At 55.2% G+C, this 57671-nt stretch carries 49 protein-coding genes and 1 pseudogene (1 of these 50 running past the window's edge); 10 read left to right on the plus strand and 40 right to left on the minus strand.

From position 1 onward, the window contains the following. Window positions 1–418: 418 nt before the first annotated feature. From C5O23_RS06640 to pelA, 7 genes and pseudogenes are all read left to right on the plus strand, one after another. Window positions 419–970 (plus strand): DJ-1 family glyoxalase III, encoded by a 552-nt coding sequence (locus tag C5O23_RS06640; RefSeq protein ID WP_107032171.1) that lies wholly within the window; start codon window positions 419–421, stop codon window positions 968–970. A 782-nt stretch (window positions 971–1752) separates the two neighbouring features. Next, a complete protein-coding gene (locus tag C5O23_RS06645; RefSeq protein ID WP_107032172.1) occupies window positions 1753–2820 on the plus strand; it encodes a glycosyltransferase family 4 protein in 1068 nt (355 codons plus the stop codon). Between the two features lie 9 nt (window positions 2821–2829). After that, window positions 2830–3825 (plus strand): NAD-dependent epimerase/dehydratase family protein, encoded by a 996-nt coding sequence (locus C5O23_RS06650; protein WP_107032173.1) that lies wholly within the window; start codon window positions 2830–2832, stop codon window positions 3823–3825. Continuing rightward, window positions 3798–4175, plus strand: a complete 378-nt coding sequence (locus C5O23_RS06655) for a cupin domain-containing protein (RefSeq protein WP_240597722.1) — start codon at window positions 3798–3800, stop codon at window positions 4173–4175. Before C5O23_RS06650 ends, C5O23_RS06655 begins: the two co-directional genes overlap by 28 nt. Then, window positions 4165–4917, plus strand: a complete 753-nt coding sequence (locus C5O23_RS06660; protein ID WP_107032175.1) for a WecB/TagA/CpsF family glycosyltransferase — start codon at window positions 4165–4167, stop codon at window positions 4915–4917. The genes C5O23_RS06655 and C5O23_RS06660 overlap by 11 nt, the downstream gene beginning before the upstream one ends. Window positions 4918–5411: 494 nt before the next feature. Further along, window positions 5412–5912 (plus strand): annotated as a pseudogene (locus C5O23_RS14530) (pectinesterase); the annotation flags it as partial. A 324-nt stretch (window positions 5913–6236) separates the two neighbouring features. Then, the gene (gene pelA / locus C5O23_RS14535) at window positions 6237–8363 is read left to right on the plus strand and encodes a pectate lyase (protein WP_240597727.1); all 2127 of its coding nucleotides are present in this window, start codon (window positions 6237–6239) and stop codon (window positions 8361–8363) included. Window positions 8364–8524: 161 nt separating this feature from the next. Here the strand turns inward: pelA and tpx are convergent, their stop codons facing one another. From tpx to rpsA, 12 genes are all read right to left on the minus strand, one after another. Further along, on the minus strand, window positions 8525–9034 hold the full coding sequence (gene tpx / locus C5O23_RS06670; RefSeq protein WP_107032177.1) for a thiol peroxidase: 510 nt from the start codon (window positions 9032–9034) through the stop codon (window positions 8525–8527). Window positions 9035–9096: 62 nt separating this feature from the next. Then, window positions 9097–10257 carry a hypothetical protein gene (locus C5O23_RS06675; protein WP_123397906.1) on the minus strand — a complete coding sequence of 387 codons (1161 nt, stop codon included), beginning with the start codon at window positions 10255–10257 and terminating at the stop codon, window positions 9097–9099. 101 nt (window positions 10258–10358) lie between these two features. After that, complete coding sequence (locus C5O23_RS06680; protein ID WP_107032179.1) at window positions 10359–11321, minus strand: diacylglycerol/lipid kinase family protein; 963 nt, start codon at window positions 11319–11321, stop codon at window positions 10359–10361. Further along, window positions 11321–11641 carry a T9SS type A sorting domain-containing protein gene (locus tag C5O23_RS06685; protein ID WP_107032180.1) on the minus strand — a complete coding sequence of 107 codons (321 nt, stop codon included), beginning with the start codon at window positions 11639–11641 and terminating at the stop codon, window positions 11321–11323. Before C5O23_RS06685 ends, C5O23_RS06680 begins: the two co-directional genes overlap by 1 nt. Before the next feature lie 155 nt (window positions 11642–11796). After that, the gene (locus C5O23_RS06690; RefSeq protein WP_161553567.1) at window positions 11797–12834 is read right to left on the minus strand and encodes a linear amide C-N hydrolase; all 1038 of its coding nucleotides are present in this window, start codon (window positions 12832–12834) and stop codon (window positions 11797–11799) included. A gap of 251 nt (window positions 12835–13085) precedes the next feature. After that, window positions 13086–14225, minus strand: coding sequence for a type IX secretion system ring subunit PorN/GldN (gene porN / locus C5O23_RS06695; protein ID WP_107032182.1), 1140 nt, complete (start codon window positions 14223–14225; stop codon window positions 13086–13088). Between the two features lie 24 nt (window positions 14226–14249). Continuing rightward, window positions 14250–15815: a type IX secretion system motor protein PorM/GldM gene (gene porM, locus C5O23_RS06700; protein WP_107032183.1), complete on the minus strand. Its 1566-nt coding sequence runs from the start codon at window positions 15813–15815 to the stop codon at window positions 14250–14252. A gap of 82 nt (window positions 15816–15897) precedes the next feature. Then, window positions 15898–16770: a type IX secretion system motor protein PorL/GldL gene (gene porL / locus C5O23_RS06705; RefSeq protein WP_240597723.1), complete on the minus strand. Its 873-nt coding sequence runs from the start codon at window positions 16768–16770 to the stop codon at window positions 15898–15900. A 37-nt stretch (window positions 16771–16807) separates the two neighbouring features. Beyond that, window positions 16808–18247: a T9SS ring complex lipoprotein PorK/GldK gene (gene porK, locus C5O23_RS06710; RefSeq protein WP_107032184.1), complete on the minus strand. Its 1440-nt coding sequence runs from the start codon at window positions 18245–18247 to the stop codon at window positions 16808–16810. 3 nt (window positions 18248–18250) lie between these two features. After that, window positions 18251–19279 carry a PorP/SprF family type IX secretion system membrane protein gene (locus C5O23_RS06715; RefSeq protein ID WP_107032185.1) on the minus strand — a complete coding sequence of 343 codons (1029 nt, stop codon included), beginning with the start codon at window positions 19277–19279 and terminating at the stop codon, window positions 18251–18253. Further along, on the minus strand, window positions 19276–20016 hold the full coding sequence (gene porT / locus C5O23_RS06720) for a type IX secretion/gliding motility protein PorT/SprT (protein WP_240597724.1): 741 nt from the start codon (window positions 20014–20016) through the stop codon (window positions 19276–19278). Before porT ends, C5O23_RS06715 begins: the two co-directional genes overlap by 4 nt. Window positions 20017–20099: 83 nt before the next feature. After that, window positions 20100–21896 carry a 30S ribosomal protein S1 gene (rpsA, locus tag C5O23_RS06725; protein WP_107032186.1) on the minus strand — a complete coding sequence of 599 codons (1797 nt, stop codon included), beginning with the start codon at window positions 21894–21896 and terminating at the stop codon, window positions 20100–20102. A 299-nt stretch (window positions 21897–22195) separates the two neighbouring features. On the opposite strand from rpsA, the gene C5O23_RS06730 reads away from it, so the two are divergent. Continuing rightward, window positions 22196–23272 (plus strand): DUF4421 domain-containing protein, encoded by a 1077-nt coding sequence (locus tag C5O23_RS06730; RefSeq protein ID WP_161553568.1) that lies wholly within the window; start codon window positions 22196–22198, stop codon window positions 23270–23272. On the opposite strand, the gene C5O23_RS06735 is transcribed toward C5O23_RS06730, so the two are convergent. From C5O23_RS06735 to C5O23_RS06805, 15 genes are all read right to left on the minus strand, one after another. Further along, window positions 23210–24418 carry an ABC transporter permease gene (locus C5O23_RS06735; RefSeq protein WP_107032188.1) on the minus strand — a complete coding sequence of 403 codons (1209 nt, stop codon included), beginning with the start codon at window positions 24416–24418 and terminating at the stop codon, window positions 23210–23212. The two genes, C5O23_RS06730 and C5O23_RS06735, sit on opposite strands and share 63 nt — an antisense overlap. A gap of 87 nt (window positions 24419–24505) precedes the next feature. Continuing rightward, entirely contained in the window at window positions 24506–25663 is a 1158-nt protein-coding gene (locus tag C5O23_RS06740) for an ABC transporter permease (RefSeq protein ID WP_107032189.1), read from the minus strand. A gap of 25 nt (window positions 25664–25688) precedes the next feature. Continuing rightward, a complete protein-coding gene (locus tag C5O23_RS06745; RefSeq protein WP_170068193.1) occupies window positions 25689–26711 on the minus strand; it encodes an HlyD family secretion protein in 1023 nt (340 codons plus the stop codon). 77 nt (window positions 26712–26788) lie between these two features. Next, on the minus strand, window positions 26789–28267 hold the full coding sequence (locus C5O23_RS06750) for a TolC family protein (RefSeq protein WP_107032190.1): 1479 nt from the start codon (window positions 28265–28267) through the stop codon (window positions 26789–26791). Between the two features lie 168 nt (window positions 28268–28435). After that, window positions 28436–29083, minus strand: coding sequence for a ribonuclease H1 domain-containing protein (locus C5O23_RS06755; protein ID WP_107032191.1), 648 nt, complete (start codon window positions 29081–29083; stop codon window positions 28436–28438). Between the two features lie 23 nt (window positions 29084–29106). Next, window positions 29107–30288, minus strand: a complete 1182-nt coding sequence (locus C5O23_RS06760; protein ID WP_107032192.1) for a Rossmann-fold NAD(P)-binding domain-containing protein — start codon at window positions 30286–30288, stop codon at window positions 29107–29109. 15 nt (window positions 30289–30303) lie between these two features. Then, a complete protein-coding gene (locus tag C5O23_RS06765; protein ID WP_107032193.1) occupies window positions 30304–30864 on the minus strand; it encodes a shikimate kinase in 561 nt (186 codons plus the stop codon). A 42-nt stretch (window positions 30865–30906) separates the two neighbouring features. Continuing rightward, window positions 30907–33231, minus strand: a complete 2325-nt coding sequence (locus tag C5O23_RS06770; RefSeq protein WP_107032194.1) for a glycoside hydrolase family 3 N-terminal domain-containing protein — start codon at window positions 33229–33231, stop codon at window positions 30907–30909. Between the two features lie 49 nt (window positions 33232–33280). Further along, on the minus strand, window positions 33281–35353 hold the full coding sequence (locus tag C5O23_RS06775; protein WP_161553569.1) for an HD family phosphohydrolase: 2073 nt from the start codon (window positions 35351–35353) through the stop codon (window positions 33281–33283). Beyond that, on the minus strand, window positions 35350–35793 hold the full coding sequence (locus C5O23_RS06780) for a DUF2752 domain-containing protein (protein WP_107032196.1): 444 nt from the start codon (window positions 35791–35793) through the stop codon (window positions 35350–35352). Before C5O23_RS06780 ends, C5O23_RS06775 begins: the two co-directional genes overlap by 4 nt. Continuing rightward, the gene (locus C5O23_RS06785) at window positions 35790–36362 is read right to left on the minus strand and encodes a CD225/dispanin family protein (protein WP_107032197.1); all 573 of its coding nucleotides are present in this window, start codon (window positions 36360–36362) and stop codon (window positions 35790–35792) included. Before C5O23_RS06785 ends, C5O23_RS06780 begins: the two co-directional genes overlap by 4 nt. Before the next feature lie 4 nt (window positions 36363–36366). After that, window positions 36367–37251 carry a deoxyribose-phosphate aldolase gene (gene deoC, locus C5O23_RS06790; protein WP_107032198.1) on the minus strand — a complete coding sequence of 295 codons (885 nt, stop codon included), beginning with the start codon at window positions 37249–37251 and terminating at the stop codon, window positions 36367–36369. A 76-nt stretch (window positions 37252–37327) separates the two neighbouring features. Continuing rightward, window positions 37328–37690, minus strand: a complete 363-nt coding sequence (locus C5O23_RS06795) for a nucleotide pyrophosphohydrolase (RefSeq protein WP_107032199.1) — start codon at window positions 37688–37690, stop codon at window positions 37328–37330. Window positions 37691–37710: 20 nt separating this feature from the next. Next, window positions 37711–38163: a D-aminoacyl-tRNA deacylase gene (dtd, locus tag C5O23_RS06800; protein WP_107032241.1), complete on the minus strand. Its 453-nt coding sequence runs from the start codon at window positions 38161–38163 to the stop codon at window positions 37711–37713. Window positions 38164–38291: 128 nt separating this feature from the next. Then, window positions 38292–39149 (minus strand): phospholipase A, encoded by an 858-nt coding sequence (locus C5O23_RS06805; RefSeq protein ID WP_107032200.1) that lies wholly within the window; start codon window positions 39147–39149, stop codon window positions 38292–38294. A 113-nt stretch (window positions 39150–39262) separates the two neighbouring features. Between C5O23_RS06805 and C5O23_RS06810 the strand changes: the two genes are divergently transcribed. Beyond that, window positions 39263–40339 (plus strand): hypothetical protein, encoded by a 1077-nt coding sequence (locus tag C5O23_RS06810; RefSeq protein WP_107032201.1) that lies wholly within the window; start codon window positions 39263–39265, stop codon window positions 40337–40339. An 89-nt stretch (window positions 40340–40428) separates the two neighbouring features. Continuing rightward, on the plus strand, window positions 40429–41823 hold the full coding sequence (locus C5O23_RS06815; RefSeq protein ID WP_107032202.1) for a hypothetical protein: 1395 nt from the start codon (window positions 40429–40431) through the stop codon (window positions 41821–41823). Window positions 41824–42596: 773 nt separating this feature from the next. Here the strand turns inward: C5O23_RS06815 and C5O23_RS06820 are convergent. The 13 genes from C5O23_RS06820 to C5O23_RS06880 form a co-directional block, all read right to left on the minus strand. Beyond that, window positions 42597–43112 carry a ferritin gene (locus C5O23_RS06820; RefSeq protein ID WP_107032203.1) on the minus strand — a complete coding sequence of 172 codons (516 nt, stop codon included), beginning with the start codon at window positions 43110–43112 and terminating at the stop codon, window positions 42597–42599. Between the two features lie 85 nt (window positions 43113–43197). Next, on the minus strand, window positions 43198–44514 hold the full coding sequence (argH, locus tag C5O23_RS06825; RefSeq protein WP_240597725.1) for an argininosuccinate lyase: 1317 nt from the start codon (window positions 44512–44514) through the stop codon (window positions 43198–43200). A gap of 57 nt (window positions 44515–44571) precedes the next feature. Next, a complete protein-coding gene (locus C5O23_RS06830; RefSeq protein ID WP_107032204.1) occupies window positions 44572–45660 on the minus strand; it encodes a M20/M25/M40 family metallo-hydrolase in 1089 nt (362 codons plus the stop codon). Then, a complete protein-coding gene (gene argB / locus C5O23_RS06835) occupies window positions 45620–46399 on the minus strand; it encodes an acetylglutamate kinase (RefSeq protein ID WP_107032205.1) in 780 nt (259 codons plus the stop codon). Before argB ends, C5O23_RS06830 begins: the two co-directional genes overlap by 41 nt. Next, entirely contained in the window at window positions 46399–47355 is a 957-nt protein-coding gene (locus tag C5O23_RS06840) for a Rossmann-fold NAD(P)-binding domain-containing protein (protein ID WP_107032206.1), read from the minus strand. Before C5O23_RS06840 ends, argB begins: the two co-directional genes overlap by 1 nt. 3 nt (window positions 47356–47358) lie before the next feature. Continuing rightward, window positions 47359–48510, minus strand: coding sequence for an aspartate aminotransferase family protein (locus C5O23_RS06845; RefSeq protein WP_107032207.1), 1152 nt, complete (start codon window positions 48508–48510; stop codon window positions 47359–47361). 87 nt (window positions 48511–48597) lie between these two features. After that, entirely contained in the window at window positions 48598–49560 is a 963-nt protein-coding gene (gene argC / locus C5O23_RS06850) for an N-acetyl-gamma-glutamyl-phosphate reductase (RefSeq protein ID WP_107032208.1), read from the minus strand. A 4-nt stretch (window positions 49561–49564) separates the two neighbouring features. Continuing rightward, window positions 49565–50776 carry an argininosuccinate synthase gene (argG, locus tag C5O23_RS06855; RefSeq protein WP_107032209.1) on the minus strand — a complete coding sequence of 404 codons (1212 nt, stop codon included), beginning with the start codon at window positions 50774–50776 and terminating at the stop codon, window positions 49565–49567. 111 nt (window positions 50777–50887) lie between these two features. Continuing rightward, complete coding sequence (locus C5O23_RS06860) at window positions 50888–51505, minus strand: GNAT family N-acetyltransferase (RefSeq protein ID WP_107032210.1); 618 nt, start codon at window positions 51503–51505, stop codon at window positions 50888–50890. A 214-nt stretch (window positions 51506–51719) separates the two neighbouring features. Beyond that, window positions 51720–51917, minus strand: coding sequence for a hypothetical protein (locus C5O23_RS06865; protein ID WP_107032211.1), 198 nt, complete (start codon window positions 51915–51917; stop codon window positions 51720–51722). 76 nt (window positions 51918–51993) lie between these two features. Further along, a complete protein-coding gene (locus tag C5O23_RS06870) occupies window positions 51994–53406 on the minus strand; it encodes a glycoside hydrolase family 28 protein (protein ID WP_107032212.1) in 1413 nt (470 codons plus the stop codon). 31 nt (window positions 53407–53437) lie between these two features. Continuing rightward, window positions 53438–55270 (minus strand): TonB-dependent receptor, encoded by a 1833-nt coding sequence (locus C5O23_RS06875; protein ID WP_107032213.1) that lies wholly within the window; start codon window positions 55268–55270, stop codon window positions 53438–53440. 72 nt (window positions 55271–55342) lie between these two features. Further along, a protein-coding gene (locus tag C5O23_RS06880) for a tetratricopeptide repeat protein (protein ID WP_107032214.1) crosses the window boundary here: on the minus strand, window positions 55343–57671 show its 3' portion. The gene runs 662 nt beyond the window's last position; the window shows 2329 of its 2991 coding nt (coding positions 663–2991); the start codon falls outside the window, past its right edge — the gene reads right to left on this strand; it ends in the stop codon at window positions 55343–55345.

Raw genomic sequence — 57671 nt, forward strand, 5'->3', positions numbered from 1 at the left:
CTTCAGAAGGCTGTGCAGGAATTACGAGGAAACGACAGAATCAGCCAACGAAATGCTCATGGTCGCAGCTGTTGTTATTTCTCTCCGAAAACTCACTTCTGTTAACAATCGTTTTTAAACAAGCTCTTAGATAAATTGTTGCAAGGGAGGAAGAAGCATAGCGAGCTATGCGACTGACGAACTTCAACAATTTAGCAAAAGAGACACCAAGGCTCAGGTAACTTAAAAATTTTCACAAATGGAATATACTATTTACAAAAAAACAATACAATCGCCTCCGAAAGCTTTGAGTGGCTATGGCTCTTCATTTCAGTCACATAGCTCGCTATGCTCCTTCAATTCAGAGCCATATCCATCTCAAATCTTTCGCTCAGATTTTAACTATTGTTATGAAACACCCTCTAAATAAGAGCTGCTTATGAAAAAGACTTATCTTTTCCTCGCTGACGGCTTTGAGGAAGTCGAAGCCCTTGCCACTGTCGATCTTCTGCGCCGTGCCGGAGTGGAAGTCGAAACCGTGTCGATCAACAAGACTCTTGCAGTAAGAGGCGCCCACGGCATAGAAGTGGCTGCCGATACGATGCTTGCCGATTGTGAGCCGGAAGCGCGGATGCTTATCTGCCCCGGCGGTATGCCAGGAGCGTCAAATCTGGCTGCCAATGCGCGAGTGTGTGAACTGCTTTCAGCCCAGCATGAACGCGGAGGCAAGATTGCTGCTATCTGCGCCGCTCCGGCTGTGGTGCTCGCGCCGCTCGGAATCATAGACGGCTATGATGCCACCTGCTATCCCGGATTCGAGGAAGGTCTGGCAGCCGGAGGTGCCCGCCACAAGAACCAGCGTGTGGTTGTGGACCGCGATGTCATCACCGCCAACGGGCCGTCATCAGCAATTCCTTTCGCGCTTTCAATCATCGAGGCTCTTGACTCGCAGGCCAAGGCCGACGAAGTAGCTGCCGGACTGCTGCTTTAGAGGTTGTTTTTTGATAGCCTCTTGGCTCCAGCTTTCCGGAATGCCGTCTTACAGCCCGATCCGTCACACCAGACAGATCGGGTTTCTTTTTTTAATTGATTGTAACACAGAATGATGGTTGCGATTGCAGATTTAGTGAAGTAAGATTGTGGTTTCGTTTCGAAATTAAAATTATAAAATTTGAAATTTTATTTTGGTGGATTGGTTTCTTTTTGTAAATTTGCGGCCGGGTGATAACACCTTCGGGTTTCGTCATCCGGGATTAACGGCTACAGAAAAGAAGATAGATAAGAGCAATATTAAGATGATAGATATGATGGTATAGAGAAAGGTAAAGAAAATTGATGAACAATACACAATTGGTATGAATCTGTAGAATCGCCTTAAATCCTGACCATGTGTAGCTCTCAGGCAGAGCACACAATTGAACCCATCGGGCCGGCTCCATGTGAATGAAGCCGGCCCCAAAATTTTTCAGAGGTCGTTTAGAAACAATAGTTAAAATCTGAGCGAAAGTTTTGAAGTGGATATGGCTCCTTCCTCATTTGCAATAATTTATCTAAAAGATACACCACTCAGATTTTAACTATTGTTTTTAAACGGTCTCTCAGTGCGATTACCTGCTGCTGCCATGCAATATAAGTGTAGGGTAAAGCGTTTTAATATCAGTTAACACTGATCAGATGCCATAGTTTGCTTTTTAAGCCTTTTCTCCTCAGGACTTTTGCTCGGATTTTAACTATTGTTTTTAAGCAACCTCTTAATCGAGAGTATCTTTAGGAATGAAATTCAAAATGCCGGATGTATTGGTGCTTGCCACCTCGCGCCATAGTCACGGAGGGATCTCCTCTGTGGTGATGGCCCATGAGCGTACACGCCAATGGCGGGAACACCGTTGCCGCTGGATTCCTACTCACCGCAGCGGTTCGATGCTGACCAAGCTTGCTTATCTTGCAGCAGGCATGACGCATTATCTCTGCTTTCTCCCTTGGTGTCGGATAGTCCATATCCACACCAGCGAGCCCCCGTCGGCAAGACGCAAATGGCTGTTTGCCCGATTGGCGCTTATTGCCCGTAAAAAGGTGGTGGTGCATTTTCACGCCTTTGATATGCAGTCGACCATCGAAAGTTCATACAAGGAAGTCTACAGGAAACTCTTCGGAAAATCTGATCGGCTGTTGTTGCTGTCACCCACATGGGAACGGCTTGTGGGTTCCGTCTTTGATCTCCGGGGCAAAATGACTGTCCTTTATAATCCCTGCCCGCAAATCGACAAGGACGGCATTGCGGATGCATCAGTCGAATACCGAAGAATACTTTACGCCGGAGTGCTAAACAGACGTAAAGGCTATGCGGAACTGATAAGGGCCTTCGCTCGCATAGCACCGCGTTTCCCTGACTGGAAACTGGTGTTTGCCGGAAGCGGTGAGATTTACCATGCGAATGCTTTGGCCAGAGAATTAGGCATTGCATCTCAGGTCGAGTTCACAGGATGGGTGGCAGGCGAGACCAAGGACCGTCTTTTTCGCAAAGCTTCGGTGTTCTGCCTTCCAAGCTATGCCGAGGGATTCCCTATGGCGGTGCTGGAGGCATGGGCCTACGGGTTGCCGGTTGTGGCCACTCCTGTCGGAGGTCTGCCCGACATCGTGACTGACGGCCGCGAGGCTCTGCTCTTTGAGCCGGGCGACTGCGAGGCTCTTGCCGGGCAACTTGAGCAACTGATGTCAGACAGTGGTCTGCGCGAGCGGATGAAGGCGGAGTCACTACGCCTTGCAAATGAAGATTTTAATATTGAAACTATAGGCCGCCGGCTTGGAGAGATCTATGACTCTCTGCTGCGGCAGGAATAAAACAGATGTATGAGTAAGATACTTGTTACCGGCGGCTGCGGTATGATAGGCAGCAATCTCGTGAAGCGACTCGTTGCCGAAGGTCACGATGTGACAGTCATTGACAATCTCTGGAGAGGGAAACTTGAATATCTTGACGGGCCCGACGGTAAGCCGGTGATTGACACGTCCTCACGTTTCCACTGCATAGACCTCTCGAAAGAAAGCCCGGAGGTCGACTCGATTGTCAGCGCCAATGAATACGTGATCCATCTGGCCGACATTGTGGCCGGCATTGACTACGTGTTCGGCAATCAGGGCGACCTTTTCCGTCAGAACAATCTGATCAACACCAATCTTTTTCACTCTGTGCGCAAGGCCGGAAAGGACCGGATAAAGGGCCTCATCTACGTCGGCACGGCATGCAGCTATCCGCTGACGCGCCAGAACTCGCTTGACGTAGTGCCTCTGCGCGAAGACGAACTTTTCCCGGCCCTTCCGGAATCGGCCTATGGCTGGAGCAAACTCGTAGGGCAGCTTGAGATAGGTTATATAGAAAAAGAAACCGGAATTCCGTGCTGCACACTGCAGTTCCACAATGTCTACGGCTCGCCCTGCGATTTCGGAGCGCGCAGCCAGGTGATTCCGGCCCTCATACGCAAGGCCATCAACTATCCGGAGGAGGAGTTCAACGTCTGGGGCAGCGGCAAGCAGGGCCGCGCGTTCATCCATGTCGACGATGTGGTCAGCGCCCTGATGCTCGCGCTTGAAAAAGGCTGGGGCCACGGCTGGATTCAGGTAGGTCCCTCGGTGTGCACCTCTATAGCCGAGATTGCCGAGACTGTGGTCAGAATCAGCGGTAAAGAGATCACTCCGTTTTACGACACCTCAAAGCCGGAGGGCGACAAGGCCCGCAGCGCCGACTATTCGAAAGCCCGCGAGATACTCGGCTGGGAACCGAAAGTCAGCCTTGAGGACGGACTGCGCCAGCAGTATGAATGGATCAGACAGCGCCTCGGCAAGTGATGGACGGCGCAAAGACTGTTTACCGCCGTCTGTCTGAGATCGAGGCTGCTCCGACGGCCCATGCGGTCGGACTGAAGAAAGTGCTCCTCTCGGCCGGAGAGACCCGGAGCGCGGTCACCCAGATAGCCGTCACCACCTTCCGGACCGGAGAGAAAGCCGGAAGCCACCGTCATCCGACTATGGACGAGCACTATCTCTTCATAGAGGGAGAAGGGCTGATGACCGTCGATGGCCAAAGCTATGAATGCCGTCCGGGCGATTATCTCCTTGTGGGCGCCGGATCGCTTCACGAACTGCAGGCGCTGGCTGAAATGAAATTTATGACTATAGGGATTGCTTATGACAAGTGAGAAAAAATATTTCAACGTAAGGATCGAGTTTGACCGCGATGCCCTTGACCGGAAGATCTTCAAGGCCATAGAGACCGGCGAGACCGGCTACAGCTGCTCGGTCGAGGCTAACAATCTGACCGTGGCCAACCGCAATCCGGAATTCCTTGAAGTGCTCAACGGCGCGCTCGTCAACAACTGTGACGGAAGTGTGCTGGCCAAGATACTTGCATGGATTCACAAGGAACCGATCGACAGCTACATCGGGGCCGACATCTTTATCAAATATATAAAGATGAAGCGTTTCCGCCAGTTCTTCCTCGGCAATACCCGCGAGGTGCTTGACGGACTCAGGAAGAATCTCTCGGAGATTGACCCTGCCATTGCCGGTATGCGCTTCGAAACCCTGCCGTTTCGCAGCGTCGATGATTTTGACTATGAAGGGATCGCCGCCATGATCAATGCCGACAATCCTGACATCATATGGGTGAGCCTCGGAGCTCCCAAGCAGGAGATGTTCATGGCCCGTCTGAAACCCCATCTCAAAAGAGGCGTGATGTTCGGCTATGGCGCCATTTTCAACTTCAATGCCGGAGTGGGAGAGGTGCGCCGCGCTCCGAAACTGATGCTCCGGATGAGGCTGGAGTGGCTCTACAGGGCATTTGAACAGCCTAAAAAGAACATTCCCAGATACTGGGGATTCATCCGCATCCTTCCCAGACTCATAAGGGAAGAGCGCCGTAAGGTCAGAAGCCTGAGATAGGGTTCGGATCTGATTTGTCTTCACATTTGTAATTAAACATCTCTAAATCTAAGAATTACTTATTTATGAAATTATTTCCTTTAGTGGCGGCTTTGGCTCTTGCTTTCAGTGCCGATGCCGCCGGAAAGAAACTTTATGACTTCGTGGTTCCGCGCGACGGTTCTTTCCGCGAGGCTATTGAAGCCGCCAATAACCGCGCTGACACCACAGCGCGGTTCCGCATATTCCTGATGGACGGTGACTACGTGATCCCGACAGCAGGAAAAACCACCGGCGGTGACGGCAAGGAATATGGCGACCCGCGTTCATGGCTGAAAACCCCTAATGTCTCCATTATCGGCGAGAGCCGTGAAGGGACAGTGCTTGTCAACACCACTCCTCCTGCCACGTGGGACAACGGCTTCGGTCCCTCTTGCCCGCTTGAGGGAATAGGCAAGGGCGATGTGCTGATCATCGAATATCCCGCCCATGACACCTATCTTCAGGATCTGACCATGAAAAGCGGCATGGCCGACCACACAGGCCGCAACATCGTGCTCCATGACCGCTCAGACAAGACCATAGCCCGTAATATCTGCATCTGGGGCTATCAGGATACCTACGTCTCCAACAACAGAGACGGCCGCTTCTACTTTGACGGCGGCGTGATCCGCGGCCGTACAGACTATATCTGCGGCAAGGGAGATGTCTATTATGGCGGGGTGACATTCCAGCAGTGCGGCCAGGGAGGCTATCTGGCCGTGCCCTCTGTGCCGCGCAAGTATGGCTATGTGATGGACAGCTGCTACATAAAGAGCGAGACTCCTGATGTCACATATTATCTCGGACGTCCCTGGGGCAAAGGCACCCCGACCGCTATCTGGATCAATACCACGGTCGATGTCTCGCCCATCACCAAAGACAAGCGCGGCTATAACGGCTGGGCCGACATGAGCGGCGGCTGGCCGGCACGTTTCGCCGAATACAACACCTGCCTCACCTCAGGCAAGGCTCTCGATCTTTCCGGACGCCGCTCTCTCTATGTTGACCGCGAGGGAAAGGAGCACTCAAATAGCCCGGTGCTGACAGATGCCGAAGCACGCTCATATACCAAAGCCGCTGTGCTCGACGGCTGGAATCCGGATGCCGCTGTAGCTGCCGCGCCACTGCCAAAGAATGTGCATGTTAAAAACAATCAGCTCAGATGGACCGGTAGTGGCGAAGCTCTGCTTTATGCCGTGTGTCGTCACGGCAAAGTCGTGGCTTTCACCACAGACACAGTCTACAATGTCGGTCCGGACTCTTCGGCTGACTGCTGGTCAGTGAGGGCCGCGAACTTCATGGGCGGTCTCGGAGAGGCTGTCGCCGCCACTGACGGTGGCGCAAAGGAGACAGGCAAGGGTTCGCGCTATGCCAAACGCATCTTGCGCACCACAGATCAGGATTTTCTCCGTTCAGACGAGGCCCGGCGCATCGGTGATCAGGTGCTGCTCTGGCAACGTGTGACCGGCGGATGGCCCAAGAACATCGACATGGTCACTCCGATGACTCAGGAGGAAAAAGCCGCCGTGCTTGCCAACAAGGAGCGCCGCTACGATTCGACCACCGACAATGACGCGACCACAACCCAAATGATCTATCTCGCCCGTCTCTATCAGGCCACTGGCGATGTGAGATACCGCGCCGGCTTCCGCGCCGGAGTGGATTATCTTCTTTCCGGACAGTATAAAAACGGGGGTTGGCCTCAGTTCTGGCCCGTGCAGCGTGACTATCAGCCTCATATCACCTACAATGATGATGCGATGGTCAACACTATGGTGCTGCTGCGCGACATCCGCCTCGGCATTGAGCCTTTCGGCGGCGATCTTTGCGATCGGACGAGAAAAAACAAAATGAAGAAGGCCTTTGACAAGGGAGTGGAATGTATTCTCGCAACCCAGATCGTCACTGACGGAGTGGCGACAGTGTGGTGTCAGCAACACGACCGCGAGACTCTTAAGCCTGCGCCTGCCCGCGCATATGAACTGCCGTCATACTGCTCTCAGGAGAGCGCATGGATTGTCAGGATGCTCATGGAAATCCCTGATCCTGACAAAAAGGTTAAAGCAGCAGTGCATGCCGCTATGGCCTGGTTTGACAAGTATAAACTGACAGGCCTGCGCTACCGCAGGGTTATGGAGAACGGCAAGTGGAATGCTGTACTCACCCCTGATTCGCTTGCCGGGCCGATATGGGCGCGTTACTACGATCTTGACCACTGTGTGCCTTTCGTCTGTGACCGTGACGGAATTCCCCGCCGCAGCCTTGAGGATATAGGCAGCGAGCGCCGCAACGGCTATGCCTGGTTCGGCAACCGTCCGGCCGAACTCTACGATCTCTATGACAAGTGGGCCGACCGCTATGATCCGCAGAACAAGGTCAGCATAAGCTTCCGGACCAAGGGTGCCAACGAGAACGGAACTTTCACCCTCGGAGTGCAGCCTAAAGTCAGGGAGTCGCATTTCGATGCGATAGTCAGCCGTGGCGAGAGCATTCAGGCAGCCATTGACAAAGCGCCTGAAAACGGCTCGGAGCCTTACAGGATTCTTGTGCGCAAGGGCCTCTACAATCAGAAGGTGATCATTGACCGCCCGAACATAGTTCTTGTAGGCGAACAGCGTGACAGCTGCATCATAGTCGGTGCCGAAGGCCAGGGTTCGGTGATGGTCAGTGAATTCCGTGGCGAGAAAGCTCCGCGCGGCATCATCAGTCTTACTGAAAAGGCCGATGACTGCCTGATAAGCGGCCTCACGGTCATCAATAATTACGGCACGACGGTCTCCAACACAACCTCTCACCAGTTTGCCGTATTCGGCAAAGCCACACGCACCATAATCATAAACAGCAACATTATTTCCGACGGCAATGACGCGCTTTCGCTCTGGGGCAAGGGAGAAGACGGCCGAGGTGGTCTCTATTACCACTCAGATCTCTATCTGCGCTGTCCCGGAGTGGATTTCATCTGTCCGCGTGGCACCTGCTATGCCACCCGCTGCCGTTTTATCGGCGACACACGCGCCATTCTCTGGCATGACGGACGCGGAGATATAAACAACAAATTCGTTGTGACCAACTCCGAATTCGACGCCCTGGAGCCTACGCCTCTCGGTCGCTATCACCACGATTCGCAGTTCCTGATCCTCAATTGCCGTATGTCGCGCAACATTATTGACGCCGATATCGACCATGCCTACAAGCGGCAGCCGGAACTTGCCGAGGGCAAGAATCTCGATCTCTGCCCCTGGGGACACCGTGTCTACTACTACGGCTGTGTGCGCGAAGGCGGTCACAGCGGCTGGTTGGCCGACAATATCTCGTCTGCCGAAGGTTCTCCGGAGTTTCATGCTGTCACTGCCCGGTGGACTTTTGATGGAAAGTGGGATCCAGAAAAGCGCATCCGCGACCTCTGGCAGGTGGTGGCCTATTGATGCGGTCTCCTGACCACCCGGTAATATCTACAGAAAAAAACAATCACTCTCTGTATGCGCGGATCAACTGCTGCAGGGAGTGATTGCTTTTTTGGGGGTGATGTCTGTTGAACAGTCACCCGGTGATATCTTTTGACTCTTTAGAGCCGGTCCGGTGCTTTCTATGCCTTTGCGGAAAGCACTTTCAGAGCTGCTTCATAGTCAGGTTCATGAGTGATTTCCTCCACCAGGTCGCGGAAGATCACGCGGCGGTTTTCATCGAGGATGAGGACGGCGCGGGTGAGCAGTCCGGCCAATGGGCCGTCAACGAGCTGCACACCGTATTTCTGTCCGAAAAGAGGCGAGCGGAAAGCAGAGCCGAACATCACGTTCTTAATATTCTCGATGGTACAGAAGCGGCCCATTGCGAAAGGCAGGTCCATAGAGACGCAGATGACCACCACATCGTCAAGTCTGGCTGCTTCTTCGTTGAAGCGGCGCACACTCATGGCGCACACTTCGGTGTCAAGGCTTGGAAAGATGTTGAGCACAACGCGCTTTCCGGCAAAATCAGTGCAGATCATCTGTGAAAGATCCGGACCTGAGAGGTGGAAGCAGGGTGCGGTTTCGCCTACTGACGGAACGGTGCCGCAGGTATGGCAGGGTTGTCCTTTGAAAAATACGGTTTCCATATCTTTGTATTGTTTTTTTTAGTTTTGCGTTTGTTTATTGTAGGCGGAAAGCCGTGACTCTGTCAGTCGGCAAGGGCCATCGTCTGTAAAACAACATTCCGCAGCTCTCGGTTGAGTCCGAGGTTGACATTTTTGACAGTGCCGTTGCTGTCGGTCATGATTATCACCGGCAGAGAGGTGACGCCGCAGTCGCGGGTCAGCGATTTGCCGTTCATCAGCAGATGTTCTCCGGGGCGGATGGATGGTATCACGGCTTCGATGGCATCAATGTTTGTCGAGTTGAAGACCCAGATGATGTCTAAGGCCTTCGGGAGTGAGTCGGCGGCTCCGCGGACAGCCTCTACTATCTCGGAGTTGAAGCCTGAGGTCGGGTCGAGGAGGACTATTACTGTGGGTGCCGCGAATTTCTCGCCCCGGTGGTGGGTGTAGCGCTCGCCTGTAGTGGTGGGGAGTGTGAAAGTGGGCATCGGAGCACCTGCGAGATTCTCGATGTGGAAGTTGTTTTCGCGATATTTTTCGAAGATCTCAGGGTAGCGGGCTGTCATGGAGCTGTCTGACAGTTCCGGGCAGTGCATCTCAGCCGGATAATTGTAGCTGACGAGTATGGTCTGCTCGGTGATCTGTCCGGGGTTGCTTTCGGTGTCGATGCGCAGCGGGAGCATGGTCTCTGCATCGAATATGAAGTCTTTTTCGCTTGCCACAACATCACTGACGGTAAGAGTGGTGGATACCTTTATGGCCTTGCGTCCGTTGAAGACTGCCGGAGCGGCTACCGAGATGCTGTAGCGCGGGTCTGCTTCCATGTTCCGGAGTTCGCGGGCTATGAAGGCCGGGTAGAGATCGGCGAACTGGGCGCTTCCCTGCACTCCGGCCGAGCGTGCTGACGGCATGAAGGGAATCGAGTCCCACTCCATGTGGTATTCCTGCAGGCGTTCGTTGTGATAGCGGTAGTGATGGCCGTTGAAGTAGGCGGAGAAGCCGTTGACTGTGCCTGTCGGGGTCTCAAGGCTCCAGTCAGTCAGATAGTCGCACGGAGCAAGCGGGTCAGCCGGAGCCGGCGCAGAGGCGAGACTGATGGTGTAGACCACATCGTTTTCGCTCTGGGGGAGTGTGACGCTGAAGCGTGCCTGTGACTCGTAGCAACCTGTTGATTCAAGTTTTGAGACAATATCAGCTATCCCCTGGGCGGATATGCCCAAGGGATATGACGCTGTTAACACCATTAACAATCTTGCGATCCCTTTCATAAAAAACAATAGTTGACGTTCATTATAAAAACGTCGCGCCGGGCAGTAGTGTTCACCCGGCGCTATGATAAAATGTGTTATTTCTGAAACAAATTGTTGACAGCGATCCTGAAATCGTTGAACATGGCTGAGACCGGTGTGAGAATCGGTCTGAAAGGATGTACGACTGTAGGAGTGAAAACCTTCAGTCCGTTGTGGTGGCAGCGGATCGAGAGTCTGCGGTCCATTTCCATTGGTTCGCCATCGACGTGCGAGGCTCCTTTGCGCTCGCGTTCGATGATTATGTTGTCGGTGCGGAAGGTGTGGATGAGCATATTGCGCTCTATGAATCCGGTGAGCATGTCTACTCCGACAAGGGCGGTTGACAGGGTATTGCCTGCGTGGATGATGGTGACATCAAGCAGACCGTCGTTGATCGAGGCGCTTGGAGCGATGTAGGCGTTGTTGCCATACTGGGAAGCGTTGCAGACAGCCACGAGAAAGGCTTTTTCAGTCAGAGTCTTTCCGTTGGCCATGATGGTGTAGTGTTCAGGCTCATAGCTGGCATATGTCTGGAAGGTGCTCTGTATGTAGGTCAGTTTGCCGCGTGTTTTCTTTTTTGCGAAAGCCGCGCTCACTGCCGCATCGAAGCCGACTCCGCAGGTGCAGAAAAATTTGCAGTCGTTGACGGTTGCGTAATCTATTTCCATCGCATGGTTTTCGATGATGACTTTCAGCCCTTCCTTAAGGTCGACAGGTATGCCGAGATGTCTGGCCAGGCCGTTGCCCGATCCGCAGGGCAATATGCCGAGAATAACCCCCGTGCCACACAGAGCCGCGGCAGTTTCGTTGATGGTTCCGTCGCCACCGGCGGCGATGACCGTGTCACAACCTTTTTCAATGGCTGAGAGGGCGAGGCGTGTGGCATCGCCGTGGCCTTTGGTATATGCTACCTCTACCTCCCAGCCCAGCTGGCTGAGAACGTCAAGGACCATGCGGTCAAGTCCGGCTTTGTTTCTGGTTCCGGAAATTGGGTTGATAATTAGTCGGGCTTTGGGCATCAGATAGTTACACGTCGGGTGGAGCTTCCGATTTTAATAATGTAGATTCCTTTTGCGCTCATGGGGAGTCTGTGGATTCCGGCCGGGAGTGTGGTCTGCGAGATAAGCTGACCGAGAATGGTGAACACTTTGACGGTGACGGGGCGCGGTGCGGCGATGTAGATGAAGTTGTCGCGGACGGCCATCTCCGCCTGGGCCTCAGGGTCGGAGCGCATTTCAGTAAACATGCGGTCAGGCGCATCGACCGTCTCCCAGCGCGCGGCGGCTTCGGAGAGGAGCGATGTCAGTCCAAGAATCAGTATGACAAGCAGTTTTCGCATGTTTTCCGGTTGAAATTATCCTATATGGATTACAAAAGTAATAAAAAAAATCCACCACACAAAAAATTCCCCTCATCCGGAGCTTATGCGAATGAGGGGTTAATAACAGTAAGTGTGTGTTTTTTATAGTTGATAGAGTAGTGTCTCTGTGTTGATCAATACATCGGGGTGAAGGGTTTGGACTTGAACATCTTGTGAGTTACATCGCCGATGTAGTCCTTGCTCTTTGAGACGTCAAGCTTCATTACCGGGGCTCCGGGACGGAGGTCGCATTTCTTGAGGTCGATGTAGAAGAGGCCGGGATTGGTGACCACGTCGAAGTAGTAGAGGCGGTCACGGATGTTGGAGAAACTGCGCCACTGGGTGGAGCTGATGTTGCCATCTCCCTGGATGGTATAGGTGTAAGGCACCGATACGTTGAACAGTATGGAGCGTGTGATGGCTACTCCGAGATCTGCGTCACCGGTCTTTTCTACATTCCGGTCAAAGAAGTCGGCGCGGACGTAGCGGTCGGGGCTCGAAACGGTGCCCGGCAGAGTGTGTGAGCCGCCTTTTTTGACCCAATAGTCATTGATGGCGTTCATTTCAGGATAATTCGGGTCGTTGGTCAGCACGCGCATGTCCTGGCCCTGATAGATCTTGATTGTGCCGTGGTCAAACTCCACCACTGCCGATTTGCCGGAGGGGTCTGTGATGCCCCAGTGGAGTGTCGAGGAGGTGCCTTCGTCAAATGTGGCTCCGGAAATGTTGAAGTTCTGGCGCGCGAGCATCGCCACGGCTTCGTCTGTGGTCCCGCAGAGATCGAGAATCCAGGCGGGGAACATGGCAAGCGACATCGGCGGGCGGTTTCGGGTCGAGTCGTTGACATAGACGGTGCCTTTGCAGAACAGACCGTTGACCACAAGTCCTTTTTCATTCATGCCTTCGGTGATGCCGCCTTCATAGCTTACGGCGTAGACAGAGCCGTATTTCGAAGTCCATTCCACAGATCCGGGCAGAGAGTTGCCGGCTTTTTTTATGCCGCGCGGATAGACATATATGTTTGTGGGGATAGGTGTTTTCCAGTCAAGTGAACGGCCTACGATGCGCAGACTGTCGGAGCCGACGTAGAGCACTCGTGAGCAGCCTTCGGCATGCTGTGCGCCAAGCAGGGTGGTCAGCGCCAGTGCCATAGCGAATAATTTAGCCTTCATAACAGTTGAAATTGGTGGGTGCATGTTGGAGATATACACGAATAACAACCGTTGCGGCAGGATTGTTTACAGAAAGACTCCCGCCTGGCGCTCCGGACCTTTGAATTGGCAAGCTGTGAGAAAGGTCTTTGTGGGGGAGACGCCCGGCGGGAGTCAAATGACTGGAGGGGGGAAATGCTTTGGGTGGACCCGTGGCGCTGGAATCCAGGGTTCTTTTGGAGACAAGGATTGCCTTGGGCTTCGGGTGGGAATCAGCGTTTGCGGTTACGGACCGATCTGACGGCTGATGACGATGATGAGGATTTCGGTGCTTTGGCTTTTTTGACTTTAGCCGGTTTGCTTTTCTTGCTTGCCTCGGAAGATCCGCGTTTCGAACGGCTCGACCGGACGCTTGATTTTTTTTTCGGAGCTTCGCTTGCTGCTGCATCAGTTGCTGCGGAGTTTTGGCCGGCTGCTGCGAGTTCGGCTTTCTCGGCGGCTTCTCGGCGTGCTGCGAGTTCTTCAAGCGAAGGCACCCAGAGTTTGTCTTCGAATGTTTCGAGTCGACGCTGTATGCTGTCCTGCGCATGAGCCAGAGCGTCTGGGTCGGGGTAGAGCTGCATGAGCGACTTGTTTTTCAGATTCCGGGTCTTGTAGATCTCGCCTTTGTAGAGGCCGAGCTGGAAGTAGTCGTCATAGGTGCAGGTGGCAAGATTGTTGTCATCGTTAGTGAAGATGTTCTGGGTGGAGAGATAGGGGCGGAGATCAGCGTAGCGCACCCAGAACATGGGGTAGCGGATGGCTTCGGCTCCGAAATCGCCGTCGCGGTGAAGCACGGGGCAGAGAGCTTCGATGCGTGTGCGCATGCGGTTTGAGCGCTTGTCAAACTCCCAGCGCTCAATGATGTAGTAACTCAGGACTTCCGAGGCGGGCACATCGGCGTCTTCGATAGTGAAGCGCGGATTCTTTTCGGTTGAACCCTTGGCCTGGGTGTGGAGTATGTGGAAGCGGTCAAGAACATCTGCCATCTTGACCTTGTAGTTGTCAGAGAAGACTTCGCGGCCGTCAAGGTATTCATAGCCGGTGAGGTTGCCTGAGGCCATGTGGCGCATGATGATGCGGAAGAGGTTTTCCTGATCTTCAACCGGCTCGTCGGGATAGTAGAGGGCGGCGTTTTCATCTTTTTTAAGGTCGAGCTGACGGTACATGACGCGCATCCACTGCATCTCGGAGTCGGAGGTGGCCCGGTCTTCGTAGTGGGCCTGCATCCGCTGGGTCACACCGGTGGCCGATTTGGCTGAATTGCGGTCATCGGCACCACGCCTGCGCACTACACTGCTGCTGCTTGACTGCTGAGCGAAAGCGGCGGCGGAGATCAACATTACTATGGCGGTGAGAAGATATTTCTTCATGGATTGTATATGCAAGAGGGGTGATTAGTTTACTATGACTTCGACGGGATTGAGTGTGCGCTCGATGCCGTCAGGACCTTTGGCGCGAATGCGGGAGATGTAGAAGCGCTTTCCGCGTGAAAGACGGCGGAACTGGTCTTTCTGGCGCTGTGAGAACGAGGCTCCCTGCGAGACTTCTGGGATGGCGTTGCCCATCTGGTCGAAGAACACGGTTTCGAAGCCGAGAACGGTGAAGCCGATGTTAAGCATGTCATCGTCAATGGCGGCTTCGATGCCCGGAGCGGAGGTCAGGAGTGTCTTTGAGAAGCCAGATCCGCCTTTGTAGCGCTCCTTGGTGCCGTTTGGCGCGGTGTAGGAGATGAATGCTGTCGGATCAGGGAGTTTGCGCACACGGAATGAAGTCGATGAGACCGTCTGCTGCCGGCCGTCGATTGTGGCGGTGACTGTCACGGTGGAGTTTTCGCCGATCTTCGAGGGGCGGGCCACCCAGGCGTCGCCCTTGCGGGTGAGGGTGCCGTTGGTCATTGTGGCGCTTACGGCATTCATGGGCACTCCGGGCACTGAGATGCTGACCGGATTGTCGATTCCGGCATAGAGCACGTTCATCATGGTCGCCGAGACGGTTGCCGTCGGTTCCATGACGGTGTAGCTTGAAGAGAATGGATGACGGGTAGAGGTGCCGTCGCCGTGGCTGACTTCAAGGTAGCCGCTGTAGTCAAAGGTGCCGGTGGAGGAGGTCACGAATTCGTAGAGGCCGTGTTCGTCGGCGAGTTTTTTGCCTCCGATGAAGATTTCGGGGCGCGCTGTGGTGTCGACAGCGGCGAGGACTATATTGGCTGAGTATTTGCCTCCGCGCATTACCATGCGTGACTGCGGGATGACGAATGCGTTGATCTCGTTGACTCGGACATCGCCTGCGTCGACAGCCGCGAGGAGGTTAGCGAGGGCTTCGCCTTCGGCATATCTCACGTCATTCTGGAGTTTTGTCAGAAGAGTGATGGCGGCTACCACCGGCTGGTTCTCGAATTTGGCTTCTTCCCACTTCTGCGGGCTGACGGTGCCCGGACGGCGGAAGGGATCGGTGGACAGGGCTTCGTTGATGCTTGCCCGTTTGACCGAGTCGCTGACGAGCGATGTCACATGGCTGCGGTAGGCGTCAATTGCCTCGCGCAGGCGGCGGCCTCCGTTTGCCGAGGGGCTGAGCATGACCACTGCGGCGGCTTCAAGATCGTCGCGACGGTTTATTTCCTGTAGGTTTCCGTCAGCGCCGTCGGCCTCGCGGACAATTGCGAGCTTGAGGGAGTCGATCGTAGCGTAGAGGCAGGCCGAGTGCCGGCGTATCTGTGAGGCCTTTTCGAGCCAGGGTGTTCCTTTTTCGGGATTCTGGGCTGTGAACGATTCGAGCGAGGAGTAGACGGCGTCGTTGCGTCGGCCCACGGTGGAGTTGGTGCGAGCGAGGCCGTCCTCGACCTGCACGAAGCCGTCAAGGACATCGCTGGAGACGTTGAGGGCGAGCATGGCTGTGAGGACGATATACATGAGGTTTATCATCTTCTGCCTTGGTGAGAGCCTGACTACTGATTCTGCCATTTATGGTGTTTGATGGGGGTTGGACTGTGGTGGAGTGTGGTGGAACGGCTGGGCGGATGGTGTGACGTGCGGGTGACGTGGATCAGACGGTGCCTGATGACTGTGCGCCGGGGATGTCATTCATCATCGGGCGATACATGTTGACGGTCATGGCGTGGAGCATCTTTTCATAGACCGAGTTGAGCTGCTGCATGTTGCGGGCCATTTTTTCGGTTTCCTCGCAGTAGCGGGCGCTCTGGGCGGCGCTTTTTTCATACATGTCGCGGATGTCCTTGATGCCGCGGTTGACGCGGTCAATCGATTCGAGCTGGGTGGAGACGCTTTTCAGCTGGATCTCGTAGATGGTGTTCAGTCCGCCGAGATTGCGGTTGAGATCGGCCATGCGCTCGATGTAGCTGCGTGAGTTTTCGGTCACGGAGGCTGAGTTTTCGGTGATTGCGCGGTAGCTGTCAAGCAGGACGGCTGACACCGAGTTGAGGGCTTCGGTTGTGGAACGCAGGAGCTCCATCTGCTCGGAAATGGCGTTCATCTGAGCGAGATAGTTCTGTGTGGCTGCCGTGAGTTCCGAGAGGTCGGCGCTTTCGGCCACCGGAGCTGCTACGGGAGCGGGACGGGAGGTCTCGGTAGCGGCGATCTCTTCTGTGGCGGCCTGGCGTTCGGCGGCGGGAGCGCGCAGCGGAAGCTCGCGGCTTTCGCCGCCATCGAGTTCGGGGAACACGTCTTCCCAGTGATATTCTTTCGGCGGGCGGTCAAAGGCTGTCAGGATGAACATGATGACTTCCGTGCCCATGCCGATGCACAGGAGGGTGTTGCCGCCGGGGAGGTGCAGGATCTTGAAGAGCGCACCCCAGATCACGATGGCGGCGCCTATGCTGTAAGCGAAGTTGAAAAGGCGCTGTCCGCCTTCCCACCGCATGATGGTTTCTATCTTTGTCTGTAACTTTTCTTTTGTCACGGCTGATGGATGTTTTAAGGTTGAGGGTTGAGCTTTTTTATTTCTTGGCTTTTGTGCCTTTGGCAAAGCCTATCTGGGTGCGGACGCAGCGGAAGCCTATGTAGGAGCGCTGTTCGTTCTGGTATTCCCACATGCGCAGGTCGGAGCGGACGTTGTGGGCCACATCTTTCCATGAACCGCCGCGTACAATCTTGCGCTTCATTTTGTAGGGGTCCTCAAGAGCTGCATTATAGCGGTATTCGGGGTTGAGGTCGCTTGTGAGCTTGTCGATGCTCTCGGTGTAGGCCGTCGAGGTCCATTCGCTGACGTTGCCGGCCATGTCATAGAGGCCGAAGTCATTAGGCGAGTAGGTGCCTACGCGCGAGGTGATCAGGTGTCCGTCCTGCACGAAGTTGCCTTCCTGAGGCTTGAAGTTGGCGTAGAAGCAACCCTGGTCTTCTGTCATGGGCAGGTCGCCGTCCCAGGGATACATGTTCTCGCTCTTTCCTGCGCGGGCGGCATATTCCCATTCAGCTTCAGTCGGTAGGCGGTAGGGCTCGATGTAGACGCCTTCGCGTCCGAGCGAGCGGCGGAGGAAGTCTGTGCGCCAGTTGGCGAAGGCTGTGGCCTGTTCCCAGCTGACACCTACCACGGGATATTCGTTGTAGCCGCCGTGGGAGAAGTAGAGGCGGACGTAGGGTTCGTTGTAGGCGTTGTCGAAGTCGTTGATCCAGGCTGTTGTATCGGGGTACACATTTACTATATATGTGTTGACAAAGTCAAAGTCGCCGGTCAGTCCGCGTGAGATGGTCTGACGGATGATCTCGCCTTCGTCGCTGATCCAGGCGGTGTCTTTCGAGATGAGAGGAGTGGCTGTGGGGACGGGGCGATCGGTGTTGTATTCGCGGCGCGCGGGGTTGAGACGGTGTTTGCGGCGGGCGGCTTCGGTGTGGTTGTAGATCTCATAGCGGTAGTTGAGCTGTTCGGGGTCGAGTTCGCGTGCACCGGTGATCGGGTTGGTTCGGTAGAGGCTTTCGATGGCCCGCTGCTCGTCTTCGTTGGCATTGCGCCAGGGGATCGGTTTTGACCAGTTGAGATGTGGGGTGACGGGGTTGCCTTCGCGGTCTTCCTCGATCTTGAATTCTTCATTGCCGCCGAAGGCCGGATCGGCAAGGCGCTCGCGGATTATGGAGTCGCGCACCCAGAAGACAAACTGTTTGTATTTCGAGTTTGTGATCTCGGTCTCGTCCATCCAGAAGGCGTCAACAGACACTCCTCGCGAGTTAGCGCGGATGTTCCACAGGGAGTCGTCTTTGGCGGGGCCCATCTTGACTGATCCACGGGAGACGAGGACCATGCCGTAGGGTATGGGTTCGGCCCATGACGATCCGCCTACGCCGGTGACTTCACCGCCGGTGGCGCTACGGCTTCCGGTGGCACACGATGCGGCGCCCGAAAGCAGTGTGATGACTATGATGAGGTGGATTATTTTTTTCATAGGTTACATTATGCGGATGCTCTTGTGTTTGTTGCGGTTTTTCTCGGAGAAATCGAGTTTAAGGTTGTAGCCTGCCACTATCTCGTGGCTTCCGGAGGAGGCTCTGGAGATATCGGAGGTGTGATAGTCATAGCTGTAGCCGATGAAGATGCCTTTGATTTCGGCTCCAAGCATTACGGAGACGGCATCTTTGTGACGGTAACCGATGCCTGCGGTGAAGAGTTTGTTGTAACGCAGGCGTCCGGTGACTTCGAAGTCTGTGATGCTGAAGTCGCTTCGGACTAAAAGCGATGGTATCACTTCAAATAACGTGTTTTTCACCGGAATATTGCTGCCGGCCATGAAATAAGCTGTACGCTTTGCGGTGAATTGATATTTTTTAGCAAGTCCGTCGCCTGAAGGGGCCGATGTGGAGCCTGATGCCGACTGGCCGTCGGAGGTGAAGGTGACGGTTGGGTTGTTGGCGTGGAGGAGCGATACTCCGGCCCAGAAGCGGCGGTGGGTGTAGAAGAGGCCCACGCCAAGGTCGAGGGCGTTGCCTGCCACGTCGCGGTTGGGGATGGCGTCGTCGTCTGGCTGGTGGTAGTCGTCGTCAGAGGGTATGTAGACTTCCGATCCTCTGAACTGTTCGTTGAGGAAGCCTATCTGGAGTGATCCTGTCAGCTCGCCTTTGAGGATCTTTACCTTGTAGCCTATCTGGGCGTTGACGGTGAGGTTTCTGAAAAGGCCCATTGATTCCTGCTGGGCCACGAGTCCGGCTCCGAAGCGCTTGTCAAAGAGTTTGAATGGCATGTCGGCGGCCAGGACGAAGGTTTTGGGAGCATTGTCGATGCCGACCCACTGGAGACGGCCGCCGCCGCGCAGGCGCAGGTTGTCGGTGTCGCCGGCGGCTCCCGGATTATAATAGGTGGGGAGTGCCCAGTATTGCGTGAGCATGGCATCGCCTTGTGCTCTTGCGGCCGGGATGCCGGCGGCGAGGGCGAGGATTATGGCAAAGGTGATTTTTGAAAGTATGCGGAGCGGCTGTGTCATTCGAAGTAGAAGGTTAGGACGACCATGCGTGAGACGGCCTTTTTGAGCGATTGTGTGATTTTGAACTTCTCAGGCTCTTCGGCTATGTCGGTGCGTTTGTGGTCAAGGACGTCTGACAGGCCGAAACAGAATTTGATTTCCGGATTGAGCTTGAAGTAGGGCAGATAGAAGTCACAGCCGAAGCCGCAGGTAAGATAGAAGTCGGCGCTGTTGGTGCGCAGATAGTCGCCGGATTTGCGCACGAGGTTGACTGTGGGCATTACGCCTGCCGTTACATAGGGGCGTGAGTTGCGGTAGCGCTGTCCGGCAAATTTAAGGTCGAAGGGGAATACGAGGAAGGCTGACTTGATGTTCTGGCGCAGCTGTGTGCCGCTGTTGTATTCGCGCATGGTGACGTCGCGGTTGCCGAAATACATTCCGGGCGTGAAGCGGAGGCTGAAGTAGGTTCCGAGCCTGAAGTCTATCAGGCCGTTGACGCAGAAACCGGGCTGGAAACCGGGCTGGTCTACAAACCACGATTCGCCGTTTTCGGTGACGAATCCGTTGTGGGTGAAAGTCAGGTCCTGAGTGTGGAGGCCTACTGAGAAGCCCAGATGCCATCTTCGCAGGTCGGCATAGGGGCGGTTCATCAGCTTGTCGTTGAGGTTCTGGGCTGATGCTGTGGTCTGCCATCCGGCTATTGAGGCAAGCAGGATGACGAGCAGACGCAGGGATATGAAAAAGCGATGATTCATCATTTGTTATAACGAATCATCGCTCTTAAATATTGTGTCGGCAGGCTTAAGCGCCAGAGGCGTTCAGCCGCATGGACTGAGGCTTATTACTTGCCTGCGAATTTCTGCTTGAGTTCAGCGAGAGCTTCGAGGTCACCGAGGGTGGTCTTTTCAAGCGGAGTGGTCAGCGCGGGAGCTGCTTCTTCGCGACGGCCAGCGCCACGACGTGCGGCAGCGGGCTTCTTGGGGGCTTCAGCGCGTTCGCCCTTCTGCTCATCTTCGAAGATGCGGCTGTGAGAAAGGATGATGCGCTTGCTGTCCTTGTTGAATTCGATCACCTTGAAGTTGAGCTTTTCGTCAACCTGGGCCTTCGAGCCGTCTTCCTTGACGAGGTGCTTGGGAGTAGCGAAGCCTTCAACGCCGTAGGGGAGGGCGATGACAGCGCCTTTTTCAACCATTTCGATGATGGTTCCTTCGTGGATAGAACCAACGGTGAATACGGTTTCAAATACATCCCAGGGGTTTTCTTCGAGCTGCTTGTGGCCGAGAGAAAGACGACGGTTGTCTTTGTCGATTTCGAGAACCTGCACTTCGATGTCGGCACCGATCTGAGTGAATTCGCTGGGGTGCTTGACTTTCTTGGTCCAGGAGAGGTCGCTGATGTGGATGAGACCGTCAACGCCTTCTTCGATTTCAACGAATACGCCGAAGTTAGTGAAGTTGCGCACTTTTGCAGTGTGTTTGCTTCCGACGGGGTATTTGGTTTCGATGTTTTCCCAGGGATCGTTCTTGAGCTGCTTGAGGCCGAGTGACATCTTGCGGTCTTCGCGGTCGAGGGTGAGGATGACAGCTTCAACTTCGTCACCAACCTTGAGGAAGTCCTGAGCTGAGCGGAGGTGCTGGCTCCAAGACATTTCGCTTACGTGGATGAGGCCTTCTACGCCGGGTGCGATTTCAACGAATGCACCATAGTCAGCCATGACAACTACGCGGCCCTTGACTTTGTCGCCAACCTTGAGGTTTGCGTCGAGGGCGTCCCAGGGATGGGGCTGGAGCTGCTTGAGACCGAGGGCGATACGCTTCTTCTCATCGTCGAAGTCGAGAATAACGACATTGAGCTTCTGGTCGAGCTGAACCACTTCTTCGGGGTGGCTTACGCGGCCCCAGGAGAGGTCAGTGATGTGGATGAGGCCGTCTACGCCGCCAAGGTCGATGAATACACCGTAAGAAGTGATGTTCTTGACAGAACCTTCGAGCACCTGACCCTTTTCGAGCTTGGCGATGATTTCGCGCTTCTGCTGTTCGAGTTCGGCTTCGATGAGTGCCTTGTGGCTGACAACGACGTTCTTGAATTCTTGGTTGATCTTCACGACCTTGAACTCCATAGTTTTGCCTACGAAGATGTCGTAGTCGCGGATGGGTTTCACGTCGATCTGTGATCCGGGGAGGAAGGCCTCGATGCCGAATACGTCGACGATCATGCCGCCTTTGGTACGGCATTTGATGTAGCCCTTGATGACTTCGTCTTTCTCCAGAGCCTCGTTGATGCGGTCCCATGAGCGGGCTGCGCGGGCTTTGCGGTGAGAAAGGATGAGCTGGCCTTTTTTGTCTTCCTGGTTTTCGATGAAGACTTCAACGGTGTCGCCCACCTTGATGTCGGGGTTGTAGCGGAATTCGCTCATGGGGATGATGCCATCGCTCTTGTAGCCGATGTTAACCACTGCTTCGCGCTTGTTGAGCGAGATGATGGTACCTTCGATTACGTCCTTGTCACGCACGGTGTTGAGCGATTCATCATAGGTTTTGGTGAGTTCTTCACGGGTCTTGTCACCCTTGGTCTCACCGTTGGCATAGGCTTCCCAATCGAAATCTTCGATAGGGGAGTTTTTTAATTCGTTAGACATTAAACTAATTGGGTTAATAAATATGGTTAATTACTCTGCCCGGACCCACTGGAGGTCAAGGCGCTGCAAAGGTAGTAATAAAATTCCAATCCACAATGATTTACAATGAAATTTTGAAATTTTCACTGATCGGTTAGATTTGTATGAAGGGATATAGTAGGAGGGATATACTATTGGTAAATTTACGACAATGACTCCTGAATCGCAAGGAAATTGCAGGAAAATTGCGTAATTTTGCATTCAATTTAGGTCTCAAACAGGTTATGTGGATAAGAGTAAGGCATATATTGCTGGCGGTCATGACACTTGCAGCGCCCTTGGGAATGTCGGCGTTGGAAATGCCGGCTGATTCCGTATCCGGCAGCAAGAGCCAGACGCGCTGGATCGGACAGCTGATCGATAACCGTTTCCAGATACATGACTCCACTATATATTATCCTGCTTTCCCGCGTGTGATCCTTGATATCTACAACTGGGGTGACCGCACTTTCAATTCCTATGACGAGAGATATGTGGTCGGTACGGGCACGAACTGGAAGCTCCAGGGCAAGGCCTACGGCTGGGCCGAGACGCAGACCATGCTGTTTCCGAAAAACTCGCTGCTGTCCATGCACTCGAACCTCTATTCCGATGCGGGTGCCTATATCAGTTTCATGGCTGTCAGCGTGGGCTATATGTGGAACATGGACAAGCTTTTCGATCATGACACCAAGCGCCACACGTTTAATTTCGACTTCACCTGCTCGCGTTTCTCGATCAACTACAGTTCAGTCTCGTCAGAAGGCGGCATGATCCTGACCAGTCTCGGAGACTATAACGACGGGAAGGATTTCAGATATGATTTTGACGGCGTGAGCATCAAGAACACGAATATCGACGCTTATTATTTCTTCAACCACAGCCGGTATTCACATGCCGCGGCCTACAGTTTTTCGAAATATCAGCTGCGCACGGCCGGCACGGCTATCGTTGGTCTGAATCTCGCCGAGATGGATTCAAATCTTGATTTTTCAGGGCTGCCTGAGGATATGCGTGATGCTTTGCCGCTTGAGCAGCCATATTTCAAGTTTCATCACCGCGACATAGCGGTGCTTGGCGGCTATGCCCGCAACTGGGTGCTCAAGCCGAGGCGATGGCTTCTGAACATGACTCTGATGGGCGCGCTGGGCTACAAGCGTACATATGAGGACGCTACTGACGCAAGCCGCAACCTGCTGGCCAATAACTACAAGGCTTGTCTGAGCTGTGTCTACAACCACCGCAAGCTTTTCGCTTCGGCTCAGCTGCGGTCAACGGGCTCACTGTATTACAACTCAAATTTCACTCACTTCAGCACATTCTCTTCCCTGACGCTGACAGTCGGCATGCGCTTTTGAGGTGAAGTGGCGTAGCACCACGGCGCTTATGAAGTAGAGTCCGGTCAGAGCCCACAGTCCCATGTAATAGTGGCTGACATCGGCGAGAGTCGATCCGTTGCTGTTGATGCGGATGAATCCTTCCATGCCCCATGTGGCCGGCACGAGATCAGAGATCATTTTCCAGAAGGGGCTGAAAGCGTAGCGTGGCCATGTCAGACCTGAGAGGAAGAGGAATACCACAGATGTGAACACTATGACAAGCAGTGATGACTCGCGCTCGCGGACAAAGACCTGGAGTGTCTGGCCGAGGAAGCTGGTGGCCAGAAGCATCACGAAGATCAGAGGCATGAAGTCCATGAAACGGCCTATGTGGGGCAGGGAGAACATCCAGGGAATGAGTTCGAGTATGTAGTAGCTCAGTGGAAGATAGATCATGAGATAGCACAGCGACTTGCCAAGGACGGTGGCGAGTGTCCCGGTCTCATAGTCGAGCGGGTCATAGCCTTTGTTTTTGCGGCGGCGGTCAGCTGCGGTGCCGGCTATCATGGTGATGCCTAACAGAAGGCTCTGCTGGAGAATGAGAACTACAATTCCCGGCATGACAAACGATGCGAAGCCCTGAGAGACGTCGCCGAGGAAGTTGGCCTGGGTGTTGACCGGGAGTCCGCCAACGGTGCTCGTCAGAAGGCCGCCGTCGGCAAGCCTCCGGGCGGTGATGGCGGTGACTTCATGCATCTGCAGGTCGGTCAGCGAAAACAGATACTGGCGGTAGCGCAGAAGCAGTGACATGTCGGAATAGAAGGAGCAGACGGCCTGCTCGCCGCGGCCTATCTTGCGGGAGAAGTCGGCCGGAATCTCCACCACTCCGTAGGATTTCTTTTCCATCCATGCGCGTCTGGCCTCCTGCATGTCTGACGCATAGCCTATGATGTTGAACCCCTGGGTTGCTCCGAGATTGCGCACGAACTCGCGGCTGTCGGCTGTGCGGCAGTTGTCAACCACAACGGTGTCGATCTTCTTGACAACCTCAGGATTGTAGATGAGGGTGTAGACGATCGGGTAGGCTAGTGGCAGTGCGAAGAAAAAGAGCAGGACGCCGATGTCGGTGAAGACCAGGCGGATCTCGCGGCGCCATACGCGGAATAAGCTTTTAAACCAGTTCATAGTCTCGGAAGTGAATATACCAGTCAGGGAGGTAGGAGGGGGTGGATTGAGTGCTTTAGGAATCAGTAGTGAGGCCCGGAGCGGAGGTCAGGGTATATAGACCGGATGCTCGCATTGGCGGCGGAGCCGTCTGAGCCCTATCAGAGGCAGGAGGGTGAACAGCAGCAGGGCCACATAGTAGAATCGCGAATAGTAGATGGGGATTCCGTTGAGGGCCTGGTCGATGTAGATCAGGAAGTAGTAGCGGATCGGGACGATATAGGAGAATATTGCTATTCCGCCATACATCTTTTCTACCGGAAACGAGAAGCCGGCCACGGAAAAGCACAGAATTCCGGTCAGTGATACGATCGAGAGCGCGATGCGGAAGTTTGGCAGCATCTCGGTAATGAACACGGCGAATCCCTGGGTGGCTGTCACCAGAAGCAGCATAGCCAGCACCATGTGGACCGGATGGTTGTTGAGCGGGAATCCGAGGAAGCCGAACATCACCGCCTGGATGGCGATCCCGACGGAGGTGAAGATCACCGTCTGCGGAAGGAGTTTGCCCAGCAGCGCTATGCCCATATGGCCGCGAGCCTCTTCAAGCCATTCAACCGAAGTGCCGGTCTTGTGCTCTTGGCAGATGCTGAACACTGTCACGAGCAGTATTATCAGCGCCAGCAGGCAGGGTATGAACGACTGGCAGAGGTAGATCGAATAGTTGGTCCAGGGGTTGTTGAGCGGATGGGTGCGGATGACAAGAGGCTGAATCAGGGAGCCTGCCAGATTTTCGTCGGCTCCGGCGCTGACAAGAGTAGTCTTGACAATGCCGCCGGCTGTGGTGACGGCGATTGTCTTGAATCCTTTGAAACTGAGCGATCCGGGCACGAAGATTGTCATGTTGGAGAAAAACGAGAGTGTGGGCTTCTCTCCAGCTATCGTTTTCTGCTGAAAGTCAGAGGGGATGAGGAAAAAACCGTATATTTCCCCGCTTTTCACCCCGTTGATCGCCTCATGATAGCTTTCGAAATCGGAGTTGATGTCCACAAGGGGCGAGGCATCGAGCGAACGGCCTATCTGACGCGAAAGTGAGGAGTGGTCGAGATCTACCATCCCTACGGGCACTTTCAGCGGCAGACCTTCGTGCATGAGGTTCAGAAAGAAGAACGAGCATGCAAGAGGTACCACCAGCATCATGACCACATAGATTTTGCGTGAGGTCAGGCGCCGGAGTTCGCGTTTGATTATGTCGAGAAGCACCATCGTTTAACAGATTGAAAAGGGAGGATTATTTCTTGAAGTAGACCACACTCATGCCTGGGCGCAGCTGGGCTATGGTGTCGAGCGGATGGGCCTTGACTTCGAAAGTCTTGCTGTCCCACTGCCCGGTGGCCTTTGTGGCCTGCCAGGTGGCATAGCTGCCGAGATCGCGGACATAGTAGATTCTGGCCTTCACGGTCTTCTTGTCGAGGGCCGGGATCATGACCTCGATTTCGCCGCCGAGAGGCATGTCGTTAAGGAGTTCTTCACGCACATTGAATGTGACCCATTTGTCGCTGAGTTTCAGAAGACTCATGATCGGTGCTCCGAGCGACACGAGCTCGCTTTCTGCCGGGTAGATCTGGTCGATCTGTCCGTCGCACGGTGCCAGCAGATACTGGTCTTCCAGCAGACTTTCCACTTCGGCTACTCCGCCTTTGGCCACGTTGACCATCGCGGCCGCGCTCTCTTTGTCTTCTTTCTGAGCGCCTGTCACGGCGAGATCCACCTGGCTCTGTGCGGCACGGTGTGCGGCCACGGCTGCGTCATAGGCGGCTTTGGCCTCGTCGCGCTTCTGTTCTGAAACCACACCTTCACGGAAGAGATTTTCCATGCGGTTGTAGGTTTTATGGGTGATGGTGACAGCAGCCTCGGCCTGTGCGGCAAGATCACGGGCCGACTGAATGATCTGCTTGCGTGTGCCGGCATCTACTTTCTGATTCTGGGTGCGGGCCACGGTTTCCATGCCTTCCGCCTGCATGAGTTTGGCATCGGCAAGTGAGGAGTGGATGTGGACGAGTGTGTCGCCGGCATGGACAATGTCTCCTTCATGGACGTAGAGTCTGACCACACGTCCTGGAAGTTTGCCGGAGATGCGGATCGAAGAGGCGTCGGCCTGACCCTCTATTATCTCCGATGGTTTGTTAAGAAAACAGAATCCTATGATGGCAAGGACGATACAGATTACTACCATGACGGCCAGAGCCGTCATGAGGATACGGTTCTCGCTGCGCTGGGCATTGGCGGCGGATGTGTTCTGCTTGTCTGACATGACTGTAGGTGGTTTTGTTATGATGTTGATTTTGAATTCTTGAGTTCCGGATGGCTTTATTCAGAGGTTTCAGCCACTTATTGTGCGGCCTGAACGTCAAGCCGTCCGAGCACTTTGTTGAGGTAGACATCGCAGAGATATACGTCGATGCGGGCGTCGATATTCTCGGAGTGTGCCTTGAGCCATGCGGTCTGGGCTTCCATGACATTGTCAACGGTCATCACTCCGTCGCGGAATCCGAGTTGAGCGCAACGCAGGTTCTCATCGGCTTTGGCGAGATTGGATTCAGTCATGCTGAAAGTCTTGAATGCCTCATCGGCTTTGAACGAGGCCTGGTTGACCTGCAGGTCTACCATCTCGCGGGCGTTGTCGAGCTGAAGGTTGGCGGCCACTGTCTGAGCCTTGGCTGCACGGAGCTTGTTGTAGTTGCTTCCCCAGTGCCAGATAGGAATGGTCAGCATGGCTCCGACAGAGAACATGCCGTTGAATTTTTTCTGAAAGCCGTCAAACATGTTGGGGTTCGAGAACGAGTAGGCTCCTACCAGTGCAAGATTTGGCATCATTGAGGCGCGGGCCACGGTTTCTTTTTCCTTGTAGATTTTCACTCCGAGTTCAAGGGCGCGGAGGTCGTCGCGCGAGGCGTAGACCTGCTGCATGTCGTAGCTCTTGGCTACAGGCGCGGTTGTGCTGATGGTTTCGGCATCTTCGTCAGCGAGAGTGAAAACAGTGTGTACAGGCAGACCGCACACCTGGGCCAGGGCCATGCGCGACAGCACCAGTCCGTTGTCAACCTTCGTCAGGTCGATCTGGGCGGAGTTGAGTTTGACATCTACTGTGAGCTGGTCGCGTTTGGTGGCCACGCCCTCTTTGACCATCAGACTGACGTTGTGGCTGAGAGTGTCAAGCAGATTGACATAGCTCACAGCGAGTTTCTGCTTTGCTTTCAGCGAGACCACCTGCCAGTAGGCGGCATCGACGGCATAGATGACATCCTGCGCAGAATTGTCGTGCATGGCGGTGGCAAGCTGTTCGGCATAGCCGGTTATCTTGTTCATCGCCACGATCTTTCCGCCCATGAAAATAGGCTGGGTGAGGGTGACGGCTCCGAAAAACACGTTGTGGAGGTCGTAGCTCAAAGCTTCTTTAGGCAGATAGGCAACCTGTGAGGGGATGGGTTTGCCGTCGACCATCACCGGCTTTCCGTCAATGGGGTTTTTGACGAAATCGAATTCATAGCCCTTGGTCTCCGGGTTGAATGACTTGATGGGCAGAAGCTGGTCTGATTCTAATACGGAAATGCCTTTCTGATTGTACATATAGCCGCCGGCGAAGTCAAGTGACGGCAGATAGGCGGCGAATGCCTGGTCTTTCTCGTAACCGGCCACCTTTATCTGCTGGGCCGAGCGACGGAGATCCTTGTTGTTGGCCAATGCCAGCTGCCGGCACTGTTCAAGGTTCATGACGCTTCCTTCCGAAGGAATGTCAGAGGGAGAGACAGCGGCGGCGCCGAGCGCCAGAGGTGCCAGCAAGGCGATTAAAAGTCTGCGTTTTGCCATGATTGGGAGCTTAGTTGAAAAACGTGAGATCCTGGCCCGTAAAATGTGTGTCTGAAACGGGTCTGCAAATATAACCTCTTTTGGAGATTAAATGTTTAATTTTTTCTTACGATAATTATCCCAAATTGGCGAAAAACTATTCTGTTTTGCCGCAGGCCTTGATTGGCTTTATTTTCGGCCGAAATCGGCGGGGATTTCTCCCCAGACGGGAGTGTCCCAGGTGAGTATCGGATTGGTGATCTCATGAGTCTGAAGCCACAGAGTGGCGCGTCTGATCATCTCGAACAGAGGTGCGTTGGCGGCGGTTGGTTTCAGATTGGTTTTAGGCTGTCGGTTGCGCACCCATGAGCGGGCTGTGCGCGAGTCTGTATAGATGGGCACATTGTGTCGTCCCTGCTGCGTGAGAAGCGCAAGCCCGTGGACCAGCGCGAGATACTCGCCGATGTTGTTGGTGCCTCCTTCAAACGGTCCGGCATGGAAGATGCGCTCGCCGGTGCGAACCCACACGCCCTGATATTCCACCGGACCTGGATTGCGCGAGCAGGCGGCATCGACTGCCAGAGCATCCAGGCGGATTTCCGGAAAGGCTTCATAGTTGACATGCTCATGGGAGGGGCCTTTGGCTATTGCGCTGAGAAGTTCGAGCTGTTCGGCCGGATCTCCGCGGTAGGCTGCTACAGCCGCTTCCTGCGAGTCGAAGCTCTTGAAGCGCGCGTCGGGATAACCTTTGACCTGTAACTGACATTCTTCCCAGGAGTCGAAGACTCCGGTGGCAAAGCCGTTCCAGACTACATAGAATTTTTTGCGTGGGGCCATATTATATAGGTGGAGGAGGAAGCTTATGAAAGGGTTAGATAAATGCTGATGTCTACACTGCGCATCCCGGCAGCCTTGGCCACCTGTGGGTTGACAATGCGCCCGAAGAATGTATAGGTGGCTTTCTGCATGCCCGGCAGCAGTTTAAGGGCATTGCTCACTCCCTCGCAGCTGACAATTGAGCTCATCAGGGTGATCAGCGTGTTGCTGAGAGCCATTGCGGCTGTGCGGGCAACGGCGCAGCCTGCATGTACGAAGCAGATACGTTCACGCAGAGAGGCCGATTCTCTTACTGCCAATGCGTCGGCGAGATCAACGGGTGTCATAGCCGGGAACGCCTTGCCGCTGTCAGAGGAAAGGTCAAAGGCAAGCACGCCGCGTTTCATCACCGAGGTAAGCTCTGATCCAGCGCTGAAAGGCTCTGTGGTGGGAGTGGCCACCACCACATCGGCCGCACGAAGCGCGTTTTCAAGTGTGTGGGGATGCAGCGTGGAGGTTATCACCCACGGGCCGAGCTGCTGCGATGCGCGGCGCAGGGAGTAGACGTCGTTGTCATACATTCTGACGGTTGCGCCGAGCCCTACTGCCGACCGTGCTGCCGCACAGGCCGCGATGCCAGACCCGATGACAAGCACTTCGCAGGGTATGATTCCGGCCACGCCACCGAGCAGTATCCCTTTTCCGCGTGTGGCGTCGGCAAGCAGCGATGATGCCATAGCCACCGAGGCCCGGCCGTCGATTTCGGCAAGGATATCGGCAAACGGAGTGCAGCCGCCTGAGTCTTCAATGAGGTCGAGGGCTATGGCGATTATATGGCGCTTCAGAAGTTCCTTTATGGCATCGGTATGCTGGTTCTGCGGCTTGAGCAGGGTAAGGAGCATGGTTCCGCGACGCATTTTCCGCACATCGGCAGCTTCAAGCGGGGCAAGGTGTATGACGATGTCGCAGCCTAAGGCCTCACTGCGGGTGCCTACGCTGACACCGGCACGCATATACTGGTTGTCGGTGTAGTTGATCGCCGCCGTTGCTCCGGCTTCCATCTTTATGCGGAAACCGCGTTCTGTCAGCTCGGCGGCGGCCTCAGGTGTCAGCGGGAAGCGCCGTTCCGAGGAGCTTTGGCAGGCGGGCAGGCCTATGGTGAGGCTCCGGCGGTCAATCAGAGTCTCCTGAGGTTGTTCCTGGGGTGTGTGGGTGAACTGTGGCATATGCTTGTACTTTGTTCAGTCCTGAGATCCGTTTTCTTTCAGCCGCAGACCGAAACGGCTGATGAAGGCCCGGCATTTTTCTTCTATCTGGTCTTCGTCTTCGAGGCAGGTGCTGTCGAAGATCTCGGCCGCACGGCTGTAGAAAGGCATGCGGGCGGCCAGCTGCTTTCTGACAAAGTGCTCCAGTTCGCTGTCACTGAGAGCCGCTATCAGCGGACGTTTGTGGCGTCCGCGTTTGAGCCTTTCAAACAGCCGTTCCTCGGAGGCTGCGAGCAGCACTGTCAGACCCTTTGACTGCATCAGTTCCATGTTGCCGGCAAAGCAGGGAGTGCCGCCTCCGCAGGCCACCACAACATCACGCTTGCCGTCGGCACTGACTTCGCGCAGCATCCGGCGTTCCATGTCGCGGAAAGCTTCCTCGCCTTCCTCGGCGAAAATTTCGCGGATCTTCTTGCCGGCGCGGGCCTCGATGTAATCGTCGAGGTCTATGAAATCAAGTTCGCAGCGTCGGGCGAGCGCCTTTCCGAGGGTCGATTTGCCGCAGCCCATGTAGCCGATGAGAAAAATGGTCTTCATTTTGTCAGATAATATTTCTATATAATGTGTCAGGAGGGGAGATCAGATGTTCGGGGTGGTCCAGGTGTAGCTCTCGGTGCAGCTCACAGTGGCGCTGAGCGGGCCAACGCTCAGAGTGAAGTCACCGGCTTCGAGAGCCCACTGGCCCTGGGCGTTGACAAACGCGAGGTCGGAGGCTGGAATCGTGAAGCGTACCGCACGGGTTTCGCCTGGCATGAGGGCGAGTTTGTCGAAGGCGCGCAGGCGCTTGTTGTCAGGCACTACGGATGCCACGTGGTCAGAAGAGTAGAGCAACACGGCTTCCTTGCCGTCGACTGATCCGGTATTGGTTATGTCGACTGTGACGGTGAGCATGTCAGAGGGGCCGAACTGATGCTTGTCTACGTGGAGGTTTGAGTAAGAGAAGGTGGTGTAGCTTTTTCCATAGCCGAAAGGCCACTGCACGTTGACGCGGGCGTCATAGTCATAGACACCTTCCATCTTTCCTACCTCCTCGCTGACCTTGTAGTCATAGGTGACGAGCGAGTTGATTTCACGCGGATAGGTGAAGGGGAGCTTGGCCGAGAAGTTGCGCTTGCCGCTCAGGAGCAGGGCGAGGGCATCGCCGCCGAAGTTGCCGGGGATTATCACGTCGACCACAGCCTGGGCCAGTGGTTCGATGTCGGCCAGTATGCGCGGACGGCCTTCGTTGATGACGAGCAGTATCGGTTTGCCGGTCTTGGCGAGGGCCTTGACCATTTCGCGCTGGTTGGCAGAGAGATGCAGGTCGGTCAGATTGCCGGGAGTCTCGCAGTAGGAGTTTTCGCCGATGCATGCCACGATCACGTCGGCCTTTTCGGCAGCCTTGAGCGCCGGTGCGAAATCGCTGACAGTTTCGTCTTCATAATGCCCCTCGTTGTTGAAGCTTACAGTCGGGACATAGCTTACATTTGCCGCTCCGAAGGTGGCACTGAGGGCTTCGAGGATTGTGTTGTAATCTTTGGCATAGCTGTCGGTAAGATGGCCCTGCCAGGTGTATGACCAGCCTCCGTTGAGCGAGCGCATTGAGTTGGCTGTAGGTCCTGTCACCAATAGGCGTGTGCCCTGACTCAGCGGCAGGAGACTGTTTTCGTTCTTGAGCAGGACCATAGTCTCGACAGCGCTTTCAAGAGCTTCTTTGCGGAATTTTTTCGAAGCGTGGTCGGGATGCTCCTTGAGAGTGGTGTTGGGATGGTCGAAGAGCCCCAGACGGTATTTGAGTCTCAGCGCGCGGGCGGCAGCATCGTCGATGCGCTCCATGCTGACGCTGCCTTCCTCCACAAGTTCGCGGAGAATGGTGCAGTAGTCAACCTTATAGGGTTCCATCGCCATGTCGATGCCTGCGTTGATGGCTATGCGGATGGCATCTTTCTTGTCGCGGGCCACTTTCTCGCGTGTGTAGAGATTGTTGATGTCGGCCCAGTCGGTGACAATCAGGCCGTCCCACTGCAGGTCGTTTTTGAGCCACTTGGTCAGCAGAGTCCAGTCGGCGTGGACCGGAGTGCCGTTGATTGACGAAGAGTTTACCATCACGGTCAGCGCTCCGTTCTTGATGGCTTCAAGGTAGGGGGCGAAATGCTTTTCACGTAGGTCTGACGGTGAGATATGGGCCGGTGTGCGGTCTTTGCCGGAGAATGGCACTCCGTAGCCCATGAAATGCTTGACTGATACCGCTATGTGATTGCCGTCGATGTGGTTCGGGTCATCGCCCTGGAAACCTCTGACAGCAGCGGCGCCCATCAGGGCGTTGACCAGCGGATCTTCACCGTAGTTTTCCCAGAAGCGCGGCCAGCGGGGGTCGCGGGCCAGGTCGAGAGTGGGCGAGAAGGTCCAGGGACAGTCGCTCGCGCGGGTCTCGTAGGCTGTGATTTCCGCAGCTCTGCGGGCAATCTCGGTGTTGAACGAGGCAGCCACGTTGAGGTTCTGAGGGAAGAGTGTGCCACCGTTGGTATATGTGGTTCCGTGGTTCTGGTCGAGCCCGTAGATGCAGGGGATGCCCATGTATTTCATGGAGGCTTCCTGAATCTGAGGTATGATCACGTTCCATGTCTCCGCGTCAAGGCAGTAGGAATATGGAGCGTTGAGGATGGAGCCGACTTTGTAGACCCCGAAGATGGTGTCGAGTTTGGCCGGGACGAGGCGGAAACCGTCAGGACCGTTTTCGCCGAGTATGTCGAGCTGTATCTGGGTCATCTGGCCAATCTTCTCGTCGAGAGTCATTCGGGAGAGGGTCTCGCTGACTTTTTTCTCGATTGCCGGATCAGAGGGGATGACCGGAAGTGTTATCGGTTCGTAGGCGAAAGCCGGAAGGGCCAGGGCCAGGAGGGGAAGGAGTGATTTGCGTAGCATGAGAGTCTATTAACTTGTAGGTTGATTTGTATTCTTAGATGCCGTTTTTTTACAACTTCTTATTGTCAGCCTCTGCCGAAGATGCCTTTTTGAGTTCCGGATAGGATATGCGCGAGTGATACATGGTGCGCAGGCGCTGTGCGAAGACCTCTTTGATTGTGCTGACGTCGCGGAACGATATCGGCGATTCGTTGTGGAGACCTTCGGCAATCTGGCTGTCGATGATTTTGTTGATGAGCGCTGAAATTGCTTCCGGCGAGTGTTCGGGCATAGACCTTGAGGCTGCCTCGACAGCGTCGGCCATCATCAGCAGTGAAGTCTCTTTTGACTGAGGATTCGGGCCAGGATAGCTGAACGGGGCCGGATCTACATTTTCGTCGGGATGGGCGTTGCAGTATGTGGTATAGAAATAGCGCGCCATGCCGGCTCCGTGGTGCTCGGAAATGAAACGGCGTATCATCTGGGGCAGTTTGGCTTTTTCGGCAAGGGCGAGGCCTTCTCTGACGTGGCCGGTGACTATGCGGGCGCTCTGGATCTGGTCAAGGGCATCGTGCGGATTGACTCCGTGCTGGTTTTCGGTGTAGAATGCCGGGTTTTTGATTTTGCCGATGTCATGGTAAAGGGCTCCGGTTCGCACCAGCTGCACGTTGGCTCCGATGCGGCCGGCGGCCGCAGAAGCGAGATTGCTGACAGCCATAGAGTGGTTGAATGTGCCCGGACATTCTTCTGAAAGTTCGCGCAGCAGCGGGTTGTTGATGTCACTGAGCTCCACCAGTGTCACGCGGGAGGTGAATCCGAACACTCTTTCAACGAGAAACATCAGGACATAGCTGAACGATATGAGGATGGCGTTGATGGCGAAGCAGCCGAAAATGCGGCCCTCTGTTTTTGAGAGCGAGCCTGACTGCATGATCTCGACGGCCGCATAGCAGGCAGCGTAGGCAATGAAGATCAGGGCGGCGGTGCGTATGAGCTGACTGCGCCGCGAGAGGTCTTTGAGTGAGTCGATGGCCACCACTCCGGCTATGAACTGGATGAACACGAATTCCAGCGCGAATGATGTGATGATAGCGCAGATCAACACCTGGATAAGATGGCAGAAATATGCCGTACGCGAGTCCAGGAAGACCAGTATCAGAATCGGCACGATGGTAAACGGCGTGATGTAGAGCCCGGTTCTGAACGCCGCCTGCATGGCGAAGGCAAATAGGGTGAAGAGCCCCATGATTGTCATTATGAACAGCACCGTGCGGTCATCGTCGAAATAGTCGCGGCGGAAGATGCAGAGATAGCCGTAGAGAGCGCCGAAGAGGATCACCATATAGAGAATCTGTCCGGCCAGTGGATAGTAGTGCTGGCTTATGGTGCCTTTGCCTCTTTCATCGGCAATCTCCTCATATGTTTTCAGAACGGTGGCGAGCCGGGTGGTCACAATGTCGCCCTTGTCGATGATTCGTTCTCCCTGCTGGATTATGCCTACCGGGGCCATAGCTTTCTGCAGTGCTTCTTCAAGAAGACGCCGGGTTGTGACGGTGTCTATCAGTATGTTGGGCTGAAGAATTTCAGAGAGATGTGTGGCAGACAGGGCCTGGTGCATCCCCTTGTCGCGGAAGATGCTGTCGAGATGTTCGTAGGCACGGAATGCCGAGAGGTAGGCTGAAGTGGGCATGCTGATGGCCACGTTGTCATGAATGAAGCGCACTGACGGCAGCCGGCCTGATGCGATTTTGCTATAGGTGTCGCGGTCCACGATGCCGTTTTCATAGATGTTGCGGATCTCGCGTATGATCTGGTTGCGCTGTGAGGGGGTGATGTCAAGACCGGTGGTGGAATTTAGCCTGGTGGTGTAGTCCGATACGATGGTCTTCTCGGCCGTGATGTCGCGGGTGAACACAGGCTCGAAATGAGTCTGCAGGCTGTCTCTGATTCTGGCTGCGCTCAGAGAGTCGAGGTGGATGGGGATGTCAAACGGAGCAGTGAGAAGGGCATAGCTCCAGGGGCGTCCTTCCTCGAAGACATAATGATTTTCGCTGGTGCGTGGAAGGAAGTAGACGGAGACAGATACCACGATGACGAATAGCAAAGCCCGGAATGTAAGCTGTCGGGATGGCAGTTTGTTCATATCTCTAAAATGTTTCGGACTACGGTCCAGATAATGATGGTCGAGAGGAGGAGCAGGATGAACGCCCGCGCGCTGAGAAATTTGCGGAGCCGTGGGGCTCGGTTGCCGGCAAGGCGCGAGACTATCAGCAGCACTATCAGCGGGATCTCGATGGCAAGGATAGCGTTGAAGCGGAGGGCTGCGGCCGGATCTCCGTTGAGCAATGCGTGGAGCGCTCTCTGGGAGCCGCATCCCGGACATGAGAGCCCGGTGAGCATCCTGAAGCTGCAGCGCGGATAAAGATTGGTCGAAGGGTCTACTGACGCATAGAGGATAAGCGCACCTGTGGCGGCAATGAGGATGACGGCTGTCAGTATCATGCGGCGAGTGACGCGCGCTTTGGCTGTGGGCTGAGGGCCGGCAGGCGGTTCGGGCGGTATGTAGACCGGCGGTTTTGTCATAAGAGGCCGAGCAACATCGAGAACGGAGCCCAGATCAGACCGGCCACAAAAGCCACGATGATCCACATCTGTGCTTTCGACGAGGCGTCAAGCGCTCCGTTATAGTCACCGCGCATGTAGGCGGGTGAGACTTTCGAGGCATAGATGATGGCGGGGATTCCGGCGGGAATGCAGCAGCAGATGGTGGCTATGATGGCCCAGACAAGATAGTTGTCAGGCATGGGGGGCATACGCTCAGGATCGAAGGGTTCCAGGCTGTATTGGGGCTGTCCGTATGCCGGCTGTCTGTATGCTCCGCCATATGGCTGTGAATACTGATTGCCGTAAGGGGTGCCGTAGGGCTGCTGAGGTGCGGCGCCGTAGTTTTGGCCGTATGGCTGCTGATTGCTGAATCCGTTCTGACGCGAGGCTATGACAGCGGCTATTTCGGGGATGGCTGCCGCTGTGGTCCAGTCGGCAAGGCCTTCATGCCATACCGGGGTCGACATGCTGAGACCCGGTATGGCATAAAGTTCCTCGACTGACAGCGGGCCTTTCTGCACGCTGTCTATGATTATCCAGTATTTCATCCGATCAGAAGAATTTGATCTCTTTGCCGAGAATGTCGGAGAGGATGGAGTTGGCCAGACGCGATGCGCCCAGACGGAAATACTCAGCGGTTTCCACCCATTTTTCGCCAAGAACTGTCTTGACAATGGTGTAGTATTTCAGAGCGTCTTCGGTGGTCGAGATGCCTCCGGCTGCCTTGAAGCCTACCATGCGGCCGGTTTTCTCGTAGTATTCCTTGATACATTCACACATAATGTAGGTGGCTTCGAGCGATGCGCCGGGATATTCCTTACCGGTTGAGGTCTTGAGGAAGTCGGCTTCGGAATAGAGAGCCAGGATCGAGGCGTTGCGGATGTTTTCCGCAGTCTTGAGGGCTCCGGTTTCGAGGATGACTTTCATCAGAGAGTCGCGGCATGAGTGCTTCATCTCGATCATCTGGTCGCAGGCTTCCTCATAGTCCTTGTCAAGGAAGTCGCCGAGGCCGAGCACAATGTCGATTTCATCAGCTCCGGCTTCTACTGCGAGACCGATTTCAGCCACTTTCACTTCGATGAAGCTCTGGGCGCTGGGGAAACAGCCGGCCACAGCCGCGATGTCGACGTCACTGCATTCGAGAACTGTGCGCACTACGGGCACAAAGTTGGGATAGACGCAGATGGCGGCCACGTTGGGCAGATCGGCATATTCGTGGGCAAAGGCATTGACTCTTTCAGTGAAATTGGCCACTGACTGCTGTGAGTCGGTGGATTTCAGTGTGGTCAGGTCAATGGCGCTGAAAAGTTTCTTAAGGACTTCAGGAGTGCGGTTCTCGTCAAGATGCTTGTCAAGAATCTCCTGTACTTTTGCTGCGACTTCCGCGTCAGATGTGGTCACGCGGCTGTCAGCTATGACTTGCTGATACTTATCCATGATGATTATATTTTTCAGGGTCTTATGGTTAATATTTTAAGTTGATTCATTTTGGCTGGTGGCTGCGGTGTCTCGGTCAGTCATCGCGCAGCTTCGGGTTGGAGGCGTGGCGGGTGGCGTCGCGGACGCTTTTCTTCTCAATGTTGCGGCGGAAGGCCTCGGTCAGGTCTATGCCGGTCTGGTTGGCAATGGCGGTCAGCACCCAGAGCACATCCGCGAGCTCATCGGCAAGGGCATCGGCGTTTTCGCCGGGCTTGAATGACTGGTCGCCGAATCTGCGGGCCATGATGCGGGCCACTTCTCCGGTCTCTTCAGCCAGGATGGCCATGTTGGTCAGCGGGGAGAAATATCTCACCCCGGTGGTGGTGATCCACTCGTCGACAACTGCCTGCAGCGAGCGCAGAGAGATCGAATCATCTGGTGTAGAATTGATTTTCATGGCTTCTGTCCGCGTAGTTTCTATTCACGTAGTTTTGAGTCTATAACAATCGTGACGGGGCCATCGTTCACCAGCGCCACCTGCATGTCGGCGCCGAACACACCCTTTCTGACCTCGCGTCCGAGCAGACTCTGGCATTCAGAGCAGAAAAGCTCATAGAGAGGAATGGCCAGATCATGGCCGGCGGCATGGATGTAGCTCGGCCGATTGCCCTTGCGGGTCGATGCACACAGAGTGAACTGGCTGACGGCAAGAATGTCGCCTCCGGCATCAATGACCGAGAGGTTCATCACACCCTCGCAGTCGGCGAAGATGCGCATGGCGGTGCATTTGGCTGCGAGCCAGCGGGCATCATCGGCACTGTCGCCGTCGGCCACACCGACAAGCACCATCAGTCCGGGGCCGATAGCGCTATGAAGCGAGCCTCCGATGCTTACCGAAGCCTCTTTTACACGTTGTATAACTAATCTCATAAGTGCAAAAATACAAAAAAAATGAATTCCCGCATCATCTTTGCCCATTTTTCAGCTGTGGCATCTTCACAGATGCTGCGGATCGGGGATGTCTGTTTATGTCAGGGGGCTGATGATGATGTTGCAGATCAGTAGTCGCTGAACAGACGCGGCTTGATCACGAGGCCTACGCGCACCGTGGAGTGGAATTCCTTGTAGGCAAGGAGCCCTTCGCCGTAGCCGTTGTAGTATTGCAGAAACAGAAACTGGTTGTCGCGCTTGAAAATGCGGTAGTTGAGTTCGACCGTGGTGTTATAGTTCAGTTTCCAGCCTTTGCGCTTGACCAGGTTCACGGCGAGGCCGAAGCGCCCGTTCTGCGATGTGAAGCTCGTGCCGACCTGATAGATGCCGCAATAGTCGAGGATGTCTTTGTTCTCTACGCCGTCGATGATCGGAATCCAGGCTTTGCCGTGGACCACCACCTGCGGGTCGATCATGATGCTTCCGCCGAGGCTGATGCGGTTCCAGGAGCGTGATGCGGTTCCGTCGCGGCCGTTTGACTCATGTTCGGCTATAAGGTTTATCTTGCCTACAAAGCGGTCTTTGACGAAAAGCGGTTTGGTCAGACCGATGCCCGGATTGAAATTCAGATCGGTCATCGGCAATGAGTTCTCAAGCACATTCCAGAAACACTTCTGAGAATAGAACAGGAAGAGATATGTGCCCCCCGGAAGAGTGCTTCGGGTCAGGCGCTGGGCAATGGAGATCTGAAACTTGATGTTGGTGTTCTCGCGGGTGACACGCTGGCCCACGGGGCAGCCGAATATGAAGTAGTTGTCCTTGTAGAGTCCGAAATACGGGCCGTCGTCAAAGGCGCGTCTGACGCTGTCGGAGTCGATCTCGTCATTGTTGATATTGACTATCTGGGCGCTTGTCCGCAGCGGGACAGCGACGGAAATCAGAGTCAGTACGGTGACGGTCAGGGCAAAGCGCAGGAGTTTATTCATCTGATTGGTTTGGTGGGCTATGGCTGTTACTGCGGGCCGGAGGGGCTAAAGAGTTGTCTGCCCGATGCAAAATTAAGAATAATTTCGTATTTTTGCCTCAAAAATCTGACACTATGCGTTATTCCTACATATTTCCGCGCCTTTTCGTCCAACTCATGCTGCTGCCGTTGGTGCTGCTCGGCCTGCTGACCGGATGCGGCAACGATGAAGAGTTTCTTATCAAATGTGACATCAAGGGGCTCGGCAACAAGGGGGTCGAGATCTTTTATGCCGACCGCGGGCTGCACCGTGCATCTTTCCATCCTGCCGATGACAAGGTTACATTGCGCGGAAGTTCGCAGGAGCCGGTGTTTGTGGATGTCTTTACGGTCGACGGTGAGTGGCTGTTCGGCTGTGTGGCCCGTAACGGCGACGATCTTGAAGTGAAGATGTCACTTGCCGATCCTTCAAAGATAGAGATCAAGGGAAACGATGACTCCCGGCGCTATGCCGCTTTCCTGTCGGCCAACGACTCGATACTGCGCAGCGGCGATGCGGCGGCTGTCAATGCTCTGATAGCCCGCGAGGTGCGTACGAATCCGTCATATATATCTTCAGCTATGCTGCTTGCCACCAGGTTCAATGCCCGCGGTTATGAACTGCTTGCCGATTCGCTCATCAACACTCTGACTCCCGAAGCGCGTCCAGAGGGTGTCATAGGCGGTTTTGCCGGGCTGGTAGGCGAACAGCTCACGCCCGCAGTGCGCGGCGATGTGCGCACCATGACTTTCCGTGCCGCGCCTGACACGGTGGTCCGCTATGTCCCGGCCATGCAGAGCTACAGTCTGCTGGTCTTCGTTGGCAGGTCTAAGCATGACAGCATACGCTCGGTGCTCCGTGAAATGCAGTCCACGCTTCCCAAGAAACGCTTCACGGAGATTGAGATGACCGTGATGTCTGACAGCGCCACGTGGGCGGCCTCGATTCGCCGCGACAGCGCCAAGTGGGTCCAGGCATGGCTTCCCGGCGGCGTGGCTCACAACGCCGTGAGAGCTGTCCAGGTGCCTTATGTGCCCTTCTTTATCGTAACTGACAGTCTTGGCCATCAGGTCTACCGCGGAGGCTCGGTCTGCGCGGCCTCTGACACTCTGCGTTCGCGTCTGGCGCCATATTTCAGAGACGAGACTCCGGCTGATTCCATAGCCGACTGACACGCAGGCTGTAAGACAGACAATAAAAAGGGGCTGCAGAGCGTTATGTGTAGGCATGATTACCATAACATGACATCTGAATTTAGAAAATGAAAACACTCCTCGGCATAGTCCTCATGTCAGCCCTCGCTCTCATCCTCGGCGGATGTATAGAGGACGGCATCGACACATCTCCCTCCTCGCAGCCCGATTTTTCAGTGGACACCCTCTATATGGGTACCGTATTTACCGGTCAGCCTACTCCGACCAGCCGCTTCAAGGTCTACAACAGGCATGACCGGATTATAAGCATCAGTGACATCTCCATCCGTGGCGGGAGCCGGGTTTTCCGCCTGAACGTCGACGGCTTTGCCGGAGAGAACTTCCACAATGTGGAGATCCGCCCCAAGGATTCGATCTTCGTGTTTGTCGAGGCTACACTCGCGCCTAACGGACGCCCTGAACTTACGGAAATCAATCAGACAATCGACTTTACCACTAACGGCGTGACGCGCAGCGTGGTGATCAACGCCGAGGGGCAAGACGTCAGACAGCTGAACGGTGAGATCATTGACACCGACACCCGCTTCGATGCCGTCTACCCCTACCAGATTTTCGATTCGCTCGTGGTCAGCCCCGGAGCCACTCTGACTCTCGCTCCAGGCACCACTCTGCATTTCCATGACAAAGCCTATTGCCGCGTGGAGGGTACTCTCGTCAGCGAAGGCACTCCGGAACTCCCGGTGAATTTCTGCGGTGACCGCACCGGCAATGTAGTAGGGCAGATCTCCTTTGACCTCATGGCCTCACAGTGGCGCGGACTGGAGTTTGCTCCTGAAAGCCGCGGCAACAGGCTCAGCCACACCATTGTCCGCAACACCGTGAGCGGAGTCCTGGCCGATTCGCTTTCGCAGGTCACCTTGGTCAACTGCCGTCTGCGCAACAGCGCCGGCTACACACTGCGCTCCAGATATGCCGATCTGCGGATCGTGGGCTGCGAGCTTGCAGAGGCTGCTGACGGTGTCCTCTCGCTCACAGGCGGAAAAGCAGTGGTCAATCACACAACCATAGCCAATTACTATCTCTTCGCCGCCCTGCGCGGGCCCTCTGTGCAGTTTGACCACTACGATGCTGAAAGTGACAACGGTTCGTCCATGCCTTATCTGACAGCAGATTTTACCAACTGCATCATCTATGGCAACGGAACTGACCTGTCAGTTGGCGACTTCTCAGGCTCTCTGGTCACTCTGCGCCGCTGCCTGCTGAAGAGCAACGGAGAAGACGTTGACAATTTCATCGCTTGCATCTGGGACACCGATCCGCTTTATTACACCGTGCGCAGCGACTACTATTTCGACTATCGCCTGAAGCCGGACTCTCCGGCGCTCGGAGCAGCCGACCCGGCACTGATTCTGCCGGAGGCTTCGGCTGATTTCTATGGAGTCAGCCGTCTACAGGAGGCCCCCAACCTCGGAGCCTATCAGGCTGCAGGCGATCAGGATTGACGCTGACTATGCAGCCTGGCTCTCTGAGGAGCAAGTCGAATGACTAAGAGGGTGTTTCATTGCATTTCCGATATGAAAAATAACGAAGGGCATCATCACGATGTCCTCCGTCGGTAGTAACAATTTGTCTGTAAAAAAATTATAAAATTATAGTCTTAGATCCATTCCGATTGTAGATTTCAGGCCTCAAGTAGCCCATGAGGATCAAGACACACGTAAAATCAGTGGTTATATGAGTTATAGTGGAACCACAAAATCATTTTGAGGTTAATTGGATCAAAAGATTTTGTGGAAATGCGGTGATAGAATTTAGAGATCTTTTGAAAATTGTGGTTGAACTATATGAATGTAGAATCGAATTAAATTCTAATTTTATGATAAGTAACTCTTCAAAATTAAACGATATAATGTACATTAGTATCTCCTATGGAGGATCTTTTATACTCTCTACGGTTTTATTCCGGTCAGAATCAAGTTCTTCATCGGTCGTTTATGTCTATAAACTCCCTCTTCATTCCTCGATTCTGCCTCTGAATAAATTCCGCATATAGTATAAATTAATTTTTTTCAGAGTTACTTAGCAAAAATAATTAAAAAAATTACCCCCCCCGAAATATTTAACATAATTTAACTAAGCTCTATAAATATCTTTCTATAACACAACACTCCTTCAGCTCATTGGTCTGAAGGAGTATTGTGTTATCGGGGGCGGCGGGTGTTGCTGCTTTGCGGCAGCTCTCGCCGACACGTGTGTCTGTTGCGCGGCTTCCGGCTTATTCAGAGAGGATGGAGGGCGCGGTGTAGGTGCGGCTTCCAAGTTCCTGGTCGAGCATATAGAGTCCCATGCCGTCATTGCCGATGAGCGAATACTTGTCGATAAGAGTGCGGCAGTTGTCTTCTTCCTCTACCTGTTCGCTTATGAACCAGTTGAGACGATCGCGGGTTGCATAGTCTTTTTCAGCTTCGGCCAGTGCGTAAAGGTCGTTGATGAGGGCTGTGACTTTCTTTTCGTGTTCGAGAGTAGATTTGAATGCCTCAAGCGGAGATGCCCAGCTGGTGGGAACGGCTTCGATGGCTTTCAGTTCCACACGGCCTCCGCGCTGGTTAACGTAGTTCATGAAGATGGTGGCATGGGCCTGTTCTTCCTGAAATTGGATCTTGAACCAGTTTGCCACTCCTGGCATTCCTTCAGCCTGGAAGTGAAGCGACATTGACAGATAGAGATATGCGCTCCAGAATTCGGCGTTGATCTGGGCGTTGATTGCGTCCTGAACTTTGTTGTTTAACATTGTTGTGCTTGATTTGGGTTTATAAATTTCAGAAAGCAAAAGTAAGAACTTTTTGTAAAAAAAGCCTTGCAGAACCGAATATTTTTTACGATTCCTTACAAGAGGCCTGACAACCGAAACGGTCGTAAAGTTTCTGGAATTTCAGTGCTATTTCGGGGTTGCAGAGGTTGTTGATTGATCCGGCGTGGGTGTGGCTGACGGCGCGGACCGGACGGTAGGTGCCGTCCTGCACTTCAAGCCCTACTTTCTTGTAAGCTTCGCGGAACGGCATTCCGCCGAGCACAAGGCGGTTGACCTCCTCAACGGTGAAGAGATAGTCGTAGCGCGGGTCATCGATGATGTCGCGGCGTATGCGTATGTGCTGAAGCATGAAGTCAGCCATGTCAAGGCAATCGGTCATCTCGGTCGTGGCCGGGAATATGATGTCTTTGAGCAACTGCAGGTCGCGGTTGTAGCCCAGGGGGAGATTGGCAGTGAGCAGTGCGATCTCGTTCTGGATGCTCTGCAGCCGGTTGCATTTTCCGCGCATGATCTCGAATACATCCGGATTTTTCTTGTGGGGCATGATAGAAGATCCGGTGGTAAGCTCGTCAGGGAAGGAGACGAAGCCGAAATTCTGACACATCCACATGCAGACGTCCATAGCCAGATGGCCGAGTGTCGAGGCGATGGCCCCGATGGCCATCGAGGCGGCGCGTTCGGTCTTTCCGCGCGACATCTGTGCGGCCACCACATTATAATGAAGGGTTTCGAATCCGAGCAGACTGGTGGTCATCTCGCGGTCGAGGGGAAATGATGATCCGTAGCCAGCGGCTGAGCCAAGCGGATTCTGGTTGGCTATGTTGTAGGCTGCCACAAGCATCTGCATGTCATCGGCAAGAGATTCGGCATAGGCTCCGAACCAGAGGCCAAATGACGACGGCATGGCTACCTGCAGATGGGTGTAGCCAGGCATCAGCACATCCTTGTATTCCTCGCTCAGAGACTGCAGGCGCTTGAAGAGACGACTGACAGCGTCGGCTATGCGGCGCAGCTCGTCGCGCATGAAGAGTTTGAGGTCTACGAGCACCTGGTCGTTTCGGGAGCGGCCTGAGTGGATCTTCTTTCCTACATCGCCGAGCTTTGCGGTCAGCATGAATTCCACCTGCGAGTGGACATCCTCCACTCCCGGCTCGATTGTGAATTCGCCGCGCTCGATAACTTCGGCGATCTCTCCGAGGGCTTTCAGCAACACTTCGAGTTCATCGGCTTTCAGAAGACCAATGCTTTCGAGCATTCTGATGTGGGCCATCGAGCCTTCAACGTCATATCGGGCCAGACGCAGGTCAAGTTCGCGGTCGCGGCCTACGGTGAATTCTTCTATCATTTTGTCGGGCTCGAAGCCCTTGCTCCAGAGTTTCATATCTTGATGTGTGGATTGCGGGGTTTTGTTGTGTGAGATTGTGTGTGGGGGGATTTATCAGAGCCGCAGACCGGTGATGAGGGTGTGGTAGACCGGAATGGCCTCCTCGATTTCGCTGAGGCGGATGAATTCGTCGGCCGAATGGCTGCGCGATGACTCTCCGGGCCCGATTTTCAGCGAGGGGAAGTCATACATCAGCGACATGTCGCTGGTGGTCGGCGAGACGAATGGAGCCAGGCCGAGGCCTATAGCTCCACTGACCAGCGGATGGTCACTGCTGATGACCGAGGCGCGCACACGGGTGGAACGCGGAGTGAGACTGCTGTGGGGGCTGACGGCAGTGCGCAGAAGGCTGACGGTCTCTTCGTTGGTATATGCGTCGGTGGTGCGGATATCGACCACCCATTTGCATTCGTCGGGAATGGCGTTGTGCTGCCATCCGGCGTTGATCTGGGTGATGTTCAGCCCGACCGGTCCGAGTATCTGCGATTCATCCGGGAAGCGGAACGAGCGGAGAGCTTCTATGTCGGCCATAGCGCGGTAGATCGCGTTGATCCCCTCCGAGCGGGCGGCATGGCCGGTGACTCCCGTGGTTATGCAGTCGAGCACCACGAGGCCGCGTTCGGCTATGGCCGGCTGCATGCCTGTCGGTTCGCCCACTATGGCACAACTTATCTCGATGCCTTCCTCTTTCAGATGTGGGAGGAAAGCTCTCATGCCGTTCTCGCCGCCTACTTCCTCCTCGGCCGTGACGGCCAGGAGCAGGTTGAAGGGCAGAGAGGCAGTGCGCAGCCTGAGAAATGTGTTGGTCAGTGCGGCCACTGAGGCTCCGGCATCGTTACTGCCGAGTCCGTATAGGCAACCCTCGCGCATGTCAGGGCTGAATGGATCGAGACTGTAGCTCGCAGCCGGCCGCACGGTGTCGTGATGGGAGTTGAGCAGCAGGGTTGGCCGGCCGGGGGCAAAACCCTCCGAAAGTGCGTAGACATTGTTGAGATAGCGTCTCGGTGCGGCTCCATTTTCGGCGAGATGGTCGAAAATGAGCTGTGCGGTGGCAGCCTCGTCGCGTGAGAACGACGGGGTGGCGATCATGCGTCTGAGCAGATCAATCTCTGATGACAGTGCCTGAGGTCCGGTTGAGGGCATCGGAATGTTTTATGGTTACAGATCTGACGCCGGCAGCTATTGCGGCGAATGCGTTGTCGATTTTCGGGATCATGCCTTTGCTGACCACACCCTCGGCGCGCAGGCGCTTGTAGATATCAGGCGTGATGAGCGGTATCACGGAGTCGGGGCGTTCGATGTCTTCCATCACGCCTGGCTGTTCGAAGCAATAGATCAGCTCGACCGGTGAGAGACTCGCTGTTCCGGTAGCCACAGCTGAGGCTATGGTGTCGGCGTTGCAGTTCAGAAGCGATCCATTGCCGTCATGGGTGATTGCGCAGAACACCGGGGTGACGCCCGCATCGAGCAGAGAGCCTATGAGTGAGGCATTGACACCTTCCGGAGCGATGTCGCCCACGAAGCCGTAGTCGATCGGCTCCGGTTTGCGGCGGGTGGCGCGGATGGCGTTGCCGTCGGCTCCGGTCAGTCCGAGCGCATTGCACCCGGCAGCCTGGAGCATGGAGACCACTCGTTTGTTGACAAGTCCGGCATAGACCATCGTCACCACGTCAAGGGTCTCGCGGGTGGTGACCCGTCGGCCTTCTATCATAGTGGTGGGTATTTCGAGGCGCGAGCTCATGCGTGTGGCTTCCTTGCCGCCGCCGTGGACCAGAATTTTTCTGCCGGGCAGCTTCACGAAGTCATCGATGAAGCGTGCGAGGGCTTCGGGGTTGTCAACCACATTGCCCCCGATTTTGATCACTTTGATTGTCTCTTCCATCATTTCAGACCTTCAAGGAGACGTTTGATGACCACTTGGGCGGATATTTCGCGGTTGGCGGCTTCCGGAATGACTATGCTGCGGTCTGACTCGATGACATCGTCGGTCACGATCATGTTGCGGCGCACCGGGAGGCAGTGCATGAAGAAGGCGTTGTCTGTCAGGGCCATCTTTTCGCTGTCGACAGTCCATGCGCGGTCGGTCGAAAGTATCTTGCCGTAGTTCGGATCGGCGTAGGCCGACCAGTTTTTGGCATAGACGAAGTCTGCGCCTTCAAGGGCTTTTCGCTGGTCATATTCCACGCGGGCTTTGCCCACGAATTCAGGGGCAAGCTCATAGCCTTCAGGATGCGTGATTACAAATTCATAGTCAGTGGCGTTCATCCATTCTGCGAAGGAGTTGGGGACGGCCTGCGGAAGCGCGCGCGGATGCGGCGCCCAGGTCATTACCACCTTGGGGCGCTCCTTGGTCTTGAACTCTTCTATGGTGATGAGGTCGGCGAAGCTCTGGAGCGGGTGGCGGGTGGCTGCCTCCATGCTGAATACGGGGCGGCCGGAGTAGCGGATGAACTGGTTGATCACTCTCTCCTCATAGTCTTCGGCCTTGTCTTTGAGACCGGCGAACGAACGGACCCCGATGATGTCGCAGTAGGAGCCCATCACGGGGATGGCTTCGAGAAGATGCTCGGCCTTGTCTCCGTCCATGATTACTCCGCGTTCGGTTTCGAGTTTCCATGCTCCCTGGTTGACGTCGAGGACTATGACGTTCATGCCCAGATTCATGGCGGCTTTCTGGGTGCTCAGGCGGGTGCGCAGACTGGAGTTGAAGAAGATCATCATCAGGGTCTTGTCGCGTCCGAGTTCTTTGAATCCGAAACGGTTGGCTTTGATTTCGAGTGCCTCTTTGACTGCGAGGTCAAGAGGGCCTATGTCTGTGACGTTAGTGAAGTGGTGCATTTTTCAGGAAGGTTTTTTAGTTGTGAGTACTTGGCGGAATGCATCGATGAAGCGGCGCGAGTGGGAGCGCGGCAGGCAGAGGGCTGGGAGCAGACGCACGGTGTGTTCGCCGGCTCCTCCGGTGAAGATACGGTGTTCGAAGAGCAGGCGCTTGCGGATTTCCGATGCCGAGCCTTTGATCTCGATGCCGATCATGAGTCCGCGGCCGCGGATTTCGGTGATTTCGTCACACTCGGTGGCCAGGCGGCGCAGCTCTTCCATCAGATATTCGCCTTCGGCGGCGGCGTTGGCTATCATGGCCTCGCCTTCAAGAGCATCGATCACGGCAATGGCGGCTACGCAGGCAAGGTGGTTGCCTCCGAAGGTGGTGCCGAGCATTCCTTTGACCGCAGGGATCGATGGAGAGATGAGCACCGCGCCCATCGGGAAGCCGTTGGCTATGCCTTTGGCGCAGGTGATGATGTCAGGGCGGATGCCGGTGTACTGGTGGGCGAAGAAGCGTCCGGTGCGGCCGTAGCCCGACTGGATTTCATCAAGTATGAGCAGAGTGCCGGTGGCTGTGCAGAGTTCGCGCAGGCGGCGCATGAAGTCGTCATCGACCATGCGGATACCTGCCACTCCCTGGATGCCTTCAATGATCACTCCGGCAAATTCGCCGGTGGCGAGAAGACGCTCCGTGGCCTTGATGTCGTTGAGCGGGGCGAAGACCACATTCTCAGTCGAATTGAAGGGTGCCTGAATCTTGGGATTGTCAGTTGCGGCTACGGCTCCGGATGTGCGGCCGTGGAATGCGCGGTCAAAGGCGAGGATCTTGCGGCGTCCGGTGTGGAACGAGGCGAGTTTCATCGCGTTTTCGTTAGCCTCGGCTCCGGAGTTGCAGAGAAAGAGGGCATAGTCATCGTAGCCGGAGATGCGTCCCAGTCGGTCGGCGAATTTCTGCTGGAGGGAGTTCTGCACGGAGTTAGAGTAGAAACCCAGACGGCTTACCTGGTCGGAAATGGCCGACACATAGAGCGGATGGGCGTGGCCCACAGAGATCACGGCGTGGCCTCCGTAGAGGTCGAGATATTCCGTGCCGTCGGCTGTATAGACATGGCAGCCGAGTCCTTTGACCGGTTCGATGTCATATAGTGAATATACGTCGAAGAGATTCATCTTTTTTCAGAGAAATGATTTTTTGAACGGGAGAGTGTGGTAGCAAAAAAGGTCGAGTGTCAGAGAGCAGCCAAAGCGGTGAACGCATCAGAATGCCGAGGGCTTCAGCCGCAGGCCGCAGTCTTCGGGCAGACCGCAGATGAGATTGAAATTCTGCACGGCCTGGCCGGAGGCTCCTTTCAGAAGATTGTCAATGGCGGAGATTATCAGCAGCTTCGAGCCGTGTTTTTCAAGCGAGATCAGCGCCTTGTTGGTGTTGACCACCTGCTTGAGGTCGACCGGACGGTCTGACACATGGGTGAATGCGGCTCCGGCATAGAAATCCTTGTAGATGCGGGTGGCTTCTTCGATTGAAAGATCGGTGTCGATATAGGTCATGGCGAAGATGCCTCTTGCGAAGTCACCGCGCACGGGTATGAAGCTGATCTCTGCGTCGAAGCCGGGCTGGAGCTGACGGAGTGTCTGGCGTATTTCGGCCAGATGCTGGTGTTCGAATGCCTTGTAGACCGAAAGGTTGTCGGTGCGCCAGCTGAAGTGGGTGGTGGCTCCCGGTTTCACGCCTGCGCCTGTCGATCCGGTGATGCCGGTGACGTGGATCTCGCCGCCGAGCCGTCCGGCTGCGGCGAGGGGGAGCAGGGCGGTCTGGATCGCTGTGGCGAAGCAGCCGGGATTGGCTATGAGCGATGCCTCGCGGATGGCTTCGCGCTTGGCTTCGGGGAGTCCGTAGGTGTAGCCTTCGCTCTCGTCGCGGTAGTCCTGGGCGAGGTCCACCACTTTCAGGCCTTCGGGGCGTTCGTTTTCCTCCCAGAACTTGCGGCTGAAGCCGTGGCCCTGGCAGAGGAAGAGCACGTCGACCGCGTTGAGATCATAGCTGTCAGAGAAGTGCAGGTCGCAATCGCCGGTCAGACCTTCGTGGATCTCGCAGACCGGGCGGCCGGCATTGCTGGTGGAATGTATGAATACAATCTGAGCCTCCGGATGATTGATCAGGAGGCGGAGGAGTTCGCCGGCTGTGTAGCCGGCTCCTCCTATGATTCCTATTTTTTTCATCGGCTTACTCCTCGGCTCCGTTGCGTTTCTGCACGTTGTGATAGATCTTCATCTGGTTGCCGAGGATCTTGGTGAATCCTTTGACATCATCGGCGCTCCAGGCCTTGTTGACCTCGCCGTATTCGCCGAAGTCGGTCTTCATGAGGTCGAAGGGTGAGTCTACGCCTACAAGGGTGTAGCTGTAGGGGCGGAGGATGATCTCTACAGTGCCGCTGACGTTGCGCTGAGAGTTTTCAAGGAAGGCCTCCATGTCGCGCATGACGGGTTCGAGATACTGCGACTCGTGGAGGAACATGCCGTACCATGTGCCGATCTGGTCTTTCCAGTACTGCTGCCACTTGGTCAGGGTGTGTTTTTCGAGCATCTTGTGGGCTGCGATGATTAGGATCGGGCCTGCGGCCTCGAAGCCTACGCGGCCTTTGATGCCTATGATGGTGTCGCCGATGTGCATGTCGCGGCCTATGCCGTAGCGGGCGCCGAGGCGTTCCACTTCGCGGATGGCGTCGATCTTGTCGGCGTAAGTCTTGCCGTTGACAGCCGAGATCTCACCCTTTTCAAAGGTGATGGTCATGTGTTCCTCGCCTTTTTCGGTGATCTGGCTGGGATATGCGCTTTCGGGGAGAGTCTGCTCTGAGTGGAGAGTCTCTTTGCCGCCTATGCTGGTGCCCCAGAGGCCCTTGTTGATGGAATATTCCATCTTCTTGAAATCGGCCTCGATGCCGTGTTTCTTCAGATAGTCGATCTCATACTCGCGGGTGAGAGTCATGTCGCGGGTCGGGGTGATGATCTCGATTTCGGGGGCGAGGATCTGGAATGTGAGGTCGAAACGCACCTGGTCGTTTCCGGCGCCTGTCGAGCCGTGGGCCACGGCATCGGCTCCGATCTTCTTGGCGTATTCGATGATGGCGATAGCCTGGAAGATGCGTTCTGACGACACGCTGATGGGATAGGTGCCGTTGCGCAGTACGTTGCCTGCTATCATATATCTGATGCTCTTGTCATAGTAGTCGCCGGTGACGTCAAGAGATGCATGAGATGCGGCGCCCAGGCGCAGAGCTTTTTCTTCGATGGTCTTCAGTTCCTCGTCAGAGAATCCGCCGGTGTTGGCGATTGCGGTGTGCACTTCATAACCGAGGTCTTCTGAAAGATATTTTGCAGCGAATGACGTGTCGAGACCGCCACTGAAGGCTAAAACCACTTTTTTCTTCTTTTCCATAATATTGAATCTATTGGATTAGGGGGGATGATGTTGTTAAATTTGAGTATTGTCGGCGGGAGAGCGCCGGAGAGGGGAGATGGGGCCCTGCAGGCTCTCGCGCGGAGGAGATTATTTCAGGTGGAGCAACTTTTTGACGCGGTTGTGCAGCCACATTACGTAGGGGGCTCGCTTGGAAGGCCGTTCGAGCTTGGCTTTGGGGTCATAGAGCATGCCTGTGCAGAGACACATGCGGCGGTTGTTGCGCTGGAGTATGTCATAGTTGACACAGCCCTTGCATCCGGCCCAGAATTCCTCGTCGTCAGTAAGTTCCGAGAAGGTGACGGGCTTGTAGCCCATCTGTGAATTTAACTTCATCACCGGCAGAGAAGTGGTGATACTGAACAGTTTGGCGAACGGGAAGCGGAGGCGGGCAAGTTCGAATGTCTTGGCCTTGATTCGTGCTGCGAGCCCCAATCGTCGGAATTCCGGATCGACGATAAGGCCTGAAGTGGCCACATAATCACCATGTTCCCAGCTCTCAATGTAACTGAAGCCGATGAGACGGTCATCACAGAGAGCAACGACAGCCTTCCCCGAACGTATCTTCTGTGCGATATATTCAGGTGTGCGGCGGGCTATGCCGGTGCCGCGCTGAAGGGCTGATTCATAGATTAGGGTGACAATCTGCTCGGCATATTTTGTATGCTCTTCTTCGGCAAAGATCACCTTTATCTGATCATTGTTCATCTAACTGCTATAAATAAATACTTTTTTGAAAAATAATAAAATGTCTGCAAAAGTACGAAATTAATGTCAAATTATTTGCAATATCAGATGAGAAATGTGGAAATATAAATGAATTTTGTCTGAAATTCAGGAAAATTAAAAATCCCATCCGGCATTACCACCGGATGGGACGTGTATAGATTCCGTCTGTCAGACTGCCTGAGGGGGCAGTCGCTTACTGCTGGGGAGAGTCTTTGGTCCAGTTTTCAGGCTCGATGTTGTAGTTGATCAGCTTGTTGTAGTCGGTCTCCTTGTTGGGGATGCAGATACACCAGTTGTTCTTTCCGGTGCGGCTGTATGATCCGCCGGTCGATCCGGAGCCGGCGAGGGTCGGATGCCAGTTGCCTCCCTCGCTCCAGCTTTTTCTTACCATGTCGACGTTCCAGCGCTTCTGGTCGAAGAAGTGGCGTCCTTCGCCCCAGATCAGATGAATGCGAATTTTGCGCCTCTTACTTCTTGTCTTTGATGAATTTTACATTTTTGGTAGTCACCGATGCTGTCGCGCTGTCGATTTCAGTTGCGTTGGCTGTATATATAAAGGTGGAGTTTTCTACCGTGATGTCATGAACGCAGTTGAGGCCGGCGATTCCGCTTGCGGCTATGGCGGTGGCGGTGCCACGGCAGATCACGTCTGAAATATGGATGTCAGTGAATTCGGGGACCTTCACCATTTCCTGTGGTCTGACTGTGTCGCTGTCTTTCGATCCGGCGGGGCGGTCGGCGTAGTTGCATTCAAAGATTATGGCTTCGGCCTGGATGTCGGCCATCATGATGCCGCTTATGTAGATGTCTTCGGTCTTGCCGCCACGGCCCACAGCGCTTTTGAAACGCAGACCGGTGTCGGTTCCGGAGAAAGTCGAGTTGCGTACCACTATGCGTTTCATGCCGCAGATATCTTCGCTGCCGATCACGAAGCCGCCGTGGGCGTGGTAGACGGTGTTGTCCTGCAGGAGTATGTCTTCACAGCCATTGACGAGTGCTTTGGGCTTGTATTCGCCGCTTTTCATGCAGAGGCCGTCATCGCCGGCATCGACCGTGCAGTTGACCACGAGAGCCTGGTGACAGTCGCTAAGGTCTATTGCATCGCCGTTCTGGGCGTTCCAGGGACAGCGGACTGTGATGCCGTCAATGATTATGTTGCGGCTGTTGAAGGGGTGGACGTGGAATTTCGGGGCATTCTGGAAAGTGACTCCGGAGAGCAGCACGTTCTCGCAGTTGTTTATGCGGAAGAGGTCGTTGCGCTTTTTCTCCTGTTTCTCAGGGGTGTCTGCTACGTCGGGATAGCCTGATTTCAGTTCCCAGGGATACCAGAGCGAGCCGTTCTGGCGTTCAACGCCGCCCATTTTGCGGAAGCGTTTCCACTCCACGTCGCTGACCTTGGAGCGTTTCACCGGGCGCCACTGCGCGCCGTTGCCGTCAAGGGTGCCGAGTCCGGTGATGCTGATGTTGCGGCAGCGGTTGGCGCTGATGCAGGCGCGTACGCGCGATGCTTTGGGGTTGGAGTCGACGTAAAGTGCCTTGTCAGGCGAGAAATAAAGTATGGCGTTGCGCTCCAGATGGAGGTCCACACCGCTCTTGAGTTCGATCGGGCCGGTGAGCCATACACCCTGGGGGATTACGAGATGACCGCCGCCGGCCTGTGAGAGCTCATCGATGGCTTTCTGTATTATGTCGGTGTTGAGTGTGGTTCCGTCACCGGTGGCTCCGCGTTCGGCAAGGTTCACGCTGCGGTCGGCTATGGCGAACGGTTCTACCTGACGGACTTCCACAGGCATATCTTTATAATAGGTGCTGTACTGAGCTTGGACTCCTGATGTGGCGCAAGCGAGAAGCGCCAGCAGTGTCATTGCGAATTTTTTCATGGAGATTTGATATTTGTTTAGAATTGTGTGGTCAGAATTTGAGTGATGCGCCAATCATGAAGCGGATGCCCTGCGAGTAGCGGTCGCCTATGCGGTAGTAGCGGCGGTTGAGCAGATTTTCTCCGCCGGCGAAGATGGAGAGGGCGTCGGTGGCGGCATAGGAGGCTCCGAGCGAAAGGTCTGACACGCAGCCAAGCGACCGGGCCTGAGGCGAGTAGACCTGAAGATCTCCGGTAGCGCCGGAGAGATTGTGGGCCATGCCGTAGCAGCGGCGTCCGGCGCGGAACTGCCAGCCGAGAGTGATCTGCAGGGGTGTCAGTGGGCGGAGCTTGAGTTCGGCGTTGACCACGTGGCGGGCACGGTCGCGCCATTCATAGAAGCTGTTGTCATAGTCATTGGGCGCTGTCTCGTAGCTGATGCGGGCCGAGAGCTGCTTGCGGTAGTCGTAGCCGACGGCGGCACCGCCATGCCAGGCCGAAAGATCGATGCGGTCAAAGACTGCGCCTCCGAGATAGCTGTCGGCTACCACGGGCATGAGCCAGTCATTTGCCTTGGCATATCCTCCGAAGAATTCGAGGTAGGCACCGAAGAAGGGGCCCACGGTCACGCGCCCGTCAAGAGCATAGGGTATGTGTGATTGCGAATAGGCCATCGAGGAGTTGAGGTAAGGGGTCACGTCATAGAGCGACGAGAGCTGATTGAGGTCGGAGCCTCCGTGAGCCTTGATTTCGAAGCCCACTATCTGCGAGGGTGTCCAGGCCAGGGAGGCTTCGGGGGCTATGTGGAAGACGCGGCCGTTGTTGATGCTGACATCCACCTGCGCGCCGATGCGGGCTTTGACCGTGGCCGACGAGTAGTCGAGATGGGGGGTCAGGGCTATCAGGCCGACTGTCGAGCCGTCTTTGGCTGAGTAGTCGCCGTAGGAAAGATAAGGGTAGCGGGGACTCAGATGGCTGCCGGTGTGCAGGAAGTCTGCGTCAGCGTCAAGTCCGAGCGATGTGTTGTCGCCGAACGAGAGCTTGCCGGTGAGCGATGCGCCGAAGAGGTTCTGGCGTACGGGTGATTCGCCGGGCACGGCGTAGACCTCGGTCTGGCCGGGTGCAGGCGAGTCTGCCGCGCCGGTCTGGCCTGGAGTGAAGATGTGGATGGGGAAGTCTGTCTCAGGTACAGATGAGATGAAGTGTAGCCTCTGCGGTGCATTTGAGTTGTAGAAGCCGAAATGACGGTAGCGGAGGGCTGCGGTCCAGTCGAGGCCTTGTGCCCGCGAAGTGTAAAGGGCCGAAAGGTTGAAACGGCTGATGCTTTGCGAGAATGAGTCCCAGGCAGAGGGGATGGTGTGATAGCCGTAGGTGTAGTCCACGCCGGCATTGAGAAACGATTTGCTTCCGATGGCCTGATGGAGGTCTACGCCGAGTGATGCGCTGTGGTCACGCCAGTATTCCTTACGCTCGTCTGTTTTCTGTGTGTAGATGTCACCGTCATACTGCCCCCAGGCGCTCAGGCGGGTGCGGTCGGTGTCGAGAATGCGGTAACCGGCCGAGAAGGCTCCGTTGAAGAGCGGAGCGCCGAGGCCGAGGGCCACATAGCCGCGGTAGGGCGACGAGAAGAGGTTTTCGCCATAGGCCACAGGCTCAAGAGTCGAGATGGCGTTGGGCACACGGGTGGTGACCACGCGATTGCTGAATGCCAGTTGCGGTTTGCTGACGGCTGGCAGCTGAAGGGTGGGGAGTATTGTGATGCGGGCCGCGTCGCGCTTGACCGGGACTATCTCCTGCTCTACGTTGATTTCCTTGTGGAGCCCCTGGCCGAAGAGCGGGGTGCCGAGTGCGAGGCAGAGTGAAAATATGGTTGATCGTGTATTCATTGTTGCTTTGAGTCTGAAATGAATGGGTGGTGAAGGGTGGTGATGGTTCGTGGCAGCTTCCTGCTGTCAGGTTCAGAGGCGGGAGTCGATCATCTGGAAGATGTCGGCTTCGGTGCCGGGATAGTTGTTTTTGAGTGATTTCAGATATTCGTCTGCCTCGAATTTTTTGCCTTCTTTGCGCAGAATGTCGCTGTAGAGGATGAATCCGCGTGCAAGCCAGTACTGGTGCGGGGTGTCGGAGTCGATGAGCTTTTCGGCTGTCGATTTAGCGCCTTTGACAAGGCCACGATCGAGCTGTGAGTTGCCCATGTAGTAGGCGCTCTTGGCTCCGAAGATGTCAGCGGGGTTCTCGGCGAGTTCCGACCAGTCTTCATAGGCCTTGTCGTAGTTGCCCAGGCTGTTGTTGGCCATACCGCGCATGAATCTAATTTCGTTGAGGTCGGCCGGCGAGTTGGCGGCTGTCGATGCGAGAAGCTTGTCGGCGGTGTTGACCACTTCGGCATATTTGCCAAGGTCGGCAGCGGTGCGCATCAGTCCGATGCGGGCCTCGCGCAGCATGTTGGAGCCTGAGGCCCGGCTTTCGAGCTGCTGATAGGTGGAGTAGGCTATCTCTGTCTTGCCGAGCGAGCTTTCGGCTGCGGCTTTGATGAGCATCGCGTCTTCGGCCACTTCGGAGTCGGGATGGGTCTGGATTACCTGCATGGCATAGCCCTGGGCTTCGGCCGGCTTGCCTTCGTTCCAGGCGGCATCGGCGAGATAGTAGAGGGCCTGGGCGCGGTCGGCTCCCTGGGGATAGTCGGCTATATAGGCCGAGAGTTTGGAGGTGGCGCCGGAGTTCACATAGTCGTTCTCGGCGGCCTGGAATGCGAGTTTTTCAAGCTCGGAGGCTTCGTAGCGCGGTGCGTTGGGCACGGAGTTGATGAATGCCACGAAGTCCTGCAGACGGCCGTCAGCGGCATAGAGCTGTTTGAGGTCGTCGGCAGCGATGCGGGCCTCCTCGCTTGAGGGGAAGGTGTAGATGACTTTCTTGTATGTCTCGATGCCCTGGCTGCGCTCGCCGCGGTTGATATAGGTGATGGCGAGTTGCAGATAGCCGTTGCGACCGGGGGCGGTATTGGGATATTGCTGCACAAGGTGGCGGTAGGTGGCTATCGCCTGGTCGGTCTGGCCGAGCGCTGACTGGCTTTCGGCTTTTTCGAGCAGGGCGTTGGGTATGAGCCCTGATGAGGGGAAGCGTTCGGCCAGAGCGTCGATGCTTTCGATCTTGCCGGCGTGGTCTTTGCGGAGACCCTTCATGATAGCGAGCTGATAGAGTGCGTAGTCACCTGACGAGGGGTTGAGGTCATAGGCCTTGTTGTAGGCCTCGGCGGCAGAGGTGAAATCTGTCTGATAGTAGTGGCAGTCGGCTATGCGGTTGTAGCAGTCGGCAAGGAGCGAGCGCGAGAGGTCGGCAGGCGCTGACTGCATCACTGTGACGGCATCGCGGAAGTCGGTCAGCGCGTCGGAGTAGCGCTCCTGGCAGAAGCGGGTGTAGCCGAGGTCGTAGTAGGCTATGGCGCGGTTGCGGGTGTCGGATTTCGGTGCCGATGCTATGAAAGAGCGGTAGCTTGAAGCGGCTTCATCGTAGTTGCCGCGAGTGTAATAGCAGTCACCCAGCCAGAGGTCGCACTGGCGCCGGATTGATGGATTGTCAGAGGCGAGGCGGCGCGCCTGGGTGAGATGGCTTATGGCCTGGGAGATTTTTCCGGAGGTGTATTCCCGCGATCCGAGTACAAGCAGCACTCTCTGTTTTGCCTGGATGAGTTCGGCCGAGGGATTCGGAATTTTGTCGAGTGCGGCAAGGGCGCTTTCGTAGTCGTTGTCTGACATGTAGCCGTTGACGATGTAGCGCTGCACGTCGGCGCTGTAGGTCGAGTTTGGATATTCCTGGAGGAAGTTTTCAAGCAGGGCCACGGAGTTGCCGAAGGGCACACGTCCGCCGTCCATGCGGGCCACTGCGTAGTTGTAGAAGGCGGTTTCGCGCACTTCGCGGTCGTAGTCCACGCGGTAGGCGTTTTCAAAAGCCATCAGGGCCGAGTTGTTGTCGCCGCGTTTGAGATAGGCTTGTCCGAGGAAGAGGTAGGCGCTCTGCTCCATTGCCGAGTGGGTCCCGATGGACTGCTGGAGCAGTTTGATGGCGGCATCGTAGTCGCCGCGCCGGTATTCGCTCACACCGAGTATGTAGAATGCCGAAGGCTGCGGGTCAGATGCTTCGGCGCAATATTTCCAGAGATAGGGGAGAGCTTCGCTCTCATCGCCCAGGTTGTAGAGCGATTCGCCGGCAAGACGGTTGCATTCGGCAGTGAATGCCGGCACGGAGCCTGAAGCCAGAAGGCGGCGCGAGATGTCGAGCGACCGGTTG

The organism is Duncaniella muris (genome assembly GCF_003024805.1).
Taxonomy (GTDB): domain Bacteria; phylum Bacteroidota; class Bacteroidia; order Bacteroidales; family Muribaculaceae; genus Duncaniella; species Duncaniella muris.

What these genes read in the sequence shown, in the direction of transcription:
- C5O23_RS06840 (WP_107032206.1), bottom strand. Translation starts at nt 47,355, where the DNA reads ATGCACCACTTCACTAACGTCACAGACATAGGCCCTCTTGACCTCGCA.
- C5O23_RS06845 (WP_107032207.1), bottom strand. Translation starts at nt 48,510, where the DNA reads ATGAATCTCTTCGACGTATATTCACTATATGACATCGAACCGGTCAAA.
- deoC (WP_107032198.1), bottom strand. Translation starts at nt 37,251, where the DNA reads ATGGATAAGTATCAGCAAGTCATAGCTGACAGCCGCGTGACCACATCT.
- C5O23_RS06810 (WP_107032201.1), top strand. Translation starts at nt 39,263, where the DNA reads ATGCGTTATTCCTACATATTTCCGCGCCTTTTCGTCCAACTCATGCTG.
- rpsA (WP_107032186.1), bottom strand. Translation starts at nt 21,896, where the DNA reads ATGTCTAACGAATTAAAAAACTCCCCTATCGAAGATTTCGATTGGGAA.
- C5O23_RS06795 (WP_107032199.1), bottom strand. Translation starts at nt 37,690, where the DNA reads ATGAAAATCAATTCTACACCAGATGATTCGATCTCTCTGCGCTCGCTG.
- C5O23_RS06735 (WP_107032188.1), bottom strand. Translation starts at nt 24,418, where the DNA reads ATGAACTGGTTTAAAAGCTTATTCCGCGTATGGCGCCGCGAGATCCGC.
- C5O23_RS06645 (WP_107032172.1), top strand. Translation starts at nt 1,753, where the DNA reads ATGAAATTCAAAATGCCGGATGTATTGGTGCTTGCCACCTCGCGCCAT.
- tpx (WP_107032177.1), bottom strand. Translation starts at nt 9,034, where the DNA reads ATGGAAACCGTATTTTTCAAAGGACAACCCTGCCATACCTGCGGCACC.
- porM (WP_107032183.1), bottom strand. Translation starts at nt 15,815, where the DNA reads ATGGCAGAATCAGTAGTCAGGCTCTCACCAAGGCAGAAGATGATAAAC.
- C5O23_RS06785 (WP_107032197.1), bottom strand. Translation starts at nt 36,362, where the DNA reads ATGAAATACTGGATAATCATAGACAGCGTGCAGAAAGGCCCGCTGTCA.
- C5O23_RS06860 (WP_107032210.1), bottom strand. Translation starts at nt 51,505, where the DNA reads ATGAACAATGATCAGATAAAGGTGATCTTTGCCGAAGAAGAGCATACA.
- dtd (WP_107032241.1), bottom strand. Translation starts at nt 38,163, where the DNA reads ATGAGATTAGTTATACAACGTGTAAAAGAGGCTTCGGTAAGCATCGGA.
- C5O23_RS06730 (WP_161553568.1), top strand. Translation starts at nt 22,196, where the DNA reads ATGACACTTGCAGCGCCCTTGGGAATGTCGGCGTTGGAAATGCCGGCT.
- C5O23_RS06640 (WP_107032171.1), top strand. Translation starts at nt 419, where the DNA reads ATGAAAAAGACTTATCTTTTCCTCGCTGACGGCTTTGAGGAAGTCGAA.
- C5O23_RS06830 (WP_107032204.1), bottom strand. Translation starts at nt 45,660, where the DNA reads ATGCCCTCAACCGGACCTCAGGCACTGTCATCAGAGATTGATCTGCTC.
- C5O23_RS06775 (WP_161553569.1), bottom strand. Translation starts at nt 35,353, where the DNA reads ATGAACAAACTGCCATCCCGACAGCTTACATTCCGGGCTTTGCTATTC.
- C5O23_RS06755 (WP_107032191.1), bottom strand. Translation starts at nt 29,083, where the DNA reads ATGGCCCCACGCAAAAAATTCTATGTAGTCTGGAACGGCTTTGCCACC.
- C5O23_RS06690 (WP_161553567.1), bottom strand. Translation starts at nt 12,834, where the DNA reads ATGAAGGCTAAATTATTCGCTATGGCACTGGCGCTGACCACCCTGCTT.
- C5O23_RS06820 (WP_107032203.1), bottom strand. Translation starts at nt 43,112, where the DNA reads ATGTTAAACAACAAAGTTCAGGACGCAATCAACGCCCAGATCAACGCC.
- argB (WP_107032205.1), bottom strand. Translation starts at nt 46,399, where the DNA reads ATGGAAGAGACAATCAAAGTGATCAAAATCGGGGGCAATGTGGTTGAC.
- C5O23_RS06770 (WP_107032194.1), bottom strand. Translation starts at nt 33,231, where the DNA reads ATGCTACGCAAATCACTCCTTCCCCTCCTGGCCCTGGCCCTTCCGGCT.
- C5O23_RS06675 (WP_123397906.1), bottom strand. Translation starts at nt 10,257, where the DNA reads ATGGTGTTAACAGCGTCATATCCCTTGGGCATATCCGCCCAGGGGATA.
- C5O23_RS06685 (WP_107032180.1), bottom strand. Translation starts at nt 11,641, where the DNA reads ATGCGAAAACTGCTTGTCATACTGATTCTTGGACTGACATCGCTCCTC.
- C5O23_RS06650 (WP_107032173.1), top strand. Translation starts at nt 2,830, where the DNA reads ATGAGTAAGATACTTGTTACCGGCGGCTGCGGTATGATAGGCAGCAAT.
- C5O23_RS06655 (WP_240597722.1), top strand. Translation starts at nt 3,798, where the DNA reads ATGGATCAGACAGCGCCTCGGCAAGTGATGGACGGCGCAAAGACTGTT.
- C5O23_RS06870 (WP_107032212.1), bottom strand. Translation starts at nt 53,406, where the DNA reads ATGAAAAAATTCGCAATGACACTGCTGGCGCTTCTCGCTTGCGCCACA.
- argG (WP_107032209.1), bottom strand. Translation starts at nt 50,776, where the DNA reads ATGGAAAAGAAGAAAAAAGTGGTTTTAGCCTTCAGTGGCGGTCTCGAC.
- C5O23_RS06715 (WP_107032185.1), bottom strand. Translation starts at nt 19,279, where the DNA reads ATGACACAGCCGCTCCGCATACTTTCAAAAATCACCTTTGCCATAATC.
- C5O23_RS06760 (WP_107032192.1), bottom strand. Translation starts at nt 30,288, where the DNA reads ATGCCACAGTTCACCCACACACCCCAGGAACAACCTCAGGAGACTCTG.
- pelA (WP_240597727.1), top strand. Translation starts at nt 6,237, where the DNA reads ATGGGCGGTCTCGGAGAGGCTGTCGCCGCCACTGACGGTGGCGCAAAG.
- porN (WP_107032182.1), bottom strand. Translation starts at nt 14,225, where the DNA reads ATGAAGAAATATCTTCTCACCGCCATAGTAATGTTGATCTCCGCCGCC.
- C5O23_RS06765 (WP_107032193.1), bottom strand. Translation starts at nt 30,864, where the DNA reads ATGAAGACCATTTTTCTCATCGGCTACATGGGCTGCGGCAAATCGACC.
- C5O23_RS06745 (WP_170068193.1), bottom strand. Translation starts at nt 26,711, where the DNA reads ATGTCAGACAAGCAGAACACATCCGCCGCCAATGCCCAGCGCAGCGAG.
- porK (WP_107032184.1), bottom strand. Translation starts at nt 18,247, where the DNA reads ATGAAAAAAATAATCCACCTCATCATAGTCATCACACTGCTTTCGGGC.
- argC (WP_107032208.1), bottom strand. Translation starts at nt 49,560, where the DNA reads ATGAAAAAAATAGGAATCATAGGAGGAGCCGGCTACACAGCCGGCGAA.
- porT (WP_240597724.1), bottom strand. Translation starts at nt 20,016, where the DNA reads ATGATGAATCATCGCTTTTTCATATCCCTGCGTCTGCTCGTCATCCTG.
- argH (WP_240597725.1), bottom strand. Translation starts at nt 44,514, where the DNA reads ATGAAACTCTGGAGCAAGGGCTTCGAGCCCGACAAAATGATAGAAGAA.
- C5O23_RS06680 (WP_107032179.1), bottom strand. Translation starts at nt 11,321, where the DNA reads ATGCCCAAAGCCCGACTAATTATCAACCCAATTTCCGGAACCAGAAAC.
- C5O23_RS06750 (WP_107032190.1), bottom strand. Translation starts at nt 28,267, where the DNA reads ATGGCAAAACGCAGACTTTTAATCGCCTTGCTGGCACCTCTGGCGCTC.
- C5O23_RS06815 (WP_107032202.1), top strand. Translation starts at nt 40,429, where the DNA reads ATGAAAACACTCCTCGGCATAGTCCTCATGTCAGCCCTCGCTCTCATC.
- C5O23_RS06805 (WP_107032200.1), bottom strand. Translation starts at nt 39,149, where the DNA reads ATGAATAAACTCCTGCGCTTTGCCCTGACCGTCACCGTACTGACTCTG.
- C5O23_RS06875 (WP_107032213.1), bottom strand. Translation starts at nt 55,270, where the DNA reads ATGAATACACGATCAACCATATTTTCACTCTGCCTCGCACTCGGCACC.
- C5O23_RS06660 (WP_107032175.1), top strand. Translation starts at nt 4,165, where the DNA reads ATGACAAGTGAGAAAAAATATTTCAACGTAAGGATCGAGTTTGACCGC.
- C5O23_RS06780 (WP_107032196.1), bottom strand. Translation starts at nt 35,793, where the DNA reads ATGACAAAACCGCCGGTCTACATACCGCCCGAACCGCCTGCCGGCCCT.
- C5O23_RS06740 (WP_107032189.1), bottom strand. Translation starts at nt 25,663, where the DNA reads ATGGTGCTTCTCGACATAATCAAACGCGAACTCCGGCGCCTGACCTCA.
- C5O23_RS06865 (WP_107032211.1), bottom strand. Translation starts at nt 51,917, where the DNA reads ATGGTAAGAAAAAGCTGGAGCGAGGGAGGCAACTGGCATCCGACCCTC.